57 protein-coding genes and 1 tRNA gene (2 of these 58 running past the window's edge) are annotated in these 55,077 nt (G+C 60.2%); 31 read left to right on the forward strand and 27 right to left on the reverse strand.

The window, feature by feature from the left end; translation table 11 throughout:
* Positions 1-3,020: the 5' end (the start) of a retention module-containing protein gene (locus AADV58_RS03280; protein ID WP_341744078.1), read on the reverse strand. 7,663 nt of this gene lie to the left of the window's left edge; the window shows 3,020 of its 10,683 coding nt (coding positions 1-3,020); its start codon is at positions 3,018-3,020; the stop codon falls past the left edge of the window.
* Positions 3,021-3,194: 174 nt separating this feature from the next.
* Positions 3,195-4,055, reverse strand: coding sequence for an RNA polymerase sigma factor RpoH (gene rpoH, locus AADV58_RS03285; protein WP_341744079.1), 861 nt, complete (start codon positions 4,053-4,055; stop codon positions 3,195-3,197).
* Positions 4,056-4,139: 84 nt separating this feature from the next.
* Between rpoH and gluQRS the strand changes: the two genes are divergently transcribed.
* A complete protein-coding gene (gene gluQRS, locus AADV58_RS03290; RefSeq protein WP_341744080.1) occupies positions 4,140-5,090 on the forward strand; it encodes a tRNA glutamyl-Q(34) synthetase GluQRS in 951 nt (316 codons plus the stop codon).
* On the opposite strand, the gene clsB is transcribed toward gluQRS, so the two are convergent.
* From clsB to AADV58_RS03310, 4 genes are read right to left on the reverse strand one after another with little or no spacing between them, the layout of a single operon-like run.
* Entirely contained in the window at positions 5,065-6,267 is a 1,203-nt protein-coding gene (gene clsB / locus AADV58_RS03295; RefSeq protein ID WP_341744081.1) for a cardiolipin synthase ClsB, read from the reverse strand. The genes gluQRS and clsB overlap by 26 nt on opposite strands.
* Positions 6,257-7,015 carry an endonuclease/exonuclease/phosphatase family protein gene (locus AADV58_RS03300; protein ID WP_028994765.1) on the reverse strand — a complete coding sequence of 253 codons (759 nt, stop codon included), beginning with the start codon at positions 7,013-7,015 and terminating at the stop codon, positions 6,257-6,259. Before AADV58_RS03300 ends, clsB begins: the two co-directional genes overlap by 11 nt.
* Positions 7,016-7,025: 10 nt before the next feature.
* Positions 7,026-8,123: a quinolinate synthase NadA gene (gene nadA, locus AADV58_RS03305; RefSeq protein ID WP_341744082.1), complete on the reverse strand. Its 1,098-nt coding sequence runs from the start codon at positions 8,121-8,123 to the stop codon at positions 7,026-7,028.
* A gap of 60 nt (positions 8,124-8,183) precedes the next feature.
* Positions 8,184-8,636 carry a rhodanese-like domain-containing protein gene (locus AADV58_RS03310; RefSeq protein ID WP_281981966.1) on the reverse strand — a complete coding sequence of 151 codons (453 nt, stop codon included), beginning with the start codon at positions 8,634-8,636 and terminating at the stop codon, positions 8,184-8,186.
* A 46-nt stretch (positions 8,637-8,682) separates the two neighbouring features.
* On the opposite strand from AADV58_RS03310, the gene AADV58_RS03315 reads away from it, so the two are divergent.
* The 10 genes from AADV58_RS03315 (at position 8,683) to AADV58_RS03360 (ending at position 20,045) form a co-directional block, all read left to right on the forward strand.
* Positions 8,683-9,846 carry a cation diffusion facilitator family transporter gene (locus AADV58_RS03315; protein ID WP_281981967.1) on the forward strand — a complete coding sequence of 388 codons (1,164 nt, stop codon included), beginning with the start codon at positions 8,683-8,685 and terminating at the stop codon, positions 9,844-9,846.
* A gap of 190 nt (positions 9,847-10,036) precedes the next feature.
* On the forward strand, positions 10,037-11,452 hold the full coding sequence (glnA, locus tag AADV58_RS03320; RefSeq protein WP_028994769.1) for a type I glutamate--ammonia ligase: 1,416 nt from the start codon (positions 10,037-10,039) through the stop codon (positions 11,450-11,452).
* A 111-nt stretch (positions 11,453-11,563) separates the two neighbouring features.
* Positions 11,564-12,010: a DUF4124 domain-containing protein gene (locus tag AADV58_RS03325; protein WP_028994770.1), complete on the forward strand. Its 447-nt coding sequence runs from the start codon at positions 11,564-11,566 to the stop codon at positions 12,008-12,010.
* A gap of 21 nt (positions 12,011-12,031) precedes the next feature.
* Positions 12,032-13,093 carry a nitrogen regulation protein NR(II) gene (glnL, locus tag AADV58_RS03330; RefSeq protein WP_043421147.1) on the forward strand — a complete coding sequence of 354 codons (1,062 nt, stop codon included), beginning with the start codon at positions 12,032-12,034 and terminating at the stop codon, positions 13,091-13,093.
* 47 nt (positions 13,094-13,140) lie between these two features.
* The gene (gene ntrC, locus AADV58_RS03335) at positions 13,141-14,553 is read left to right on the forward strand and encodes a nitrogen regulation protein NR(I) (protein ID WP_028994772.1); all 1,413 of its coding nucleotides are present in this window, start codon (positions 13,141-13,143) and stop codon (positions 14,551-14,553) included.
* 9 nt (positions 14,554-14,562) lie between these two features.
* Positions 14,563-15,351, forward strand: coding sequence for a biotin--[acetyl-CoA-carboxylase] ligase (locus AADV58_RS03340; protein ID WP_028994773.1), 789 nt, complete (start codon positions 14,563-14,565; stop codon positions 15,349-15,351).
* A complete protein-coding gene (locus AADV58_RS03345; protein ID WP_028994774.1) occupies positions 15,348-16,076 on the forward strand; it encodes a type III pantothenate kinase in 729 nt (242 codons plus the stop codon). The genes AADV58_RS03340 and AADV58_RS03345 overlap by 4 nt, the downstream gene beginning before the upstream one ends.
* A gap of 6 nt (positions 16,077-16,082) precedes the next feature.
* On the forward strand, positions 16,083-17,390 hold the full coding sequence (locus AADV58_RS03350; protein WP_341744083.1) for an HD-GYP domain-containing protein: 1,308 nt from the start codon (positions 16,083-16,085) through the stop codon (positions 17,388-17,390).
* On the forward strand, positions 17,371-19,071 hold the full coding sequence (locus AADV58_RS03355; protein WP_341744084.1) for a GGDEF domain-containing phosphodiesterase: 1,701 nt from the start codon (positions 17,371-17,373) through the stop codon (positions 19,069-19,071). The genes AADV58_RS03350 and AADV58_RS03355 overlap by 20 nt, the downstream gene beginning before the upstream one ends.
* Positions 19,062-20,045 carry an SPFH domain-containing protein gene (locus AADV58_RS03360; RefSeq protein ID WP_281981980.1) on the forward strand — a complete coding sequence of 328 codons (984 nt, stop codon included), beginning with the start codon at positions 19,062-19,064 and terminating at the stop codon, positions 20,043-20,045. The genes AADV58_RS03355 and AADV58_RS03360 overlap by 10 nt, the downstream gene beginning before the upstream one ends.
* A gap of 28 nt (positions 20,046-20,073) precedes the next feature.
* Here AADV58_RS03360 and AADV58_RS03365 read toward each other — a convergent pair whose 3' ends face one another.
* Positions 20,074-21,525, reverse strand: coding sequence for an NAD-dependent succinate-semialdehyde dehydrogenase (locus tag AADV58_RS03365; RefSeq protein ID WP_341744085.1), 1,452 nt, complete (start codon positions 21,523-21,525; stop codon positions 20,074-20,076).
* A 61-nt stretch (positions 21,526-21,586) separates the two neighbouring features.
* Between AADV58_RS03365 and AADV58_RS03370 the strand changes: the two genes are divergently transcribed.
* Positions 21,587-22,087: a C40 family peptidase gene (locus AADV58_RS03370; protein WP_043421151.1), complete on the forward strand. Its 501-nt coding sequence runs from the start codon at positions 21,587-21,589 to the stop codon at positions 22,085-22,087.
* Here AADV58_RS03370 and AADV58_RS03375 read toward each other — a convergent pair whose 3' ends face one another.
* The gene (locus AADV58_RS03375) at positions 22,088-22,960 is read right to left on the reverse strand and encodes an HDOD domain-containing protein (RefSeq protein WP_341744086.1); all 873 of its coding nucleotides are present in this window, start codon (positions 22,958-22,960) and stop codon (positions 22,088-22,090) included.
* Positions 22,961-23,059: 99 nt separating this feature from the next.
* Here AADV58_RS03375 and AADV58_RS03380 point away from each other — a divergent pair.
* Positions 23,060-23,136, forward strand: a tRNA-Arg gene (locus AADV58_RS03380).
* A gap of 163 nt (positions 23,137-23,299) precedes the next feature.
* Here AADV58_RS03380 and AADV58_RS03385 read toward each other — a convergent pair.
* On the reverse strand, positions 23,300-23,554 hold the full coding sequence (locus AADV58_RS03385) for a helix-turn-helix transcriptional regulator (protein ID WP_341744087.1): 255 nt from the start codon (positions 23,552-23,554) through the stop codon (positions 23,300-23,302).
* Between the two features lie 123 nt (positions 23,555-23,677).
* On the opposite strand from AADV58_RS03385, the gene AADV58_RS03390 reads away from it, so the two are divergent.
* The 6 genes from AADV58_RS03390 to AADV58_RS03415 all read left to right on the forward strand — a co-directional run bounded on the left by AADV58_RS03390 (position 23,678) and on the right by AADV58_RS03415 (position 28,294).
* On the forward strand, positions 23,678-23,911 hold the full coding sequence (locus tag AADV58_RS03390) for a hypothetical protein (protein WP_341744088.1): 234 nt from the start codon (positions 23,678-23,680) through the stop codon (positions 23,909-23,911).
* Positions 23,904-25,142, forward strand: a complete 1,239-nt coding sequence (locus AADV58_RS03395; RefSeq protein ID WP_341744089.1) for an Arm DNA-binding domain-containing protein — start codon at positions 23,904-23,906, stop codon at positions 25,140-25,142. Before AADV58_RS03390 ends, AADV58_RS03395 begins: the two co-directional genes overlap by 8 nt.
* A gap of 2 nt (positions 25,143-25,144) precedes the next feature.
* Entirely contained in the window at positions 25,145-25,978 is an 834-nt protein-coding gene (locus AADV58_RS03400) for an HD domain-containing protein (RefSeq protein WP_341744090.1), read from the forward strand.
* A gap of 12 nt (positions 25,979-25,990) precedes the next feature.
* Positions 25,991-26,626 (forward strand): hypothetical protein, encoded by a 636-nt coding sequence (locus AADV58_RS03405; protein ID WP_341744091.1) that lies wholly within the window; start codon positions 25,991-25,993, stop codon positions 26,624-26,626.
* 251 nt (positions 26,627-26,877) lie between these two features.
* Positions 26,878-27,054, forward strand: coding sequence for a hypothetical protein (locus AADV58_RS03410; RefSeq protein ID WP_341744092.1), 177 nt, complete (start codon positions 26,878-26,880; stop codon positions 27,052-27,054).
* Between the two features lie 601 nt (positions 27,055-27,655).
* The gene (locus AADV58_RS03415; protein WP_150430601.1) at positions 27,656-28,294 is read left to right on the forward strand and encodes a hypothetical protein; all 639 of its coding nucleotides are present in this window, start codon (positions 27,656-27,658) and stop codon (positions 28,292-28,294) included.
* A 937-nt stretch (positions 28,295-29,231) separates the two neighbouring features.
* Here the strand turns inward: AADV58_RS03415 and AADV58_RS03420 are convergent.
* Positions 29,232-30,251 (reverse strand): IS110 family transposase, encoded by a 1,020-nt coding sequence (locus AADV58_RS03420; RefSeq protein WP_341744093.1) that lies wholly within the window; start codon positions 30,249-30,251, stop codon positions 29,232-29,234.
* Positions 30,252-30,730: 479 nt separating this feature from the next.
* Here AADV58_RS03420 and AADV58_RS03425 point away from each other — a divergent pair, with 479 nt between their 5' ends.
* The 12 genes from AADV58_RS03425 (at position 30,731) to copK (ending at position 38,413) form a co-directional block, all read left to right on the forward strand.
* The gene (locus AADV58_RS03425) at positions 30,731-31,990 is read left to right on the forward strand and encodes a 2Fe-2S iron-sulfur cluster-binding protein (protein WP_341744094.1); all 1,260 of its coding nucleotides are present in this window, start codon (positions 30,731-30,733) and stop codon (positions 31,988-31,990) included.
* Complete coding sequence (locus AADV58_RS03430) at positions 31,990-32,577, forward strand: hypothetical protein (protein WP_150430604.1); 588 nt, start codon at positions 31,990-31,992, stop codon at positions 32,575-32,577. The genes AADV58_RS03425 and AADV58_RS03430 overlap by 1 nt, the downstream gene beginning before the upstream one ends.
* A gap of 74 nt (positions 32,578-32,651) precedes the next feature.
* On the forward strand, positions 32,652-33,296 hold the full coding sequence (locus tag AADV58_RS18620; protein WP_223879684.1) for a cytochrome c3 family protein: 645 nt from the start codon (positions 32,652-32,654) through the stop codon (positions 33,294-33,296).
* Positions 33,283-34,203 carry a cation diffusion facilitator family transporter gene (locus AADV58_RS03435; protein ID WP_424243840.1) on the forward strand — a complete coding sequence of 307 codons (921 nt, stop codon included), beginning with the start codon at positions 33,283-33,285 and terminating at the stop codon, positions 34,201-34,203. The genes AADV58_RS18620 and AADV58_RS03435 overlap by 14 nt, the downstream gene beginning before the upstream one ends.
* A gap of 269 nt (positions 34,204-34,472) precedes the next feature.
* The gene (locus tag AADV58_RS03440) at positions 34,473-35,060 is read left to right on the forward strand and encodes an RNA polymerase sigma factor (RefSeq protein ID WP_341744096.1); all 588 of its coding nucleotides are present in this window, start codon (positions 34,473-34,475) and stop codon (positions 35,058-35,060) included.
* On the forward strand, positions 35,053-35,523 hold the full coding sequence (locus tag AADV58_RS03445) for an anti-sigma factor family protein (protein ID WP_341744097.1): 471 nt from the start codon (positions 35,053-35,055) through the stop codon (positions 35,521-35,523). The genes AADV58_RS03440 and AADV58_RS03445 overlap by 8 nt, the downstream gene beginning before the upstream one ends.
* Positions 35,520-35,963 (forward strand): periplasmic heavy metal sensor, encoded by a 444-nt coding sequence (locus AADV58_RS03450; RefSeq protein ID WP_341744098.1) that lies wholly within the window; start codon positions 35,520-35,522, stop codon positions 35,961-35,963. Before AADV58_RS03445 ends, AADV58_RS03450 begins: the two co-directional genes overlap by 4 nt.
* A 90-nt stretch (positions 35,964-36,053) precedes the next feature.
* Entirely contained in the window at positions 36,054-36,533 is a 480-nt protein-coding gene (locus tag AADV58_RS03455; RefSeq protein ID WP_341744099.1) for a hypothetical protein, read from the forward strand.
* Between the two features lie 161 nt (positions 36,534-36,694).
* Entirely contained in the window at positions 36,695-37,003 is a 309-nt protein-coding gene (locus tag AADV58_RS03460) for a hypothetical protein (protein ID WP_341744564.1), read from the forward strand.
* Positions 36,970-37,050: a hypothetical protein gene (locus AADV58_RS03465; RefSeq protein ID WP_341744529.1), complete on the forward strand. Its 81-nt coding sequence runs from the start codon at positions 36,970-36,972 to the stop codon at positions 37,048-37,050. Before AADV58_RS03460 ends, AADV58_RS03465 begins: the two co-directional genes overlap by 34 nt.
* 578 nt (positions 37,051-37,628) lie before the next feature.
* On the forward strand, positions 37,629-38,021 hold the full coding sequence (locus AADV58_RS03470) for a CzcE family metal-binding protein (protein WP_027458812.1): 393 nt from the start codon (positions 37,629-37,631) through the stop codon (positions 38,019-38,021).
* Positions 38,022-38,134: 113 nt separating this feature from the next.
* Positions 38,135-38,413 carry a periplasmic Cu(I)/Cu(II)-binding protein CopK gene (gene copK, locus AADV58_RS03475; protein ID WP_341744100.1) on the forward strand — a complete coding sequence of 93 codons (279 nt, stop codon included), beginning with the start codon at positions 38,135-38,137 and terminating at the stop codon, positions 38,411-38,413.
* Positions 38,414-38,422: 9 nt separating this feature from the next.
* On the opposite strand, the gene AADV58_RS03480 is transcribed toward copK, so the two are convergent.
* The 17 genes from AADV58_RS03480 to AADV58_RS03560 all read right to left on the reverse strand — a co-directional run.
* Entirely contained in the window at positions 38,423-39,730 is a 1,308-nt protein-coding gene (locus tag AADV58_RS03480) for an HD-GYP domain-containing protein (protein WP_027458814.1), read from the reverse strand.
* Entirely contained in the window at positions 39,727-40,275 is a 549-nt protein-coding gene (flgB, locus tag AADV58_RS03485) for a flagellar basal body rod protein FlgB (RefSeq protein ID WP_341744101.1), read from the reverse strand. Before flgB ends, AADV58_RS03480 begins: the two co-directional genes overlap by 4 nt.
* Before the next feature lie 249 nt (positions 40,276-40,524).
* A complete protein-coding gene (locus AADV58_RS03490) occupies positions 40,525-41,721 on the reverse strand; it encodes an IS256 family transposase (RefSeq protein ID WP_341743058.1) in 1,197 nt (398 codons plus the stop codon).
* Positions 41,722-41,849: 128 nt separating this feature from the next.
* Positions 41,850-42,071 (reverse strand): hypothetical protein, encoded by a 222-nt coding sequence (locus AADV58_RS03495; RefSeq protein ID WP_341744102.1) that lies wholly within the window; start codon positions 42,069-42,071, stop codon positions 41,850-41,852.
* 44 nt (positions 42,072-42,115) lie between these two features.
* On the reverse strand, positions 42,116-42,364 hold the full coding sequence (locus tag AADV58_RS03500) for a hypothetical protein (RefSeq protein ID WP_027458824.1): 249 nt from the start codon (positions 42,362-42,364) through the stop codon (positions 42,116-42,118).
* 76 nt (positions 42,365-42,440) lie between these two features.
* Positions 42,441-42,698, reverse strand: coding sequence for a hypothetical protein (locus tag AADV58_RS03505; RefSeq protein WP_341744103.1), 258 nt, complete (start codon positions 42,696-42,698; stop codon positions 42,441-42,443).
* Between the two features lie 5 nt (positions 42,699-42,703).
* A complete protein-coding gene (locus AADV58_RS03510) occupies positions 42,704-43,006 on the reverse strand; it encodes a hypothetical protein (RefSeq protein ID WP_341744104.1) in 303 nt (100 codons plus the stop codon).
* Between the two features lie 174 nt (positions 43,007-43,180).
* Entirely contained in the window at positions 43,181-45,529 is a 2,349-nt protein-coding gene (locus AADV58_RS03515) for a heavy metal translocating P-type ATPase (RefSeq protein WP_341744105.1), read from the reverse strand.
* 209 nt (positions 45,530-45,738) lie between these two features.
* Complete coding sequence (locus tag AADV58_RS03520; RefSeq protein WP_341744106.1) at positions 45,739-46,125, reverse strand: cytochrome c; 387 nt, start codon at positions 46,123-46,125, stop codon at positions 45,739-45,741.
* Entirely contained in the window at positions 46,109-46,345 is a 237-nt protein-coding gene (locus AADV58_RS03525) for a DUF2933 domain-containing protein (RefSeq protein WP_341744107.1), read from the reverse strand. The genes AADV58_RS03520 and AADV58_RS03525 overlap by 17 nt, the downstream gene beginning before the upstream one ends.
* 258 nt (positions 46,346-46,603) lie before the next feature.
* Entirely contained in the window at positions 46,604-49,735 is a 3,132-nt protein-coding gene (locus tag AADV58_RS03530; protein ID WP_341744108.1) for an efflux RND transporter permease subunit, read from the reverse strand.
* 24 nt (positions 49,736-49,759) lie between these two features.
* Complete coding sequence (locus tag AADV58_RS03535) at positions 49,760-51,391, reverse strand: efflux RND transporter periplasmic adaptor subunit (RefSeq protein ID WP_341744109.1); 1,632 nt, start codon at positions 51,389-51,391, stop codon at positions 49,760-49,762.
* The gene (locus AADV58_RS03540) at positions 51,388-52,659 is read right to left on the reverse strand and encodes a TolC family protein (protein WP_341744110.1); all 1,272 of its coding nucleotides are present in this window, start codon (positions 52,657-52,659) and stop codon (positions 51,388-51,390) included. Before AADV58_RS03540 ends, AADV58_RS03535 begins: the two co-directional genes overlap by 4 nt.
* A gap of 80 nt (positions 52,660-52,739) precedes the next feature.
* Entirely contained in the window at positions 52,740-53,084 is a 345-nt protein-coding gene (locus tag AADV58_RS03545) for a copper-binding protein (RefSeq protein WP_027458831.1), read from the reverse strand.
* 21 nt (positions 53,085-53,105) lie between these two features.
* Positions 53,106-53,546 (reverse strand): DUF411 domain-containing protein, encoded by a 441-nt coding sequence (locus AADV58_RS03550; protein ID WP_205205072.1) that lies wholly within the window; start codon positions 53,544-53,546, stop codon positions 53,106-53,108.
* A gap of 96 nt (positions 53,547-53,642) precedes the next feature.
* Positions 53,643-54,305: a cytochrome c gene (locus AADV58_RS03555; protein WP_341744111.1), complete on the reverse strand. Its 663-nt coding sequence runs from the start codon at positions 54,303-54,305 to the stop codon at positions 53,643-53,645.
* A gap of 29 nt (positions 54,306-54,334) precedes the next feature.
* Positions 54,335-55,077: the 3' portion of a multicopper oxidase family protein gene (locus AADV58_RS03560; RefSeq protein WP_014237672.1), read on the reverse strand. 667 nt of this gene lie beyond the right edge of the window; the window shows 743 of its 1,410 coding nt (coding positions 668-1,410); its start codon lies off the right edge, out of view; the stop codon is at positions 54,335-54,337.

The following is a 55,077-nucleotide window of genomic DNA, read 5'->3' on the forward strand; positions in this document are numbered from 1 at the left end:
AGTTTGTTGTTCGGGATGTGTGTGTCGATGGTCAGATCAACGCTGGTATTGGCGGCGTTGCCGGCGACATCGGTGGCCGTGACGAAGATTGTCGCGGGGCCTTCGGCAAGCGGCTGCTGTGGCGTGACTGACCACAGTCCCGTGTTGGCGACGGTGGTTTTGAGGGTTTCGCCGGTTGGCAAGGTGACGGTGATGCTGGCACCCGCTTCACCGGTGCCGCTGATCGTCGGTGTGTTGTCGTTGGTGATGCCGTCGCCCTGGGTGCCGCTGTCTGAGGTGGGGGCGAGGCGCGCGGTGACGGCGGGCGGCAGGGTGTCGATACGCGCATTGTTGCTGCCGACGCTGCCGAGGTTGCCGGCCGTGTCGCGGATTTGTGCGGTCACCGTGAGGGTGGTGCCTTCACCGGGGTTGGCGATGCCGGGCAGGGCTATGTACTGGTTGACGATGTCGGCGGCAGTCAGGGTGATGGGGGGCTGGGTAACACCATTGACGGTGGTCAGCAGGATATCGCCGTCGCTGGCGCCGGTCGGCAGGCCGATACGGACGTCGATATTGCCCTGGAGTTCAGCGGCATTGATCCAGCCGTCACCGTTGGCGTCTTCGACGATGCTGACGATGGGCGCGTCGGGGGGCGAGAGCTGGATGCGCGCATAGTCGCTGACCGGGCCGCTAGTGTTGCCGGCGGCATCGGCGATGGAAGCATTGACGATGAAGTCGGTATTGTTGGCAGTTGGCGTGAAGGCCAGGTCGACGAAACCGGTAGCGATCTGGGCGGCAGTGATGGTGATGGTCCGGCTAGCATTGCCAGTGGCGGAGACGGTCAGCGTGTCGCCGACGGCGGCGCCGTTCGGGATGGTGACGCGGACGTCGATGTCGCCCTGGAGTTCGGCAGCGTTGATGAAACCATCGTTGTTGGCATCCTCGCGGATAGCGACGGCCTGGCCGCTGAACTGTGTGGTGTCGATGGTCAGCGGCAGGGTCGTGTTGCTGCTGTTGCCGATGCTGTCGGTGGCGGTGACTTCAACGATCGAGGTAGCGTCGGGCATGGGCAGGGTCGGCGTGACCTGCCAGTTGCCGTTGCCGTCGGTGATGGTGCTGAGTTGTTCGCCGGTGCTCGGGATGACGACCGTGATGCGCGTGCCGGGGTCGCTGCGGCCGGTCAGGGCCGGTGTGTTGTCGTTGGTGAGGTTGTCGCCCTGGGTGCCGCTGTCCGAAGCTGGGGCCAGTTGCACCGTAAGGCTGGGTGGCGTGGTGTTGATGACGGCTGCATCGGTGGCGATGTTTGATTTGTTGCCGGCGGCGTCGGTGACCTGGGCCGAGACTTCGAGATTGGTGCCGTTGGCGGGAGCGTCGAGTTCGATGGATAGTCTGCCGGCGTCGATCTGCGGCTGGATCAGGGTGATGGTCCGGGTGGGATTGCCGGTGGCGTGGATGGTGATGAGGTCGCCGGCGATGGCATCGGTGGGGAGCGTGATGTCCACGCCGACGCTACCCTTGAGTTCGCTGGCGTTGATGAAGCCGTCGTTGTTCGTATCTTCGGTGATGACGAGTTGCAGATTGAGCAGGGTGCTGAGGTCGACCTTGGCGAAATCGGCGCCGGTGGCGGAGCGGTTGCCGGCAGGGTCGAAGATGTGGGCGGTGACGGTGAGCGTGCTGCCATCGCTGGGCAGCGGGAAGTCGGTGGTGACGAAGCCATTGGCCTTGTCGCTGGCGCTGACGACGAAATCCTTGCTGGTGGTGCCGTCGGAAACGCGGACGGTGTCGCCGACATCGACCTTGTCCTTGTTGAAGGAGACTTTGACGTCGGCCGGGCCGCTGGCCTCGGCACGGTTGATGAAACCGTCGTTGTTGGCGTCTTCGGTGATCTCGACCTCGGGAGCCTGGCCGCTGTTTGGCACATCAATGTCGATCATGGCGGAATCGCTGCCAGGCGCGCTGGTATTGCCTGCCGCGTCGGTGATGTCGGCGGTGACCGTGATGGTTTCACCGTTGCCCGGGGCAGCAAAGCGGGTTTCGACATAACCCCGGGCCTGGTCGGCGGCGCTGATGACATGCTCGATGCGGGTGCTGCCGTCGCTGACGCGGATGATGTCGCCGATGTCGACCTTGCCGCCGGTGAAGGCGATGCGGACATCGACATCGCCGTTCAGCTCGCTGGCATTGATGAAGCCGTCGTCGTTGGCGTCCTCGATGATGGTGACGATGGGCGCCTGCCCATCGTTCGGGGTCGCGGTGTCGATGATGACGAAGACCGTGGTGCTCAGGGTATTGCCCGTGCGGTCAGTGGCGACGACGGAAATGTTCTGGGCGCCGTCGGCGAGGGCCTGGCCGGCTTCGACGCGCCAGCTGCCGTCGGTGGCTGCCGTGGTCAGCAGTACTTCGCCCGTGCCCGGCATGGTGACCGTGATGCTGGCGCCCGGCTTGCTGGTGCCGATGATTCCCGGGGTGTTGTCGTTGGTGATGTTGTCGCCCAGGATACCGCTGTCGGAGGCGGGGTCCAGTTCGGCGCTGAGGGTTAGCGGAACGGTGTCGAGCACATCGGCCGGTGCTGCCCCGAGGTCGGGAATGCCCAGGTCGCCGGCGTCGATGCGGTAGCTGTTCTGTGAGTCGATGGTTTCCGATATCCGCAGGAATTCGACAAAGGAATGCCCTTCGCTGCCGTCGCCGACCAGGCCGGCGGCGGGGGCCTCTTCGTCGACCAGATCATCGAGGTTCTCTCCTTCCTGCAAGGCGCGGGCAAGGTTGCGCACTTCGCGCGGTCGCGAAAAGAACGCGCTGTCCTCGGCGGCCGGGGGCGGGTTGGCTGCGACTTCGGCGTTCATGGCCACCGACTCGCGCGGTCCGATATTGATTTCGCGGCCATCGGCGAGGATCAGCCTGGTCCGGCCGTTCTGCCCGGCAACGATGGTTTCTCCCTCGGTAATCGAGTCTCCGGTGCGCAGGCGGCGAAGGGTACCGTCGGCTGTCCTGGCGAAGACTTCTCCGGACAGGCTGCTGACTTTGGCGATGGCGTTTTTCATGATGATCTTTCATCCAAAATGAATAGTCGATCATCATATGCGAAATGAATTGTTGGTCTATTGGACCAAGGTGCTACGCCATTGGTATAAATGTCTCCGGAAAGAAAAACACCCCGGGGCTACCGGGGTGTCTGGGCGCTGCCTTGCCAAACTGGTGGCGGCGGGCCGTCGGGCTTAGCTGGTGACCAGCAGGCCACGCATTTTCTGTAGTGCCTTGGCTTCGATCTGGCGGATGCGCTCGGCCGAGACGTCGAACTCGGCGGCCAGTTCATGCAGCGTCGCCGCTTCGCCCTCAGCCAGCCAGCGTGCTTCGACGATGCGCCGGCTGCGCGGGTCGAGAGCACCCAGCGCCTGCTGCAGGCCGTCGCTTTCGAGCGCGGCGCGGGCCTTGTTCTCGAGCATGCGGGTCGGCTCGTAGCGGCTGTCGGCCAGGTAGTCGATCGGGGCGAAGGCATCGTCGCCGTCGTCCGGGTTGCCTTCGAGGGCGAGATCGCGGCCGGACAGCCGGGTTTCCATCTCGACCACTTCCTCGCGCTTGACGCCAAGGCGCTCGGCGACTTCGGCAGCCTGGGTGCCGGACAGGGTGTCGACACCCTCGTAACCGGCCTTCTGGCTGCGCAGGTTGAAGAACAGCTTGCGCTGGGCCTTGGTCGTGGCGACCTTGACCAGGCGCCAGTTCTTCAGGATGTACTCGTGAATCTCGGCCTTGATCCAGTGCATGGCGAACGACACCAGACGGACGCCGCGCGACGGATCGAAGCGCTTGACCGCCTTCATCAGGCCGATATTGCCTTCCTGGATCAGGTCGGCGTGCGGCAGGCCGTAGCCGAGATAACCGCGGGCGATGGATATGACGAGACGCAGGTGCGAAAGGACGAGCTGACGCGCGGCATCGACATCGCCGTCGTCGCGGAAACGCTCGGCCAGCCGCGTCTCTTCCGCCTCGGACAGCATCGGGTAACGGTTCGCCACCTGGATGTAGGCGTCGATGTTGCCGATTGCTGCGGGGACTGGGAGCGCCAGGGCTTGGGTCATAGCGTAGAATCCTCCTTCAACTGATGAATATATGTTAGCACTCTGCGAGTGAGAGTGCTAATTCTGCGTACGAGTTTCCGGAACGTGTGTAACAAAATTCAACCGCCCGCGTCTGCGCCGGAAACACTGCGTTATCGCGGCCGTTTCGCGCCGTCGCCGACCGGTGCGTTGCACTTCGGTTCCCTGATCGCTGCCGTCGCCAGCTACCTCGATGCCAGGGCGCATGGCGGCGAATGGCTGGTGCGCATGGAGGACGTCGATGCCGAGCGTAACGTCCCCGGTGCTGCCGACGACATCCTGTGCACGCTCGACGCCTTCGGTTTTGCTTGGGACGGGGAAGTGCTCTGGCAGAGCAGACGCGATGACGCCTACGCGGCGGCGCTGGCCGAACTGACTGCGGCCGGGGTGGCTTATCCCTGCGCCTGCTCGCGCAAGGAAATCGCCGCCCGAACAACGCGGCCGGCGATCGACGGCGGCCTGGTCTATCCTGGCACCTGCCGCAGCGGCCTGGCGCCGGGTGTCGCGCCACGGGCCTGGCGACTGCGGGTCGACAATGTTCCGCTGGCCTTTGTCGACCGCCTGCAGGGTGAGGTCGTCCAGCAGCTCGAAGACGATGTCGGCGATTTCGTCCTGCGCCGCGCCGACGGGCTGTTCGCCTACCAGCTGGCAGTGGTCGTCGACGACCGTTTCCAGGGGATTACCGATGTCGTTCGCGGCGCCGACCTGCTTGCCTCGACGCCGCGCCAGATCTGGCTGCAGCGTTGCCTCGGCTACCCGACGCCGCGTTACGCGCACCTGCCGGTGGCGACCAATGTGGCCGGTGAAAAATGGTCGAAGCAGACGCTGGCGCCGGCGCTGGAAAGTGGCATGGCAGCCGCTGAACTGGTGCGGGCGCTGGCATTTCTTGGGCAGCCGGTGCCGTCCGAATTGGGCCGGGCGACGGTTGCCGAGGTCTGGGATTGGGCTTTTGCCCACTGGTCGTTTGCCGCAATTCCCCGGCAGGCGGCGATCAGCGCTCCGGCGACGGCGGCTTGACCCGGTCCTCGGCCCGCCAGTGGCGGTCGCCGTAGCCAGCGATGCCGACCAGCAGACGGACGATGCCGTAGCTCAGCCAGCGCAGCAGGCGTGAGGGCCAGGGCAGGCGCCGGATATCCTCGGCCAGCATTTCGCGGCTGCCGTCCTGCATGGCGGTGTAGAGGCTGGCGCGCAGTTCGCCGGCGAAGCGCCGGTCGTGCACGACCAGATTGGCTTCCTTGGCCAGCAGCAGGCTGAACGGGTCGATGTTCGACGAGCCGACGGTTGCCCATTTGCCGTCGATGACCGCGACCTTGGCGTGCAGGAAGCTCTTCTCGTACTCGAAGATGCGGATGCCGGCCTTGAGCCCGGTGGCGTAGAGCGTCTGCGTTGCGTAGTGGAGCAGCGGGTGGTCGGACTTGCCCTGGAGCAGCACGGTGACGCGCACGCCACGGCGGGCGGCGGCAAAGATGGCGCGGCCGAAGCGGATGCCGGGCAGGAAATAGGCGTTGGCGATCAGGATTTCGTCATCGGCGGCGTCGATCGCGTCGATGTAGGCGTGGAGAATGTCGTTGCGGTGGCGGATGTTGTCGCGGATCAGGAACGCCGCCTGCTGGTCGCCGACGGCCTCGCAGCAGGGCTTGACGATGGGCGCCAGGCGGAAGCGGCGGCGGAAATTGACCCAGGTGACGATTTCCCACATCCGCCGCGCCGCGTGGTGCACCTGCGCCAGCACCGGGCCTTCGACGCGCACCGCGTAGTCGTAGCGCGGACGCATCTCCTCCGGCGCGTTGTCGTCGTCGACGATGTTGATGCCGCCGACGAAGGCGATACGCCCGTCGATCACGACCAGCTTGCGGTGCAGCCGGCGCAGGCGATGGCGCTGGAAATGGAAGCGGCCGATTTCCGGCCGGTAGAACAGCGAGCGCACGCCGGCCTCGGCCAGGCGCGGGCGGAAATCCTCGGCGAAATTGCGGGCGCCGAAGCCGTCAACCGTGACATTGACGATGACGCCACGCCGGGCTGCCGCGCACAGTGCCGAAGCGACCTCGTGGCCGACAGGGTCGTCGGCGAAGATGTAGCTTTCCAGGTAGATCTCGCGCTCGGCGCCGGCGAGCGCGGCGAGCAGCGCAGGGAAGTACTCGCGCCCGGATTCGAGCAGCGTCAGGCGGTTGCCGGCGACGAAATCAGGTGCCATGCCTCGTCAGGAAAGCCGAGAGCGCCGCATGGTCGGAGATTGCCGACCATGGCGGGCCGTAATGCACGGCGGTGGACTGTACATTGAAGCCGCGCACGTAGATGCGGTCGAGCCGGAACATCGGCATCGCCGCCGGAAAGCTGCGCACCGGACGGCCGCCGACCGCGTGCGAAAAGACCTCCTGCAGGTGCAGGCGACGGGCCAGGTGCTCGCAGGCGCGGCTTCGCCAGTCGTTGAAATCGCCGGCGACGATCAGCGGCGCATCGGGTTGGTCGAGGCTGTCGAGGTAATCGGCCAGCGCGTCCATCTGACGTCGCCGCGAATGCCCGAACAGCGACAGGTGCACACACACGCAGTGCGCCGCCGGCCCTTGCGGCAGCTCGATCCGGCAGTGCAGCATGCCGCGCTTCTCGAACTGCAGGTGGGTCACGTCCTGGTTGTGCGCGTGCAGGATGGGAAAGCGCGAGAGGATCGCGTTGCCGTGGTGGCCGTGGTCGTAGATCATGTTGCGGCCGTAGGCCGACTGCCAGACCTCGTCGGCGAGGAACTCGTGCTGCGGCCGACCCGGCCAGTCGGCATGCCGCTCGGCGTGGCCGAGGTGCAGGCCCTGGACTTCCTGCAGGAAGACGATGTCCGGGTTGAGGTGGCGCAGCCGCTCGCGCAGCTCATGCACCATCATCCGCCGGTTGAACTGCGAGAAACCCTTGTGGATGTTGTAGGTGGCGATGTGCAGCGCGGGCTGGCTCATGGCGCGGCGGTCAGGAGATCGCCAGCATGCGGTCGAGCGCCAGGCGGGCAAACTTGACCTCGTGTTCCGGCACCTTGATCTGGTTGACCACCTTGCCCTCGACCAGGTTTTCCAGCGTCCACGCCAGGTGTTGCGGGTCGATGCGCTGCATCGTCGAGCACATGCAGACGGTGGTCGCCATGAACTGGACGATCTTGCCTTGCGGCAACACTTCCTTGGCCAGGCGGTCGACCAGGTTCAACTCGGTGCCGACCAGCCAGCGCGTGCCGGCCGGCGCTTCCTTGATCGTCTTGACGATGTGCTCGGTCGAGCCGACGTAGTCGGACGCCGCGCAGACCTCGAAATTGCACTCGGGGTGAGCGATCACTTTGCCGTCCGGGTACTTGGCGCGGAAGGCGTCGATGTGCGACTTCTGGAACATCTGGTGCACCGAGCAGTGCCCCTTCCACAGCAGGATCCTCGCCTTTTTGATCTGCTCGACGGTTAAACCACCCATTTCTAGGTCCGGGTCCCAGACGACCATCTCGTCCATCGGGAAGCCCATCTGGTGGCCGGTCCACCGGCCGAGGTGCTGGTCGGGGAAGAACAGCACCTTGGGTCGCTGGTCGAAGGCCCATTTGGCGATCGTGCCGGCGTTCGACGAGGTGCACACGATGCCGCCGTGTTCGCCGCAGAAGGCTTTCAGGTCGGCCGCCGAGTTGATGTAGGTGACCGGCGTGACCTCGTTGTCGACGTTGAGCACCGAAGCCAGCTCGCGCCAGCAGCGTTCGACCTTGGCCAGGTTGGCCATGTCGGCCATCGAGCAGCCGGCGGCGAGGTCGGGCAAGATGGCGATCTGGTGCGGCGCGGTCATGATGTCGGCGACTTCGGCCATGAAATGCACGCCGCAGAAGATCACGTACTCGGAATCGGTCTGCGCGGCCAGCTTGGACAGTTTCAGCGAATCGCCGGTGAGGTCGGCGTGCTGATAGACGTCGGCACGCTGGTAATGGTGGCCAAGGATCACGGCGCGTTTGCCGAGCTTGGCGCGGGCGGCGCGGATGCGCTCCTGGCAGGCTTCGTCGGAGAGTTTGTTGAACGGGTCGAAGGAGATGGTCGCGGTGTGCATGCTGTTTCCGGTGAATCGCGCGGTCGACGCGCCGTGAAGGCAAAAAAATGAGCGGGCGAATTATCCCTGATGCCAGGGCAATCCGGCACGTCGCCAGCCGCCGACATTGTTGCGGTGGCCGTTGGCATCCTTGTCGCCCTCGAAGCCCTCAAGGACGTTATAGCAGTTGTTGTAGCCGTTTTCGCTGGCGACCGTCGCTGCGCCGATCGAGCGCACGCCGCTGCGGCAGACGAACATGACCAGCGCTTCCGGATCGACCTGGCGGGTCAGTTCGGCGAGGAAGTTCGGATTGCGCACGCCGCCCGGGTACTGGTTCCATTCGATCTCGACGGCGCCCGGGATGCGGCCGACCCAGTCCCATTCGGCACGGGTGCGGACGTCGACGATGCGGGCGCCAGGCGCCGCCTGCCAGATTTCAAACGCCTCGCGCGGCGTCAGTTCGCCCTGGTAGGGGCGTTCGAGGTCGCGGGCGCGGGTTTGCGCGAGGTCGAGTATTTCCCTGAGTTTGCCCATCTTGGATCGCTGCTAGAATCAAGGCCTACAGTATAGGACAGAGTTCATGAGAGACGGTCATTCGCCGCCGGTCGCCACGGCGGCAGATCGGGCCGAGGCAGCGCAGAAAGCCACCTGGATCAGCGTGGTCGTCAACCTGCTGCTGACCGTCGCCCAACTGCTGGTCGGCTGGCTGGCGCATTCGCAATCGCTGATTGCCCACGGCCTGCATTCCTTTTCCGATCTCTTGTCCGACTTCCTGGTCATCTGGGCCAGCCGCCAGAGCGCGGTGCCGGCCGACCGGGCGCATCCCTACGGTCATGCCCGGGTCGAAACAGCGGCCACGCTGGCGCTGGGCGTCTCGCTGATCCTGATCGGCGGCGGCATCCTGTGGGACTCCGGCATGCGTCTGCAAGCGGGTGTGATCCTGCCACAGGTCGAGATGCTGGCTTTCTGGATCGCCGTATTGACGGTGGTGGCGAAGGAAGGGCTGTATCGTTACCTGATCGCCGTGGCCCGCCAGCAACGTTCCCAGCTGCTGACCGCCAATGCCCTGCATACCCGCGCCGACGCGGCCTCGGCGCTGGTGGTCGTGGTCGGTATCGGCGGGGCGCTGCTCGGCTGGGGCTTCCTCGATCTGCTTGCCGCCGCCCTGATGGGTTTCATGATCCTGCGCATGGGCGCCGAGCTGGCCTGGTCGTCGATCAAGGAATTGATCGATACCGGTCTGGACGAAGCCCAGTTGGGTGCCATCCGTGACAGCCTGACGGCAACGCCCGGGGTGCGCGGTCTGCACGCGCTGCGTACGCGGCGCATGGCGCATCAGGTGCTGGTCGATGCGCATGTTCAGGTCGATCCTTGGATCAGCGTTTCGGAAGGGCATCGCATCGCCGAGTCGGCACGTGCCCGGGTCTTGCGCGCGCATCCGGAAGTGCTCGACGTACTCGTCCATATTGATCCCGAGGACGACCTCGAGCCGGACCTGGCGGCAATCGGGCTGCCGGGGCGGGAAGCCCTGATGCCGATGATCGCGCCTCTGATCGCCGACCTGCCGGCGCCGAGGAAGATCGTCCTGCATTATCTGGCCGGCAAGATCGAGATCGACCTGTATCTGGCGCTGGCCGAAGTCGATGCTGCCTCCCTGGCGGAGGTCGAGCAACGACTGGCGGCCCGCCTTGAAGAACTGCCGATGGTGCGTCGCGTGCGCTTGAACTGGTTGTCCGCACCATAACGGTGCCTGCACCGCGATGGTGCATTATTTTGGTGCAGTGGTTTTGTTGTCGGATTGAACATGCCCTTGTGGCACAATGGAAAATCTGGCGTCCAGTGCTTGGCATGCTTTCTGCTAAACCCGATTCGCTACGATTTACTGTTATGTGCCGCACTGGTCGGCACCTTGTTTTCTTAGGAGACTAACGCGTATGGCAACCCCGCAAGACGTGATCAGCATGATCAAGGAAAACGACGCCAAGTTCGTCGATTTCCGTTTCACCGACACCCGTGGCAAGGAACAGCACGTCACCGTGCCGATTTCGCACTTCGACGAAGACAAGTTTGAAAACGGTCACGCCTTCGACGGTTCGTCGATCGCCGGCTGGAAGGGTATTCAGGCTTCCGACATGCTGCTGATGCCGGACCCGTCCACCGCCTACGTCGATCCGTTCTTCGACGAAACCACCGTCGTCCTGACCTGTGACGTCGTTGATCCGGCCGATGGCCGTGGTTACGACCGCGATCCGCGTTCGATCGCCAAGCGCGCCGAAGCCTACCTGAAGTCCTCCGGCATTGGCGACACCGCCTTCTTCGGTCCGGAACCCGAATTCTTCATCTTCGACGGCGTCGAATGGTCGGTCGACATGTCCGGCTGCTCGCTGAAGATCCATTCCGGCGAAGCCGCCTGGAAGTCTGGCGAAACCAACGATGCCAACGGCGCCACCGGTCACCGTCCGGCCGTCAAGGGCGGTTACTTCCCGGTTCCGCCGGTCGATAGCCTGCACGACATCCGTTCGGCCATGGTCCTGACCCTGGAATCCCTGGGCGTGCCGGTCGAAGTGCATCACCACGAAGTGGCCAACGCCGGCCAGTGCGAAATCGGTACCAAGTTCAGCACGCTGGTTCAGCGCGCCGACTGGACCCAGATCCAGAAGTACGTGACCCACAACGTCGCCCACCAGTACGGCAAGACGGCAACCTTCATGCCGAAGCCGATCGTTGGCGACAACGGCTCGGGCATGCACGTTCACCAGTCGGTCTGGAAGGACGGCAAGAACCTGTTCGCCGGTGACCAGTACGCTGGCCTGTCCGAACTGGCCCTCTACTACATCGGCGGCATCATCAAGCACGCCAAGGCCCTGAACGCGATCACCAACCCGGGTACCAACTCGTACAAGCGTCTGGTCCCGCACTACGAAGCCCCGGTCAAGCTGGCCTACTCGGCCAAGAACCGTTCGGCCTCGATCCGTATCCCGTTTGTTGCCTCGACCAAGGCCCGTCGTATCGAAACCCGCTTCCCGGATCCGATCGCCAACCCGTACCTGTGCTTCGCTGCGCTGCTGATGGCCGGCCTCGACGGTATCCAGAACAAGATCCACCCGGGCGATCCGGCTGACAAGAACCTGTACGACCTGCCGCCGGAAGAGGATGCAAAGATCCCGACCGTCTGCGCGTCGCTCGAGGAAGCCCTGGAAAACCTGGACAAGGATCGCGAGTTCCTGACCCGTGGCGGTGTCTTCTCCAACGACTGGATCGATGCCTTCATCGCCCTGAAGATGGAAGAAGTGAACAAGATCCGCATGACCACGCACCCGGTCGAGTTCGATCTGTACTACAGCTGCTGATCGATTGCAGTGAAATGCAAAAAGGGCGGGCTTTCCCGCCCTTTTTTGTTCACCTTTTTACCGGCGCATCGTTTACCCAGTAAACTGCAAAGTTCACGAGGAGCCATGCCAATGACACGTAGACTGCTTGCCCTGATTTGCGCGCTTGTCCCGATGGCGCTCTCCGCGCAGACGATCTATCGCTGTACGGAAGCCGGTGGCGGGGTGCTGATTTCCAATACCCGCGTGCATAACAACTGCCAGGCCATCGTCAGCGAAGAGCGCAATACCGTTCCCGCACCGCGTGCGCCGGCGGCCAGGGCGGCAAGCAATCCGACACCGGCCGATTTCCCGCGCGTGCAGCAGGACACCCAGCGCTCCCGCGATGCCGACCGGCGCCACATCCTGGAGCAGGAACTGGCCGGCGAGCAACGCAAGCTCGATCAGGCGCGCAAGGAACTGGCCGAGCGCGAAGCCGCCAGCGGCGGTCTGGAACGTGCAGCCCCCTATCGTGACCGGGTTGCCCAGCACGAACGCAATCTGCAGGCACTGCAACGGGAGCTGGCCAATCTGCGCTGAGCGGAATTCTCCGGATAAATCATGAATGTCACCCATGCCAATTTCGCCGGGCTGGACCTGCTTGCCTCGGCGGTACTCCTGATCGACGACAGCCAGGCCATCCGCTATCTCAACCCGGCCGGCGAGAACCTGCTGGCGGTCAGCAGCCGCAGCGTCGTCGGGCGTCGTCTCGGCGATGTCTGCAAATGCTCGTCGACCCTGCAGTCGGCCATCGACAACGGCCTGCACAACAACTGGGGTTATACCGGCCAGAACATCGCGCTCGGCCGGGCCGATGGCGAGACCCTGCACCTCAACTGCACGGTGACGCCCTTGCGTCCCGATATCGCGGCCGGCATGCGCCTGCTGCTCGAATTGCAGCCGATCGACCATCACCTGGCGGCAAGCCGCGAGGAGCGCCTGATCGAGCAGCAGCAGGCCAACCGCGAACTGATCCGCAATCTGGCGCACGAAATCAAGAATCCGCTGGGCGGCATCCGCGGTGCAGCGCAATTGCTCGAACACGAACTCGGCAACCCGTCGCTGAAGGAATACACCCAGGTCATCATCAAGGAAGCCGACCGCCTGCAGGACCTGATGCAACGCCTGCTGACCCCGCATCGGGCGATGTTGCCGGCGACCGTCAATATTCACGAAATCCTGGAGCGGGTGCGCAGCCTGCTACGCGCGGAATTCCCCGAAAGCCTGCAGGTGCGCCGCGATTACGATACCAGCCTGCCGGAACTGGTCGGCGACCGCGAGCAACTGATCCAGGCGGTGCTCAACATCGCCCGCAACGCCGCCCAGGCGATGGCCGGGCAAGGCGAGATCATCCTGCGCACGCGTGCTCTGCGCCAGGTGACGCTGGCCAAGAAGCGTTACCGCCTGGCCATGGAAATCAAGGTCATTGATAACGGCCCGGGCATCCCCGAGGACATCCGCGAGCGCATGTTCTATCCGCTGGTCTCGGGGCGCGAGGGCGGCAACGGTCTGGGCCTGACGATTGCCCAGAATTTCATCCAGCACCATCAAGGCAGCATCGATTGCCATAGCCGACCCGGCGAGACGGTGTTCACCCTGCGCCTGCCGGTCGAGTCGGCCTGAGTCTTGCTAGAGCTAGCAGGACATCGCGATACAAGAGGCAAGAGAACATGAAACCGGTATGGATTGTTGACGACGACCGCTCGATACGCTGGGTGCTGGAGAAGACGCTGTCGCGGGAAGGCATCCCGTTCGAGAGCTTCGCTTCGGCCAGCGAGGCGATCAGCAGCCTGGAGGGCGGCTGCGAACCGCCGCAGGTGCTGATGTCCGATATCCGCATGCCCGGCCAGTCCGGCCTGGAGCTGCTGCAGGAAGTGAAGACGCGCCATCCGGGCGTGCCGGTGATCATCATGACCGCCTATTCGGACCTGGAGAGCGCCGTCGCGGCCTTTCAGGGCGGCGCGTTCGAATACCTGCCCAAGCCCTTCGACGTCGACCAGGCGCTCGAACTGATCCGTCGCGCCATCGACGAGTCGATGCACCAGAGTGGTGCGGCCGAGGAAGAGGGGCTGGTACCGGAGATTCTCGGCCAGGCGCCGGCCATGCAGGAAGTCTTCCGGGCCATCGGCCGGCTGGCGCTATCGCACGCCACCGTGCTGATTACCGGCGAGTCCGGCTCGGGCAAGGAACTGGTGGCACGTGCCCTGCACCGGCACAGTCCGCGCGCCGAACGTCCCTTCGTCGCCATCAACACTGCGGCGATTCCCAAGGATCTGCTCGAGTCCGAACTGTTCGGCCATGAGCGCGGCGCGTTTACCGGTGCCCAGGCGCAACGGCGCGGGCGTTTCGAGCAGGCCGAGGGCGGTACGCTGTTCCTCGACGAAATCGGCGACATGCCGTCCGAACTGCAGACCCGCCTGCTGCGCGTCTTGTCCGACGGGCACTTCTATCGCGTCGGCGGACATTCGCCGATCAAGGCCAACGTCCGCGTCATCGCGGCCACCCACCAGAATCTCGAAAGCCGGGTCAAGGACGGCCTGTTCCGCGAAGACCTGTTCCACCGGCTGAACGTCATCCGTATCCGTCTGCCGTCGCTGCGCGAGCGGCGTGAGGACATCCCGCTGCTGACCCGGCATTTCCTGCAGAAGAGCGCGCGCGAGTTGGGTGTCGAGCCCAAGCGGCTGTCAGAAGCGGCGCTCAAATACCTGTGCGGCCTGGATTTCCAGGGCAACGTCCGGCAACTGGAAAACCTCTGCCACTGGCTGACCGTGATGGCGCCGGGCCAGCAGGTCGAGGTCGGCGACCTGCCCAGCGAATTGCGCGAGGCTCCGCCGCAGATGCTGGTCGGTGACTGGGAAAAAGCGCTGGAAGGCGAAGTCGACCGCTTGCTGGCGCGCGGCGTTCCGGATGTCCATGGACTGCTGTCGCAGGCTTTCGAGCGCATTCTGATCTCCCGGGCGCTGACGCATACCGGTGGTCGGCGCATCGAAGCGGCGCAGGCCCTGGGTATCGGGCGCAACACGATCACGCGCAAGATCGCCGATCTGGGCATTGATGGCGGCAAGGAGTCGGCAGCGGAGTAAAATCTCCGCATGCCTTTAATCGATCCTGTACTGCTCAAGGAACGGCTGGCCGGGCAGGCTGGTCGTTTCGATGTCGATGCCCTCGACAGTTGCGATTCCACCAGTAGCGAACTGCTGCGCCGGGCGGCGCTCGGTGCCCCGCCCGGTACCGTCGTCGTTGCCGACCGGCAGCTCGCCGGCCGCGGTCGGCGTGGCCGTAGCTGGTCGTCTTCGCCTGCCGACAGCCTGACTTTTTCCCTGCTCTGGCGCTTGCCGGCCGGGCGCGTTCCCGGTGGTCTGTCGCTGGCGGTTGGTGTGGCGCTGGCCCAGGCGCTCGACGCGCTGGGGGCGAACGGCGTTCGCCTGAAATGGCCCAACGATGTCCTGCTCGCCGGCGACACTGGTTTTGCCAAGCTGGCCGGGGTGCTGGTCGAACTGGCCAGCGACCGGCGCGGTACGCAGGCCTGTATCGGTATCGGTATCAACCTGGCCCAGCCGGCGGGCGATTTTCCGCAAGCGGTGGCCGGCCTGAGCCAGGCCATGGCGCGCGTCCCGGAACGACATGACATGCTGGCGGCGCTGCTGCGGGCCCTGCTTGATGTGCTTGACCGCTTTGCCCAGGCCGGCTTCGCGGCGCTGAAAGACGACTGGCTCGCCTGGCACGCCTGGCAGGACCGCCCGGTGCAGTTGCTCGGCGAGGGCGAAGTGCCGTTGGTTGGCGTCTGTCGCGGGGTCGACGACGACGGCGCGCTGCTGCTCGAGACGGCTGCCGGCCTGTCGCGCATCCTGGCCGGCGACCTCAGTCTGCGTGCCGCATGATCCTCTGTCTCGACAGCGGCAACAGCCGCATCAAATTCGGTCTCTGGGGCGATGCTCGCTGGCTGCATGAGGGCGCACTCGACCATGCCGATTGTGCGGACCTGGCACGCCTGACGACGGACTGGCCGATGCCGGCGCGCATCATGCTGGCCAACGTCGCCGGCGCCGCTGCCGAACAGGCGATCCGGCAGGCGCTGGGGGCGTGGTCGACCAAGCTGACCGTAATCACCTCGACGGCCGCGGCCGGCGGGGTGCGCAACGGCTACCGGAACCCGGGGCAGCTGGGCGTTGATCGCTGGTGTGCGCTGATCGGTGCCCGTTCGCTCCTTCCAGGTGCCTTGCTGGTGGTCATGGCCGGTACCGCCACCACCGTCGACAGCCTCGATGCCTCGGGGCATTTCCTCGGCGGCCTGATCCTGCCCGGACAGCAACTGATGCTGTCGGCGCTGGCCAGGAATACGGCGGCACTGCCGTTTGCCACCGGGCAGCGGCAGGACTGGCCGCAATCGACCGATGATGCCATTGTCAGTGGGGCAATCGAGGCGCAGGTCGGCGCCATCGAGCGTGCCTGGGCGCGCTTGCCCGGCGCCGAGCGGGTTTGCCTGATTTCCGGTGGCAACGCGGCCTTGCTGACAAAGCATCTTGTCATGCCGTGCCGGCAGGCGGACAATCTTCCCCTACTCGGTCTGAAAGTGCTGGCCGACGAAACGTCTCCCGAGAGCTGACTGCCCATGGAAATCATTCCGGTTGCCGAACTCAAGATCGGCATGTTCATCGTCGAACCGGACTGCCCGTGGACGGATTTTCCGTTTGCCCTGCAGGGCTTCATCATTTCCTCGCCGGATCAGGTCGATCTGTTCCGGCAGAAATGCCGCTTTGTCCAGATCGATCGCACGCGTTCGCTGAACGAACACTACGCCGCACCCAAATCGCGCCTGGATCGCCCGCTGAAGTCTGCTCCACTGGTACAGAAGCCCGCAGAGGAAGAGCAGAGTGCCGCGCGCCGACGTCCCTTGTTCTCGGCCGAACAGGTCGAACGGCAACAGCGGCGGCGCCGCTTCCTGGATTTTTTGCACGGCCAGGAGGGCGATGCCCATGTTCAGTCGCTGAGTCGCGAACTGAGTTATGTCGAGCCGCGCTACGATGCCCTGCTGCAGTCCCTGCAGAAGACCTTCCAGCATGTGACGGCCGAAAAGCACTTCGATTTCGCCAATGTGCGGGAAGGCGTGCGCGATGTCGCCGGCAGCCTGCAGCGCAACCCGGATGCGGTGATGTGGCTGCTGCGCCTGAAAAGTCTGGACGACTACAGTTTCGATCACGCCATGGACGTCACGGTTCATGCCCTGTTGCTCGGCGGCCATATCGGCTGGCGCGGCCAGCGCCTGCTGGAGCTGGGGATCGCCGGCCTGCTGCAGGATGTGGGCAAGACCCAGGTACCGCCGGAGTTGCTGGCCAAGACCGATGCGCTCAATGACGAAGAACGCCACCTGATCCAGTCGCATGTGGCCAGTTCGCTGGAAATCCTGATGCAGCAGGTCAATCTGCCGGCCGAGGTGCTGCAGATCGTTTCCCGCCACCACGAGCGCTGGGACGGTAGCGGTTATCCGCAAGGCCTGGCGCTGGAGAAGATCGGCCTGGCGGCCGAGATTGCCGGTCTGGTCGATTCCTTCTGCGCGATGCTGCGCAACAAGCCCTACCGGGATGCCATCGGCCACCAGCAGGCGCTGGAGGAATTGTTCAAGTTGCGCGACCGGCAGTTCAACCCGGTGCTGATGGAGCAATTCGTCCAGTGCGTCGGGCTGTACCCGGTCGGTACGCTGGTCGAACTCAATAGCGGCGATGTCGGCGTGGTCATCCAGCAGAATCGCGTCCAGCGCTCACGCCCGCGCATCCTGCTGATGCTGGATGCCGACAAGGTGCCGGTGCGCAGTTATCAGGTGATCGACCTGCGCGATCCGGAACGCACTTCGGTGCGTATCGTCCGCGCCCTGCCCAATGACGCTTATGGTTTGTCTGCCCATGACTACTATCTCGGATAAGGACGCGGGTTATATCGACTTTCAGGCGTTCGGGTTGAGCGCCGAGGATCTGGTGTCGCTGTCCGGGCTGGCCGACATCTGGCGCATGGCGGTCCGGGAAATGCGGCCGGCCGTGGCCGACGATGCCGTCCTGCTCGCCTTTCTCGAACTGAGCGAGAACCTGCCGGTATCGCTGGCCGATCCGCTGTGGCAGCAGGCTTGGGTGCGTGACTGGCATGGTCTGCAAGGGCGCGGTTATGCGCTGGTCGAGATACTTCACCTGTTCTTCGCCTTTGTCGCGCGTTGTGAAGACGAGTTGCTGGGCGAGCGGGAAAGTGTCGGTCGGGTCGTGCTGGCCCTGTTTGCCTGCTTGCGGCGGGCGGTCATTGCCGCCGTCAGTTGTGCCATCGAGTTGGGCGAGGAAGCGCGCATGGACGCCGCCGGCATCCCGGGCGAGCTGGCCGCCCTGCGCTATTTGCGTGAACTGCAGGGGGCGGACCGTCAGGTCGGCCTGTTGTCGATTTCAGTGGTCAATCGCGATTCCTTCAATTACCTGGCGGCCAACGACCTGCAGCGCTTGCCGTCAATGCTGGCGGCGCGGATCGCCGACCGCCTGCGGGTCGAAGACAAGGTGTTCGCCGGGCGCGAGGGCGAATGGCTGGTCGTCCTGCCGGATGTCCACAGTCTGTCCCAGCCGGCGCTGGCGGCTGCCCATATCGGGCAGATGTTCACCGAGCCGGTCAGTCTGTTCAGCGGGGCGAGCATCATGGTGCGTGCCACCATCGGCGCCGCCATGCTCCCCGAGCATGCGCTCGATCCCGAAGGGGCGCTGCACGCCGCCCGCCTGGCGCGCTGGGCGGCTGGCAGCCGGCAGCAATCGTTTGCCTGGTTCGAGACCAGCCTCGGTGAGGACTGGCAGTTACGTTACCGCCAGGTCGATGCCTTGCATCAGGCGCTGCAGCAGGACGCGCTGACCCTCTATCTCCAGCCCCAGGTCGACTTGCAGAACGGGCGATGTACGGGAGCGGAATTGCTGCTGCGCTGGCGTGGCAGCGATGGTGCCTGGGTAGCGCCGCCGGCGGCGATCCGGATGATCGAGGAAAACGGCTGGCGGACCTTGTATACCGACTGGCTGCTGCGTGCCGCCATGCGTATTGCCAGTGAACTCGAAGCCGCCGGCGTGAACATCAGCCTGTCGGTCAACCTGACGGTCGGCGACATGGGCGACGAGGATTTGCCGGAATTGCTGGGGCAATGCCTGGAAACCTGGAAGCTGCCCGGTCAACGCTTCACCTTCGAACTGACCGAATCGGCCTTGCTGCTCGAGCGCGAAAAGGGGCTGGCGATCATGAACCGCATCCGGGCGCTCGGTTGCCGCCTGGCGCTCGACGACTTTGGCACCGGCTATTCGTCGCTGAGCTATCTGGTCAGCTTGCCGATGAACGAGATCAAGATCGACCAGTCATTCATTGAGGCCATGCTCAATTCGGCCGACAGCCTGCGCGTGGTCAGTACCATCGTCGATCTGGCGCGCGACCTGGGCATGGTGCCGCTGGCCGAAGGCGTCGAGGATGAAAAGCAGCGCAACCAGTTACTGGCCCTTGGCTGCAAGGCCGCACAGGGCTATCTTTACGGACAGGCGATGCAGCTGGCTGAATTCATCGACTGGTACCGGACGCAGGGGGAAAAGGGATGTCATTGACCGGATTCATCAAGAAGCAGTTCATCGATATCCTCGAATGGACCGAGAGTGACGACGGTACGCTGGCCTGGCGCTACCCAATGCGCGACAACGAAATCCAGAACGGCGCCAGCCTGACGGTACGTGAGTCGCAACTCGCGCTGTTTGTCGACGAGGGGCAGGTGGCCGATGTCTTCGGTCCCGGCCGCCATCGCCTGAGTACGGCCACCCTGCCGTTGCTGACCAACCTGCGCCACTGGGACAAGCTGTTCGCCTCGCCGTTCAAGAGCGATGTCTATTTCTTCTCGACCCGTCTGCAACTCGACCGGACCTGGGGCACGGCAACGCCCATCGTCATCCGCGATGCCGAGTTTGGTGCCGTTCGCCTGCGCGCCTACGGCATCTACGCCTACCGGCTGAGCGATCCGTTGCGTTTCCACCAGAAGGTGTCGGGCACGCGCGAGCATTACGGCCGCGACGATCTCGAAGGACAGTTACGCAACACCCTGGTCGCCGGGCTGACGACACTGTTTGCCGAATCGGGCATTCCCTTCCTTGATCTGGCAGCCAATCAGGATGCACTCGCCAAGGCGATGCGCGAGCGGGCTGCGCCGATGTTTGCCGAACTCGGGCTGGAACTCGAGTCCCTGGTCGTGCAGAACTTTTCCCTGCCCGACGAGCTGCAGAAAACGCTGGATCAGCGCATCAGCATGGGCATGCTCGGCGACCTGCAGCGCTACACCCAATACCAGGTGGCCAGCAGCATTCCCGACGCCGCCCGCAACGAAGGCGGTCTGGCTGCGCTGGGGGCGGGTTTCGGTTTCGGCCAGATGATCGGTCAGAGCGTCGGTGGCGCAACAGCGCCGGCCGCTGCCGCGGGCGCTGACGAAATCGTGGCGACGCTGGAAAAGCTGCACACCCTGGTCGGCAAGGGCGTGCTGAGCCAGGCCGAGTTCGACGCCAAGAAGGAAGAACTGCTGAAGAAACTCGGCTGAGCCGGGATCGGGCGATCCCGGCCAGCGTTCAGCGGACGTCGAAGCAGAGGTATTTCACTTCGAGGTATTCCTCGATCCCGTACTTCGAGCCTTCGCGGCCGACCCCCGACTGCTTGATGCCGCCGAAGGGCGCGACCTCGTTCGAGATCATCCCGGTGTTGACGCCGACCATGCCGTATTCGAGTGCCTCGCCGACGCGCCAGCTGCGGCCGATGTCGCGGGTGAAGAAATAGGCGGCCAGACCGAATTCGGTATCGTTGGCCATGGCCACGGCTTCTTCCTCGGTTTCGAAGCGGAACAGCGGGGCCAGCGGGCCGAAGGTTTCCTCGCGGGCGACCAGCATGTCGCGGCTGACATCGGCCAGCACGGTCGGCTGGAAGAAGTTGCCGCCGCGCTCGTGGCGGGCGCCGCCGCAGAGCACGCGGGCGCCCTTGGCGAGTGCATCGGCGACGTGGGCTTCGACCTTGGCCAGGCCGGCGGCGTTGATCAGCGGTCCCTGGGCGACGCCGCTCTCGGTGCCGGCGCCGACTTTCAGCGTCCGGCTGCGTTCGGCCAGCTTGCGGGCGAATTCCTCGTAGATGCCCGATTGCACCAGGAAGCGGTTGGCGCAGACGCAGGTCTGGCCGGTATTGCGGTACTTGGCGGCAATCGCGCCGTCGACGGCGGCATCGACATCGGCGTCGTCGAAGACGATGAAGGGAGCGTTGCCGCCCAGCTCCAGCGACAGTTTCTTGATGGTCGGTGCGCACTGGGCCATCAGCAGGCGGCCGACGGCGGTCGAGCCGGTAAACGACAGCTTGCGGACGATGGGGCTGGCGCACAGTTCATTGCCGATGGCCACCGGATTGCCGGTGACCACGTTGAACACGCCGGCCGGGAAGCCGGCCTGTTCGGCCAGAACGGCCAGCGCCAGGGCGGTCAGCGGCGTCGACTCGGCCGGTTTGACGACGACCGTGCAGCCGGCGGCCAGGGCCGGCGCCACCTTGCGGGTGATCATCGCCAGCGGGAAATTCCACGGCGTGATCGCGGCACAGACGCCGACCGGTTGCTTGACCACCAGCAGGCGGGTGTTAGACGCCGGGCTGGGAATGCTCTCGCCGTAGGTGCGCTTGGCCTCCTCGGCAAACCATTCGACGAAGGACGCGCCATAAATGGCCTCGCCCTTGGCTTCGGCCAGCGGTTTGCCGCCTTCGGCGGTGATCAGGGTGGCGAGGTCGTCGGCATGGTCGAGGATCAGCTTGTTCCAGGCCTGCAGCAACTGCGCCCGGCGGCGTGCCGTGAGCGCCCGCCAGGCCGGCAGGGCGGCGTCGGCCGCGGCGATGGCGCGCTGCGTTTCGGCGGCGCCGCAGCGGGGCACGCGGCCGATCTCCCGGCCGTCCGCCGGATCGACAACGGTCAGGGTCTGGCCGTCGTCGGCAGGGATCCATTGCCCGCCGATCAGGTTGGTCGTACGGAGTAGATTCATGTTCTGCAAGTTCATGGGCTTGAAAAATCCTGTAAAAACGTTAAGTTATAAATAACTTCAAGAAATGACCTTAATAATGCGCCAGTCCCTTTCCTGCCTGCTGCTGATCTCCGCGCTACTCCTGAGCGCCTGCGGCAGCCCGCTGCCGCGCAGCGCCGACGGCAGGGGAACTATAACCCAGCCGCCCCGGGCGGTCAGCGGCGAGGCCGCCGAGGTGGTGATGTACGCGATGTCCTTGATCGATACCGGCTACCGCTTCGGCGGCAAGAATCCCGAAGCTGGCCTCGACTGCAGCGGCATGGTCAGCTACATCTTCGACCAGGCCACCGGGCGCCGGGTTCAGGGCAGTGCCGCCGACATCGCCCGCCAGGGGCGGCCTGTACCGCGCGAGCAATTGCGTCCGGGTGATCTGGTCTTCTTCAATACGATGAACCGGCCGTTTTCCCACGTCGGCCTGTACATCGGCGACGGCCGCTTCATCCACGCGCCCTCGACCAATGGCCGGGTGCGCATCGAAAACATGAGCAGCAGCTATTTCGCACAACGCTACGAGGCGGCGCGGACGCTGCTCGATTGATCAGGCCAGGCTGGCGTCCTCGATGGCGGCATTGACCTGCTGGCGAAGACGGTCGAGGTCGTCCGGTGAAATTCCCAGATAGTCGATTGCCCGTTCGAACAACGCGCTGCCGACCTCGAGGTCTTCCCCTTGCTGGATTTCCGCCAGCAGGTGCTCGGCCACCTGGGTCACCGCGATGAACGACAGCGCGCCGCCGGGCAGCGTGCGATCCGGCAGGTCGTAGGCATCCGGTTCGTGATGGAAACGGATGGCCTGGCCGAGAATCGGCGGCAATCCCCAGTTGCGGACCAGCAGCGAGCCGACGATCGGGTGTGTGCAGGGGAAGAACTGGGCTTCCGCCTGTTCCAGCAGCATGCCTTCACGCTCGCATTTCTCGAGCACTTCGCCGTAATTGGGGAAGCGCTTCATCATCAGCGGAATCGCCGCGTCGTGGAACAGCGTGTAGGTGTAAGCGGCATCCGGTGAAATCCCGTACAGCCGGCGGGCGATCAGGCTGGCGGCCAGGGCCATCATGCTGGTGCGCCGCCAGAACTGCTCCAGCCAGGCCGCCGGCAGGCCGGTGATGCTGGCGCGCAGGGCCGAAGCCACCACGACGCAGACAATATTTTTCGTCCCCAGTCGCTCGACAGCATTGCGCACGCTCGAAACCGCCCGGCCGCTACCGTACAGCGGCGAATTGGCCAGCTTCAGCGCCGCCGCCGACATCCCGGGGTCGGCGGTGATGATGTCGGCCAGGCGGCGGATATCCGGTTCATCCTTCTGCGCTTCACTCATCGCCTCGGTCAGGACGCCGGGGCAAACCGGGATATCGACCGAAGCCATGACCTTGTTCAGGTCGTCATGACTGAGTTCATAAGTCTTGTTGTGTGCCATATGTTTTGTTTTTGTCATTTAAGTTATTTACCGATAGCATATTCGATCGCCTGCCATGGACGCAAGGGGGCACTAAGGAGTAGAATCCGCACTCATTTTCCGCCCGTAGCTCAGCTGGATAGAGTACTGCCCTCCGAAGGCAGGGGTCGTGCGTTCGAATCGCGCCGGGCGGGCCAAGATATCAACGGGTTAGGTGATCGACACCTAGCCCGTTTTTCTTTTGTGACCATACTGTGACTATTCTGCGACCAGTATGTGACTACGTTCCTTGCGAACGATCTCGCAGATTCTCGATTCGACTACTGCATGCAGTGACTGTTACTTCCAGTCACGCACGGGTTATTTGTCATTTCCCGACTTCTCCACGACCTCGCTGTCGGGAATGTATTCCGCCAATTGCTCGATTCGACACCCAAAAAACGCGCACAACTTGTCGAGATGGTCTGTCAGCGTGCCATAGCCGCGCTGATTGACCATCTTCGACAGGGTGACCCGACTGATGCCAGTGGCTTCTGCCAGCTCTATAAGGGTGACGCGTCTCCCTTCCTTGAACTGCTTCTCAGCGAGTAATTCTTGTATGCGGTAGCGAATCATTGTTTGCTTAGTTTAACAGAAGAAAAAATAGGCTTGCATCGGATAAAGGTTGTGTTAAATTAGTTTTACGTTGATATGCATAGACAAACCAACGTTCTTCTAAACAATCGAGGAGTATCCAAGATGTCACTGACCTACCTTACAACTGATGAGCTATCTGCTCGGATCAAATACGATTCCCGCACTATTCGTGATCGCCTGAAAGACAGCGTCTTGCATGAGGGCGTGCATTACATCCGCCCTTTTGGTGGTCGAAAGATTCTGTTTATTTGGGAAAAAATCGAGGAAGACATGGGCCGCATCGCTGCGCCTGGGTTTGGTATTCCCATGGCAAACGGGGGGATCTGTCATGGCTAGTATTCAGAAGCGGAAAGAGACTGGGCTGCTGATTGTCGATTTTTACTTCCAAGGTCAGCGCTGCCGCGAACAAACTGCGCTGACCGATACCGCTGCTAACCGGAAGCGATTGGGCAAGGTGCTTGAGAAGATTGAGGAGGCCATCAATAGCGGCACCTTCGACTACCGGCAGTTTTTCCCCTCAAGCAAGAATGCGGCGAAGTTCGATCAAGTGTCGAACCCGGTTGCCCATTTGCCGACAGAGGGTGGAGTTGCGAGCGGTACGGGGCTTGTTGTACCGACTCCACGATTCGCAGACTTCGTGGAAGTCTGGTACTCGGAAAAAGAGATCGAGTGGCGAACCTCTCATAAGAAGACGGTGCGCGATGACATCGACAAGAGGCTGATTCCCCAATTCGGAGATAAAGCGGTCGGCGGTATCACCAAGGCTGACATTCTTGCGTTCCGTGCAGATCTCGCCAAAGTTCAGGCACGGGGCAAGGAAGTTACGCTGTCTAACCCGCGTATCAACAAGATATTGAATCCGCTGCGGCAAATCCTCTGCGAAGCCGCCGACCGCTTCAATTTTCGCACGCCGTTCCAGAACATTAAACAGCTCAAGGTCAAACGGACTGATGTCGATCCATTTTCCCTTGAAGAAGTGAAAACGATCATCGGTACGGTTCGTGCCGATTTCAAACACTACTTCACCGTTCGGTTTTTCACCGGCATGCGTAGCGGTGAAGTTCATGGTTTGAAGTGGAAATATGTCGACTTCGAGCGGCGTTTAATTCTGGTTCGGGAAACGGTCGTCGGCGGTGAAGAAACCTACACCAAGACCGATTCGTCGCAGCGCGAGATCCAGATGTCACAAGTGGTTTTCGACGCGCTGAAGGAGCAAGAGAAGAGCACGCGCAACATTTCCGGTTTCGTGTTTTGCAATCGGGAGGGGCTCCCGCTCGACTACAAAAACGTCAACAACCGTGTCTGGAAGCCATTACTGCGCCACCTTGGTTTGAAGGTCCGGCGGCCCTATCAGTGTCGGCATACCGCTGCGACCCTTTGGCTGGCTGCAGGGGAGAACCCAGAGTGGATTGCTCGGCAATTGGGGCATACCACGACGGAAATGCTGTTTCGCGTCTATTCGCGTTACGTCCCAAATCTGACGCGGCGCGATGGCTCTGCCATTGAACGCCTGCTTGCCGCCAATCTTGGCGCTGAAGTGACTACCAATTTTGTGCAAGGAGCCTGACCATGCAAACCAATACGTTTCCAACCTACTTTCGCCTGGTCAGCCTTGTGCGCCTGCCGCTGAAAGGCAGCCGCGAGATTTTGAACGAGGCAGTTCTTTATCATGACGATGCGCAGATCACAGCAGTCTGGACGTCAAGTCATGTCGATAGCCGTCTTAAGCGGGGCTGCTGTGTGGCACTGCGTGGCGCATGTACGAGCCAGCTGGAAAATGGTCGACTTCCTGTCAGCCGTGTTGAGTTGATTGATAAGCCTATTTCGGCCGTAAATCCATTCCAGACCGTTCCCGTTGCCTGGTGCCCCGATCGAGTTCTTGTGCAGAAGGCTGCGGTACTCTGGAGCCAGATGGGGAGGTCACTGCAACATCTGTTCAATGCGGTGATGTGGGATGGAGGGCGTTTCTACCGCTACATCACTGGGCCCTTGGGTTCGAGTGATTACCCGTGGGCGCCCGGACGAAACTTCAAACACGCGGTGGCTGTGACAGAAAAGGCTGCCGTACTTACCCGCGGGCTTCCAGATATCTCGAATCAAGTCCTGATTGCAGCTGCATTACTGCACGATGCTGGGAAAGCTGATGACTACCGTCTGTCTGCCGAAGGTTATGTCCTCTCTGATCGTGGTTACTGGATTGGTTATCAGAACACGATCCTTGAGTGGTTGGCAGTTGCCAGGAGCCGGGTCATTGTGTCAGATGCCCAATACCTCGCCTTGGTGCACGCACTGATTGCTCGGCGTACCTATGAATCGAGAAGCGGCCTCTCTATAGAGGCAACCTTGTTGGCCACTGCCGATCGTTTAACCAACGAAGCGGTGTCCCCAGCTTTCGGTAGCTAGGAGGGACAAAAGATGGCTTCAACGATTCTTGATGAGCAGGCATTTTCCTGGGGAATCCTATTTGCTTTGGCTGCTGTGCTCTTCTTGCTAGTGCGAGCGCTAACTGAATATGAAGATGCGGTGAATCGAGCCGCCAAACGACGAGCATTCGTTAGCAGCGTAGCGGCTGTTGCACTAATGGTTGGGGGAAACTGGCTGGTCTACGACCACTTCAGTCGGAGTTTCGCGAGTTTCATGGTCTTCCCTTTAGTGCTGATTGCCGGTGGATTCTTGTTGCTTGGCACGCCGTGGTTTTATCGCAAGTACGGAGGGCGGGTTAAGCCGCAACCTGCGGAATTTCCAGCCATCGGGGTAGAGTACGCAACACGAGAACAGCAGGGAAAACTCTGGGATGAACTGCATGCACTGCCTCATTTCGTGGAGACAGTGAATGGTGATCTGATTAGTCTGGCGACCGGTGATCGAGTGTATTGGACGAGCTGTAACGCGGAAATTTGTTTGGCGATCGAGTTCAAGCCTGGCAACGCCATAACCGTTGCACGATACCAAACCCTGCAAGGGTATGTCCGGGTGCAGCGCAATATTGCTCAGTGTCTGTCGGCAGCCAATCCTGCGATGAAGGAGGAAGGGTATGGAATTATCGTTTAAGTCGCGTTACCTCGCCGAGTGGAATCGATTAAATCCGCGGTCCGTGAGTGCGAGTGGTACACCAGCGAGAGCATTTCTTCATGCAATGCAGGATGGCGCCGTTGGGTACTTTGCACCATTAAGGCTGCTTGCTTGGCTTGTGCTTCGATCCTGGCGTAGGTGAGAGAAGGTCCCCGCAACCCGGGGGCCATTTTCATGATTAACAGATCATGTCCTTGGGCTAGATGCCAGTTTTTGTGAGAGTCGTAGTCATGAACAGAGTGCTGAAAGTTTCGGTTGTCGCGGAAGAAGATGTCTTTGTTGCCCGTTGCCTCGATGTCGAGGTAGCAAGCGACGGAGTGACCGAACAAGAAGCGCTGTCGAATCTCCAGCAGGCTTTGGAACTCTATTTTGAAGGTGATGATGTTTCGATCTCAGTTGGACCATGATTTCGATCGCTGGTCGGTGCCGAACTTCACAAGAGTGAATCGTACCGGCCTTTGAGGGGTACTTGCGATGACTGCTGTCCAGTGCTTTCGACCTAATCTGGACCTTCATCTGCCGCGCACAGCAATGACAGGTTACTGAGTCGAGCGGTCGTTCGGAGCTATGCTCGTACTACCGCACCTCGGCCAAAGCCGACCTTGCTTCAGCGCTAAGGATCAGACAGCAATGTGATGATTAGCTGCCACTCGGCAACTGATGGTGCTCAATGGAAACGTCGTTAGTAGCGTGGAGCGGTGTAGCCAGATCCGTGGTTCCGGTGAGTGAGTGCTTTCTGGTGCTATGTCGAATTTCTCCCCGGCTAAGAGCGAAGGAACGCTGCCAAATGAGTATGTAGGTATTTTTCTGCGCCATGTTGTATGGCAATTCTTGCCTGCACACCATTGCTCGGTATAATTTGCCCATCGCACAAGTCGATGCGAGCTGCCCATCTAGGCTCATCTGGTTCGCCGGAACGACATTTTTTTGTTTTGCAATCGTCTTCCCCATGGTTTTGCGGGTAGCGGCAATGGGCACTGCTTTTCCGCGTTACGACATGGAGAACGTATGCAAACCAACACCATCAGTGCCACCGCGTTAGAAAAGCTTAAGCGGCAGGCCAAGCAACACCGCGGCACTACCGGCTTACCACTCGCCGCATCCTTGGAGGCTGTCGCTCAACAAGCTGGCTACCTTAGCTGGAAGCAAGTCACCATGCTGGCCAGCATCCACAAAACGCGTCTCATGCCTACGTCGCATCGCCGGCGAAGCCATTGGGTAGCCGGCGGTAGCCCTAGACTGCACCAATGCAAAACGGTAGAGGAACTTTGCGACATGTTGGGTAGGGTTGAGCCGGTATTACTACGCAGCCATTGTGATGAATCCCGTCCTGGCGCTCGTTGTCTTTGCGAACTGGATCCCTTTGTTACGGCCAAACGCGCTAACGTGGATATCGACATCGGTGACAAAGATGACATCTGGAACTACCTTTACTTGCTGGATAGGCCTTATTCCGGTGTCAACATTGTCGATGTGCGTGTCAATTTGGGCCTTGGCTCCCATGGTTATTACCTAAACGAACAATTGTTGCTCAATAGCAATAATGACCGCAGCAATAGCCTCAACCCCAATAATGACGCCCATCGTCATGCGCTGAACAACCATGCGAACCAACTTAATCCCAACAACAAGCGCTTTGGATCCTGACGCCTAAAACTACTACCTGCCGCTCTGGGGTTACTCTGCGCTCGCCCTCTTCCGGAGGTCCAAGGTCCTTAACTCGCTACAAGGGCTTCCCCATTTTCCGCAAGCGTTCTGAAGTTTTATCGTTTCATTCCTGTTCCTGAATTCTCTCTGTTCATCGAACCCTGCCGTGTCGGTGCGAGAAGGTGAAGGACTGCGGTACTACAACCGGTCATGCTGGGCTTTTGCCCGGACCCTGATGAAAGACGCGCGCGGGGGCCTCATTCGTTAGCCGGGAGTCGCTTGCCTCCCCTGGAGTTAATCAGGCTCTCCCCGCGCGGGTCCAACCCGCTTCTACAAGGGCTTCCCCATTTTCCGCAAGCGTTCTGAAGTTTTATCGTTTCATTCCTGTTCCTGAATTCTCTCTGTTCATCGAACCCTGCCGTGTCGGTGCGAGAAGGTGAAGGACTGCGGTACTACAACCGGTCATGCTGGGCTTTTGCCCGGACCCTGATGAAAGACGCGCGCGGGGGCCTCATTCGTTAGCCGGGAGTCGCTTGCCTCCCCTGGAGTTAATCAGGCTCTCCCCGCGCGGGTCCAACCCGCTTCTACAAGGGCTTCCCCATTTTCCGCAAGCGTTCTGAAGTTTTATCGTTTCATTCCTGTTCCTGAATTCTCTCTGTTCATCGAACCCTGCCGTGTCGGTGCGAGAAGGTGAAGGACTGCGGTACTACAACCGGTCATGCTGGGCTTTTGCCCGGACCCTGATGAAAGACGCGCGCGGGGGCCTCATTCGTTAGCCGGGAGTCGCTTGCCTCCCCTGGAGTTAATCAGGCTCTCCCCGCGCGGGTCCAACCCGCTTCACATCAACGCTGCAGTGCTTCGCTGGTCTTGGGCCGCCAGCGAACGGCCGGTGATTCCTTTCCTGTTTTTCCTACAGACGCTTTTGCTTTTCCGCCGCTTACGCAGTGGCGAGTCGGAAATCTTCGCCGTAGTGCATGACCGCCCAGGCCAGCCGCAGGTTCTTGGCGGCGATGGCGACCGCCGCTTTCCAGTAACCCCGTCGTTCAGCCAGGTTCCTGGCCCAACGACTGAACCGGTCTTGCTTGTCGCCGAGTCCAGCTAGAACGGATCGGGCGCCCATCACCAACAGACTGCGCAAGTAAGCATCTCCAGCTTTGGTGATCCTGCCCAGCCGGGCTTTGCCGCCACTGCTGTATTGGCCAGGAACAAGTCCGGCCCAGGCGGCGAGCTGCCGACCGTTCTTGAAGTCGTGACCGCCGCCCAGGCTGGCGACCAGGGCGCTGGCTGTGGTTGGGCCAATGCCCGGGAGTTGCATCAAGAGTCGGCTGCGGTAGTCTTGTTTGGCGGCTTGGGCGATGGCTTTGTCGTACTCGTCGATGCGTTCGTTGAGCCGGTCGGCGTGTGCAAGCAGGTCGCCGACACAGCGATTCGCCCAGCCCGGGAGTACTTCGAGATGGGCACCGATTTCCCGGCGCAGGGGTTCCACCTTCTGCGGCAGGACAATGCCGAATTCACTGATCAGGCCGCGCAAGCGGTTATAGAGCGCGGTGCGTTCTTCGACAAAGCCTTGCCGGGTGCGGTGCAGACAGAGAATGGCTTGCTGGTCGACGTCCTTGACCGGTACGAAGCGCATGTTCGGCCGAGTGACAGCTTCACAGATGGCGGCGGCATCAGCGGCATCGTTCTTCCCGCGCTTGCCACTCATCCGGTACGGCGCCACGAACTTCGGAGCCATCAACTTCACGGTGTGGCCGAAGCGGCTGAACTCTCTTGCCCAGTGGTGCGCACCAGAGCAGGCTTCCATGCCGATCAGACAAGGCGGCAGCTGAGCGACCATTTCGAGCAATTGGCCACGAACTACTTTCGGTTTAATAAAAATGGCTTTGCCATACTGGTCAACGCCATGCAAAGCGAATACATTCTTGGCAAGATCGATGCCTACGGTGACAATATTCATGGACTTCCCCTTTCGAACGAATGATTTGGTGTGGAAACTCAATCATGTCAGCAACTGCTGCCAGCGGCTTCCGCCGCTACCTCGGGACGGGGAAGTCCCTTTCATTCGTTCGTGGCGCGATCGTTTGACGAGAAATTTTGTTTTGTGCATTGGCGATAGCAGAGAGGAATTGTTTTCTGTTCCTGCCCAATGTACTTGCTGAAGCTTAAGGCCCCCTGAAAGCCACTCAAATTCTTAGCGGCATCGTTCGGCTAAATGGTCTGTTGTCTCAGCCGGTAGAACAGCAAATTATGCATAGAGGGGCCGTCTAATTGAATACAGTCAATTTATTTGTGGGAATATTTCCCTCTTCATGGTTTGGCTATGTGTGTTTTTGCCTGAACTTGGTCTAACTCTTCTTCCTTAAGACTCAGCTAAGGTCACTACGCTAGACTGGCCAATCAATTTGGCATGTTGCCATTGAACCAATAGAGAGCAATATGACCTCAGCCATGCTCCTCCTGTGGATAGCCTTGGGCATTGTTGTTCAGCTGGCACTTTGGCTGGGCATTGTCTTCTGGCGCCACTGGCAGCGCTATATATCGTTGCAGGATCAGGCCAATGGCAAGAGTCCTGCAACTCTGTCCGATAGTTTGCAGACTGACACTGCTTCCGAGGGCTGGAAAGGATTCAGGACTTTCAAGGTTATTCAGAAAACCCTTGAAGATGGTAACGGAGCCATTTGCTCCTTCTATCTACGTCCAGAGGATCGGCAGTCACTTCCCGTATTCAAGCCAGGACAGTTTCTTACCTTCAAACTGGCCATCCCGACTCCAGGAGGCACGGCGGAAGAACTCATCCGTTGCTACTCCCTCTCGGATTCGCCTGCTCATGATACTTACAGGGTTTCGATAAAGCGCGTCCCAACGCCTAACGGCACCTCCCTACCTCCTGGCCGCTCATCCAATTTTTTCCACGACCATGTACACGTAGGCACATCATTGGCAGTTCGGGCTCCATCAGGACATTTTTATCTCAACCACGAAGCCTCTCCAGTTGTACTGATTGGCGGAGGAATCGGTATCACACCGATGTTGAGCATGCTCAACTGGATCGTGAATCACCAGCCTGAACGTGAAGTTTGGCTGTTTTACGGCGTGCGAAATAGCGCTGAAGTGATTATGAAGGCGCATCTTCTGGCGCTCGCAGCCCAACACCCGAATTTCAAGCTGCACATCTGCTTTAGCGCGCCGCTACCGGGTGACATGATGGCGCGCGATTTTCACCATAGGGGTCGTATTGATGTCGCGCTGTTAAGGACAGAGTTACCGCTGAAACCGTTCGATTTCTATATATGCGGTCCGACGCCGATGATGGAAAGCTTGGTCGATGCCCTTGAAGACTGGGGAGTTCCGGACTCACGAATTCATTTTGAAGCATTCGGACCTGCGTCGATAAAACGCAAATCATCCATCGAGCCGAAGGTTTCCGAGAGCTGTACCGAAACTGTGATGGTGACCTTCGCCAAATCTAACAAACAGTTCATTTGGGACGGCACGTCCAACAGCCTACTGGAGTTTGCAGAAAGCAACGGGGTAAAAGTTGAGTCGGGGTGTCGTGCTGGTGGCTGTGGTAGCTGCGAAACGCGAATTCAAAGTGGAGAGGTGAAGTTTTCACATTCGCCTGACTTCGATTCAGAGCCTGGTAACTGTCTGCTCTGCGTATGCATCCCTGTCACTGACGTCGTTCTGGAGGCCTGATGCCAATTTTTCCCTCCACCCTTTGGCGAGAGCACATCCTGCCCTTTGCTTTCCTGGTGTTGCTCCTTGGTGTTTTGACGCTTGCCGGAGATTACCTCTTGCACCGATTGAATCTGGTGTGGGTCGGACGATACTTGGGCATTCCTGGAACGATACTTATCATCGGATCCCTGATGTATTCACTACGTAAGCGGAAATACATCAAGACGGGGAATCCGAAGAGCTATCTGAATATGCATGAACTGGCTGCCTGGCTTGGGTCATTGCTAGTTCTGATTCATGCAGGCATTCACTTCAACGCCATTCTTCCTTGGCTGGCCACTGTGGCCATGGGTATCAATGTCATTAGCGGGTTGGTCGGCAAGATGCTGCTGCAACGCTCCCGCGAACACGTTCAGTCACAACGTGACAGCTACCAATTGCGCGGTCTATCTCGACCTGAAGTCGAGCAAGCAGTTTTTTGGGATTCAGTGACTTTTGATGCAATGACTCAGTGGCGCAAAGTTCATATCCCGATTTTTATCGTTTTCGCCGTGCTGAGTCTTGGTCACATCATTAGCGTATTTCTATTCTGGGGCTGGCAATGAATCGCATTGTCAAATGGGTGATCGCTACCAACCTGCTTGTCTTGGTAGTCCTAACGTTCGCCTATCCACATTTGATGGTTAGCCCCGGAAAGCTCATCGTTGGACATCGGCAATTAGAGACTGATTGCTTTGCCTGCCATGCAGGACTTCGAGGAGCCTCTTCGGAGCGCTGTACAACCTGTCACAAGTCAGATGATATCGGTCGGCTAGATACCAAAGGGCAACCCATTCAGAAGCCTTTGACCTCAACGGCATTTCATCAAAAGCTGACGAAACAAGATTGTGTGGCGTGTCATAGCGATCATGCTGGCGTGAAGCGCTTCAAGATACATGGACACTTCAGCCATGCGCTCTTGCAGGCCGCAACCCGTGAGCAGTGTCAAGAATGCCATAGACCGCCGGCTGATTCTTTACACAAGCAGATTACCGGTAATTGCGCTCAATGCCACAGCCAGGAAAGGTGGACACCGGCCACGTTCAATCACGACAAATTCTTCGTACTTGACCGCGACCACAGTGTTCAGTGTGTGACGTGCCATGTACGAAACGACTACAGCCAATACACCTGTTACGGTTGCCACGAACACACCCCTGAAAAGATTCGCCGAGAGCACATTGAAGAAGGTATTCGAGATTATAAAAACTGCGTTGAATGCCATCGAAGTGCGGATGAGCACGACATCCGAATGCCGGGAGGAAATCGCCGTGAAGATGACTAGCAGAGGCCCGATTGACCTGCGCCGATACGCCTTCATATCGATTGCGGCTGCGGTTGCGACCATTCTGCTCAAAGGGGTTGCATGGTGGCTGACCGGCTCCGTCGGTCTATTGTCGGATGCGATTGAGTCGTTCGTTAATTTGGCAGGTGCCTTGATGGCGCTATGGATGCTCTCCATTGCGATCATGCCAGCGGATGCGGAACACCCACATGGTCATGATAAGGCCGAATATTTTTCGAGTGCCTTTGAAGGATTTCTAATTGTCGTTGCAGCGGCGAGCATCGGCTACACAGCAGTCGAGCGTCTAATACATCCACAGCCACTGGAAGCGGTCGGTATTGGCCTTTTGGTTTCGGTGCTTGCATCGATCATAAACTTTGGCGTTGCAAGAGTATTGCTTCGAGCGGGTACCGAGCATAAGTCGATCACTCTGGAGGCGGATGCGCATCACCTCATGACCGATGTTTGGACCTCTGTTGGCGTAATAGCCGGAGTGACGTTGGTTTGGCTCACAGGGCTGAACTGGCTGGACCCGGTTATTGCCCTTTTGGTTGCGGCCAACATTGTATGGACGGGCTGGCAACTTATGCGACGTTCTGCGTCTGGCTTGATGGATGTTGCACTACCAAAGTCGGAAATCGCTCAGATAGAACAAGTTCTCTCCACCTTTGATACAGAAGGGGTTTGCTTTCACGCGCTACGGACCCGCCAAGCCGGAAGGCGAGTATTTATCAGTTTGCACGTGTTAGTACCTGGCGATTGGTTAGTAAAAAGAGCCCATGATTTTTCTGAGGAGATTGAAGCGTCACTTTGCAGACAATTTCCGCACGCGCACGTCATGACACATCTCGAGCCAATCGATGATCCGTTATCCATGGCAGACGAAGCATTGGATAGACAAAGGTAAGTCTGCCAGCGGATCTGGGATGTATTTCCATTTATCTGCATTTGAATACGGCAAAGACGGCAAGCAGCAGTTCGACCACCACTACCAACGGTAGAGCGAAGGTATGGGCGGCGAAAGTCTGCTCGTGGCCGGCTACTGTCTGTTACTGATTCTCCTCAGCTAATGCTCGATGACCGTAATGGAGAAGCATGGAACATTTATTTCCGCCGGGCGTTTCATAAGCGACTCAATGCGAATTTCGTCATTGGAGCGACGAGGAAAAAACGGGGATGGACGACAAAACCGGAATAGGCGATGCAGACATGGCGCAGGCCTTATCAGCCCGTGCTGGCGACCTGCGAGCGTTCGCAGGTCTGGTGCGCCGCCATCAGGATCGCATGTTTGGTTTCCTGTTGTGCATGCTTGGTACGCGTGACGAGGCAATGGACTTGACCCAGGATTCCTTCCTGAAGGCCTGGAAGGCGTTACCGGATTGGCGACCTGAGGCGCGCTTCACTACCTGGCTGTTCCAAATAGCACGTAACGCGGCTCTCGACCTGCTGCGGCACCGGCAGCGTATTGAGTTCGTATCGCTCGACGCTGATCCCTCCCTCGACATAGTGGAAGATTACACACCATCTCCTGAGAAACAATTTTCCGACCGGCAGCGCATTAGCTTGCTTCAGCGCGCCATTGACACGCTCCCAGTTGATCAGCGCGAAATCCTCCTGCTCCGTGAACTAGAGGACATGAGTTACGCGGAGCTCGCCTTAATACTCGGGATCAACGAAGGAACGGTCAAGTCACGCCTTGCCCGAGCACGTGCTGCAGCCCTTACCAATTTCCGTCACTACGCCGGGGAGAGTCCAGATGACTGATCCACATGAAGTCCACGCTACTGACATCGACCTGTCCGCCTATCATGATGCAGAGCTTCCTGCTCCTGCTCGCCTCCGTATTACTGCGCACATCGCTGCATGTCCGCTTTGCGCAAAGCGCCTCGCCGACTTTGCCGCCTTGTCCGCTGACTTCGCCCAGTTACCCAAAGATAGCCTTGGTTTCGATCTCGCCAGCGTCATAGCGGGACAGCTTCCTGGACCTGCCAGGTCGCACCGGCGGACACCTACGCTAGGCTGGCTTGGCCTGCTGCCTGCGGGAATTGGGGCCACGGTCTCAATCGCGCTGGGCATCGCCATTGGTGGGGTTCTATTTAGTGGCGGTGCCGCCCTACCGCGAGAGACGGCCATGAGCGTATTCGATTCGATCCCGCCAGGCGGACTCTGCCTCGGTCTGGACAGCTGCTATGCCGAATATCCCAACAAGACAGGAGTGATCAAATGAAGCCACAACTGCTACGAACCCTGCTCGCTTTTTCTGTCCTGATTAACGTCGGGGTACTCGGTGCAGCCGCATACCGGGAATTGAACACCGACGCCTTTCCGGGGTTACCGCGCTACCTCGAACTCGATGTAACGCAGACCCGTCACTGGCACGAGGCAGAGCGAAATTTTCTTGTCCAACTCGCCGACGTTACGACGGCAATCGAGGCACGCCGCAGCCGGATGATCCGTGCCATTTTTGCCGAGTCCCCCGATCTCGCCCAGATTGATGCCGAACGCATCGCTATCGCGGCGCTGCAGGAGATTCAGCAAAAACGGGTAATCGAGCAACTGCTAAGGGAGCGAGCGTTACTTGATGCTGCACAACGCGAACGGCTCGCTGCATTACTACTTGCTCAGCCGGCAGGCCCCTCAGGCGTCGAGCGCCTTCACCGCGACTGACGGGAACATTTGCGCCCCACGAACGTTGAATGGATGTGAGTAGCTGACGCTTGTTCCCATCAACCTTTATTCATCTGGAGAATTATGCTCATGAAACCCTATATCCTTGCCGCTCTGACTGTCCTTTTCCTTGCTGCCACCGGCCCATCGCTGGCCGTGAGCGATGCACACGATCATGGCCATAGCTCGGTGTCGGCCACCCTGCAACTCAACGCCGGCAAGAAATGGGAAACCGATGCTCCGCTGCGAACAGCCATGGGGGAAATTCGTAAGTCGATGGCGTCCTCGCTGCACGCGATCCACGAAAATAAGATGTCGGCCAAGTCCTACGATGGGCTGGCTAAACAGGTGGAAGGCGCTGTCGGTCAGATTGTCGCCAGCTGTACGCTTCCGCCAGCCGCCGATGCCCAGCTTCACATCATCGTCGCAGACCTGCTGGCTGGCGCCGAGGAGATGGCCGGCAAGGTGAAGCAGATCAAACGTGTGGACGGCGCAGTCAAAGTTATTGACGCCCTCGATAACTACGGCAAGTATTTCGACGATGCAGGATTCCGGCCGATCGAGCACTGAGAATTGCGACGGCTTTAGGACAGAACGCACTGTCGGACCGCATTGAGGAAACCAAGGCGGGCGATTCTACGGTGCCACTTCAGATGAGCGATTGGAGGCATTTTCCAATCGCTCATCATGAAAGCATATGAATGATTATCCGAGGTTAGCAGCCATGCGTAATGTCTGCCTACTCCAAGGAGATAATAGCGATGAGTACGGAAAATGCAGTCCCTGAAGTACGCAACCTTAAACAGCTGCTTCGGTATCAGGAGAAGGCAGTCGTCAGCCGGATGCTGATCAAGAATCCAGTTGGCAACGTTACCCTGTTTGCCTTTGACGGCAATGAGGGTCTTAGCGAGCATACCGCTCCTTACGATGCCTTGGTAATAGGTGTGAAGGCCGTGCTGAAGTTCCGGTGGGCGGCGTTAGCCATACACTGGAAGAGGGCGATAGCTTGCTGCTGCCGGCCAATATCCCGCACGCGGTAAATCCCATGGGCGGGTTCAAGATGCTGCTGATCATGATTCGTGGTTAGGGGTTATAGACGACCAGAAGTGTTATGGGCATATCCTTGGAAACGGTTTTCTGCTGCGATTTGTGCTGTATTTGAGCCGGATGGTTGCTAACGACCACTCAAGTAAGAGATCCGCGAAGATTGGGTCGGGAGTTCGCGTTCGCTAGCCAGGAAAGCTGAGCTGCCCCGCAGTGCTGGCCTGAAAGTCCGCTGACCCCACTACACCTGTCGCTCATCTGGCGATGGCTGAACGGCAGTTAAGGCCGACGAGCGGACAGCGAGCAAAGTCGGCTGATCGGCCAATCCGGCCGTTCGAATCACTTCACTCTTCGGTCAGCAAACTGCTGGTTACCTGCCGCGCAGTAAGCAGAAGCGAGGAACGGCAGCATTTATATCTAACAAACTCTGGTTCGACAGAAAAACCAAGTAACGTTGGTGCGAAAGCGACGGGCACCTCTCTCCCTGACCATTTCCGGCGAAAAGCTTTCAAAAATGTAACGCGGGGGTCAGCGTCCTGTTGGTATCGGACTCCTAAGATGACATCACGGTTGGACGAAATGAGTCCGACACGATTAACCCGATGTCACAAGGAGAGAACCATGAAAACGAAATTTTCCCAATTAGCCCTTATCGCTGCGATCAGCCTCGCTGCAGCTGGAACGAGCTACGCTCACGAGGATTATTCCGAGGCCGGCACCAACCATTGGCTGAGCCACGTTTCAGAAACCAAGAGCGCACCGACGGCAAATCAACTGGCTTCGTTTGGTTACACGGCCACGAAAAACGCCGACCGAGAGGTCACTCTGTCCAGCGGTAGCAAATATCTGAACGTCACGCGTCTGGAGACCATCAAGATCAACGTCGCTGGCAAGAGCGTCGTCTGGACCTTCGATACGCTGGGGACCGCGCCGTTTCCACTTTCCAAGATCATATCGGGAGCCGACGGCATCACCGTCTACGTGACCGAAAACCCTGCCTATCAGGGCGGCTGATCAACCTGACGGCCAGGTGATGCAATTGTCACCTAGCCGTTGGCAAATTGTCAGGATCGATTCCTTAATATTGATATCGCAGTACAACAGCACCTATTCATAAGGAGATGAAAATGTTCAAGAAGATGCTCGCAATCGTGGCCCTGAGTTCCCTGGGTGTTACCGCCTACGCAGTTGATGCTTCTCAAGTCGAGAAGTCCATTGAGTTGAAGGACGGTTCGACTGTTTATATTTTCAAAGACGGCAAGATGGGTATGGAAGACAAAGTTGGTCGCGCAACCTATATGGAATCTGGCCATGTGATGGAAACCAAGGACGGCAAAAAAATCATCATGAACGGAAACGAAATCTGGCGTGTTGACGAATTGCTGCACAAATACCATCGCGGTTAATTTCCCGCATCACTCGAATTCGGCGGCTCCTTTGGGAGCCGTTTTCATTTTGAAGTACCGTTCAAGCATCGCCTTCAATTCCTGACTCCATTGGGCATGATCTCTGGATTGGCCTTGTGCGTATAGCACCGGAGCAACCTGCCGGAAAACGGCATGAATCTTTGGATCGAAATGCTGGTCATCTTCCCGTTCCATGATGCTCAACGTCTCTTCCAATGACAAGGCTGGTTTATACGGGCGAACAGAGGTCAATGCGTCGAACACGTCGACCAGGGCAAAAATCCGTGCGGCCAACGGTATTGCCTCGCCAATGAGCCCATCCGGATACCCTTTCCCGTCGAAGCGTTCGTGATGATGCCGGATGGTCTTCTCTGCGCCAGCCAGCCAGGGATTGCCGGCGACGATCTCGATGCCGAGCATGGCGTGGGTCTTCATGACCTGAAATTCTTCGCTGGTCAGCCGTCCCGGTTTCAACAGAATCTGATCCGGAATGCCGATTTTTCCAACGTCGTGCAGAAAGGCGCCCAGCACCAGTTCGGCAATGGTTTCCTTGCCAACACCCAGTGCTTCGGCAAGTGAGACCGCATAGCAGGTAACCCGGTAGTTATGGGCGTCGGTATCTGCGTCACGCTTGGCGATGGCGTTTCCAAGGGAGCGCAGCAGCGAAAGATTGGATTCCAGGAGTCGAGACGACAATGCCACCGTTTGGCCCAGCAATCCCGACATTAACGGGTAAAGCAACAGCGCTGCCGCGAATACTGATATCGAGGCCGTCAGCGCAGCCCCGCGAATCTGTTGTTCTCTCTCTTGCAGTGCCGAGCGGGACACCAGGCTGATTCCCTCGACATAGCCTGCAAGACGGCCATCACTGGTGGTCATCGGCAGAATGACCTGAACCAGTTCTTCGCCAGCCACCGAAAATCGTTTGCTATGGCTGCCTGGAGCTGGCGGCCATGGATGGCGCTGTTGTCGGGCGATCTCTTTCAGCGACTCGGGGAGTGACCGCCAAGCATCAAACACCATCTCCGTATTGGGCGAAAAAACTCGAATCCCGACAAACTCATCGGTTAGCAACTGCGAAATCGCGGAATGGCTATCTCCTTTATCCCCGCCGACCGCCATTTGCATGGCGGGCGACTCGAAATGCCTGACCCCCGCTATGGCGCGTTCAAGGGTGCGCTGCTCTACGCGATACGATTCGACCCAGTAGGCAAGACCTCCCGCGAGACTGCCAACCAGGAGCGCACCTATACCGAGGCGCCGCGCCAACATGCGGCGCAATTGCCGGTGTGTCTGGGGCAGTTGAATAGCGTTCATTTCAGATTCTGTAGCAGTTCCATGGAGTGCTTGAAGTGGCTGCTGACGCGATCGAGTGAGAATTGGTGCATTAACGAATTTTCAGCCATTTTCTGTCGTTCGACATCCATTTCCACCGTGTTGCCATCAGTAGCCGCTTGGTAAGGTACGTGATACTTTAGTGGGAATGGTGATGTTTGCCCGGTGCCCGAGAGATGTCCGGTAGCCGTGCTCGTCAATGGCAACGATGAGGAGGCACCTTGAACGATTTTGGCAGCCTCTTCAATGTCAATATCAACGGCCTTATAACCTGGAGTATCGGCATTGGCGATGTTCGAGGCCAGGAGTTGCTGCCGATAGACACGAACACCCAGCATTTTCTGCTGAAAAATGTGACCGGCATGACCGCCTTGTCCAACTGTGAAGTGATTGGGATGGGCTGACGCCGTGCTGGAGGCCATTCCGGAAGAATGCCCAGTGTGCCCAACTACCCCGGCACCTTGTCCGCCATGATTGCCATGACTGACCACTGGGTTGTTTGCCTGCTGAACAATCGCCTGATTCAAGGCCTCGGAAAACCCTCCGTTGTTGGCCCCCCCCGAGGACGCACTATGTCCCTCGTGCCCTCCTTGAACAGAAGTAGATGGGGGAATTGCCGGTGGGATAGGAGGGGCTCCAGCCATGACACTGATTACTCGTTCATGATCAGGATGGCCTTCACCGGATCAATCTGGCCGACGCCATGGATCGTGTCCCCGTTCGTGGTGTAAGAGGCAATCAGGAAGTCATGGATTCCGGTGAGGTTGGATTGCCAGTCAGAGGGTCACGGCGGACAAGCTGACGGCGGGATTGTCGCCGACCTCGGCCAAGGTTTCCAGGGTCATGTAACGTCGCTGCATGGCCCACTCGTCGTTCTGTTCAAGCAATAGGGCGCCGACCAGGCGGTAGATGGCCGCTTCGTTGGGAAAGATGCCGACGACGTCGGTACGGCGCTTGATTTCGGCATTGAGCCGCTCAATCGGATTGGTGCTGTGGATCTTGCTCCGGTGCTCGCGAGGAAAGCCCATGTGTGCGAGCACATCGTCCTCGGCATCATCCATCAGCCGGGCGATCTTTGGCAGGCGCTCACGGAGTTGGTCAGCGACGGTTCGCCACTGGTCCCGTGCCGCAGCTTCTGTCTCATGGGCAAAGATGGTGGCGATCAGGGCAGACACCATGCGACGCTGGTTGGTCGGCGCATGAACCAGGACATTGCGCATGAAATGTACCCGGCAACGCTGCCAGGTTGCAGAGATCACCTTGCGTACAGCAGCTTTCAGGCCCTCGTGGGCGTCCGAGATCACCAGCTTGACGCCGCGCAGGCCGCGACGCGACAGGCTGCGCAGGAATTCAGTCCAGAAGGGTTCGGCTTCAGAGGCGCCGACCTGCAGCCCAAGCACTTCGCGTCGGCCATCGCTGTTAGCGCCGATGGCGATTATGGCGGCGACGGAAACGATTCTTCCGGCCTGACGTACCTTGAGGTAGGTGGCGTCAATCCACAGATAGGGCCAGTCGCCTTCGATGGGACGGGCAAGGAAGGTCTGCACCCGCTCGTCGATCTCGGCGCAGAGGCGAGAGACCTGGCTCTTGGAGATGCCGCTCATGCCCATAGCCTGGACCAGATCATCGACCGAACGCGTCGAGATGCCCTGCACGTAGGCCTCCTGGATAACGGCCGCCAGCGCCTTTTCGGCGGTCCGCCGTGGTTCCAGGAAGGGCGGGAAGTAGCTGCCGGAGCGCAGCTTAGGGATGCGCAGCGCCACCGTGCCGGCGCGGGTATCCCACGCGCGATCCCGAAAGCCGTTTCGGGAATTGGTTCGCGCCTCGGAACGCTCGCCATGGCTGGCGCCGCAGCGGTTCTCGACATCCAGCTCCATCAGGCGCTGGGCCACAAAGCCGATCATCTCGCGCACGATATCGTCGGCGCCGGCCTTTTCAAGCAGCTCGGAAAGTTGCATTCTGTCTTGGGTCATCGGTTTACTCCTCAGTAGAGATTGAGATTCGCAAACCCAACCTTACCGGAGTTCTCCGATGACCTCCTGATTGCGCCCGCCGTGGTGGCCCTGCAGGGCCACCACGGCAAACTCAACACCTTCCGCTCTTACACCACTCCGCGGGACACCGCCACGCCATGCCATTTCAGATCGCTGTTTGCTACGGCCGGCTTTGCCAGGCATCCATGATTGCATTCGATGATCCAGCGTTTCTGAAGCACCGTTCGACAATAGTTGTAGGTCAGCAGCTTCGGGTCACTGCCGACCGCAAGCGCCAGCGTGCGACATACACATCGATCGCCGTGCTCTGCCGGTTTGTGGATATCCATGACTGAAATGCCGAGGCCTCGATTCCGAGGCCTTTACTGGGCAGTTACTTTCCATCTCGCGGATGGAAATGTTTGCTCTTGTCCTTGGCTGCGTTCGGCTTGTCAGCCTTTGCATCCGGCATGCTTTGCGGCATTCCGGTTTTTTCCTGGACATGGGAATGTGGCTTGGAAGCAGCCTTGTCAGCCTGTCCTTCGGCAGCCTTCGGCGCAGCGGCCTTTTCGTCGGCGAAGACGACGCCGGTCATCGTGGTGCCAGCAAACAGAACGGCGGCAATGAGGGAGGAAACTTTCATGATCTTGACTCCTGAGTTTTGGGGATTTCAACGGTCCGAATCGAATGGACAGATTCAGTTTGTGCTTCTGTCACTGTCAACAAGGTGACTTGTCGATTACATTGTTCTCAGGAAGCATGGCCAAATACGGATTCACCAAATGCACGATTGCGTCGGCAAGCGCATCGCGCAATTGCCGTTCGCAACACCCCATCAAAATTCCGTCCTCCAGCGCATCCTGGGCCATCTGGCGAAGTTCATCCAGGTTCTCATTGAGCACCTTGATTTTTTCCGTACAGGCAATGGCCTTGCCGGAAGAATCTTGCCAGCGCACCGACCCCGACGAACTCATCATCGAGTTCACTTTGTCGAATGTTGGGCCAGCGCCTGCAAAACCCGGTGCTGGTATTCCAAACTATCGAGGGTGTATGTCTTCCAATACTCGATGGAGGAATAGCCGACAGCAGCCCACCATGCCCTGCTTTGCCCAGGCTCCCCCAGAGAAAACGACGGTGTTCGCTCAAGGAGTTCCTTGAGCGGGGAAATCTGCGTGGAAATCATCTTTTCCAAACAGTCGAGATTCACGCCAACCAACCGGGCAACCAAATCCAAATGGAAGTCGGAAGGTGCATTGAAGATGGCGAACGAATTGTGTGCGGACATGATTTTCTCCCTGCGGCACGTTCAAGGCCCATTGCCTCATAGGGAGAGTTTGCCTGTGGGTAGCTGTCACGCCCATAACGGGGGCATTACAACCCGTTCACCATTTTGCCAGCTTGTTTCCGTATTGTTCGCAAAGAGGTCAGGCAATCGGGAAGACATCAGCAAATCTCGGTTTTATTGCTGCCCGCGCAGACGCAGCGCATTGGCGACCACGCTGACCGACGACAGGCTCATCGCCGCAGCCGCAATTACCGGCGACAGCACCAGCCCGAAGAAGGGATAGAGGATACCGGCCGCGACCGGCACGCCGAGGGCGTTGTAGAGGAAAGCGAAGGCCAGGTTCTGGCGCATGTTGCCGACCGTTGCGACGGAGAGCAGACGGGCGCGGGCGATGCCGCGCAGGTCGCCCTTGACCAGCGTCAACTGGGCGCTGTTCATCGCGACGTCGGTGCCGGTACCCATGGCGATGCCGACATCCGCTTTGGCCAGCGCCGGCGCGTCGTTGATACCGTCGCCGGCCATCGCCACGATCCGCCCTTCGCGTTGCAAACGCTCAACCAGCGCAAGTTTGTCGGCAGGCCTGACCTCGCCATGCACCTCCTCGATGCCCAGTCTGGCACCGACCGCCTGGGCGGTGGTCAGGCCGTCGCCGGTGGCCATCACGATGCGCAGCCCGGCCTGACTCAGAATGCTCAGGGCTTCCTGGGTGCTCGCCTTGATTGGGTCGGCGACTGCCAGCAAACCGAGCAGGCGGCCATCGGCCGCCAGATGCATGACGCTGGCCCCGCTTTGGCGCAGGGTTTCCGCTTCCCCGGCGAGGGCGTCGATATCGATGCCGTCCTCGGCCATCAGCGCGGCGTTGCCAAGGGCCAGGCGCTGGCCGCCGACTGTCCCGCGTACGCCGATGCCGCTGGCCGATTCGAACTGCTCGGCCTTGTCGAGGGCAAGACCGCGTTCGCGGGCGGCGCGGACGATGGCGTCGGCTAGCGGATGCTCGCTGCCTTGGTCAAGGCTGGCCGCCAGGCGCAGTACCTCGTCCTCGACGATGCCGGGTGCAGCCAGCACACGTTCGAAGGCTGGCCGCCCTTCGGTCAGGGTGCCGGTTTTGTCCACGATCAGCGTGTCCACCTCGCGCAGTCGCTCGATGGCCGCCGCGTCGCGGAACAGGATGCCCTGGGTTGCTGCCTTGCCGGTGGCGACCATGATCGACATCGGCGTCGCTAGCCCGAGGGCGCAGGGACAGGCGATGATCAGCACCGAAACGCCGTTGATCAGGCCGAAGACCCAGCCCTGCTCGCCGCCGAACAAGCCCCAGGCGAAGAAACTGATTACGGCGATGGCGACCACGACGACGACGAAATAGCCGGCGACGACGTCGGCCAGCCGCTGCAACGGCGCCTTCGAGCGCTGGGCCTGGGCGACCATCTGGACGATCTGGGCGAGCATGGTTTGGGCGCCGACCTTCTCGGCACGGATGACCAGGCTGCCGGCGGTGTTCATGGTGGCACCGATCACCTGGTCGCCGGGGCGTTTCGTTACCGGCAGAGGCTCGCCGGTGAGCATCGCTTCATCGATGGCGCTCGAGCCTTCGATCACTGCGCCGTCTACCGGCACCTTCTCGCCAGGACGTACGCGCAACATGTCGCCGACATGGACATGAGTCAGCGGCACATCCTCCTCTATGCCGTCCGGGTTGATGCGGCGGGCCGTCTTCGGGGAAAGACCGAGCAGCGACTTGATGGCGGCCGTGGTCTGCGAACGGGCGCGCAGTTCAAGCATTTGGCCGAGCAGGGTCAGCGAGATGATGACCGCTGCCGCCTCAAAATAAACGCCGATCCGGCCGTGGGCAATGAAGGAAGGTGGAAACAGGCCAGGCACTAGCGCCGCCACGACGCTGTAAGCGAATGCCGCACCGGTGCCGAGGCTGATCAGCGTCCACATGTTAGGACTGCGCTGGACAAGCGACTGCCAGCCCCGCACGAAGAACGGCGCGCCAGCCCAGAGCACGATGGGCAGGCTGAACAGCAGTTCGCCCCAAGTGCGGGCCGCTGGCGATAGACCTTCCAGCCGGTGCCCGACCATCGCCAGGACGACCACGACCACGGTCAGCGGCAGGCTGCCCCAGAAGCGGCGGCGGAAGTCCAGGTACTCGGTGTTGTCCTCGTCCTTGTCTAAATCGGGTAGCAGCGGTTCGAGCGCCATGCCGCACTTGGGGCAGGTGCCGGGGCCGATCTGCCGGATTTCCGGATGCATCGGGCAGGTGTACTCGGCGCCCGGAACGGCGGCCTCTTCAGGCTCGGGCGCCAGGTAGCGCGCCGGTTCGGCATCGAATTTTGACTTGCATTTGGCACTGCAGAATCGGTAATGGATGCCATCCAGATCCGTCGCATGGGCCGAGTCCGGCTTGACGGTCATGCCGCAGACGGGATCGATAACGTTGCTCGACATGGATTTCAAAACCGACGACGAATGGTTGTGATGATGAGCATGGTCGTGATGTTGCCCTGAGTGTTCGCTGGTCATGGCTACTTCCCTTTAATCAAAAAATCACAACTATGCAATTTGCTCAAAGTTGATCCAGCATGCCCCGTGGGACAATTTAGAAAAAATTGGCCTTGCTCTGCAGCAAGGCCATCAGCAACAGTCGCGCAGGAGAGAAAGCCGACCGCAAAAGGGATCTTGCTAAAGTTGCACAGGCTCCAGCCAGATTTTGCCTCATGACTACTTTCTATTTAGTCGATACCAACCTTGCGCTGCTCGCTGCGCACATAGGCCGTGATGTGTGCCACGTCGTCGGATGTTACCTGCGGCACGGGCGCCATATCGCCGAATTTCCAGTGGTGGGCGCGCACGCCGTTCTTCGCGGCGAGCTGGAAGGCGGCGTCGGCATGGTGCGAGGGCTCGTAGATGCGGTGCAGGAGAGGCGGTCCCTTGTCCGAACCTTTCAATTCCGTACCGTGACAGGCCGCGCAATGTTTCGCGAATAGTGTCTTGCCGGCTGCCGGATTGGGCATCAGGCCTGGACTGGGTTTGGGCACCTGCCAGCTTTGGGCTTGCACCGACAGACTGAACAACGCGATCAACCCCACGGCGAACTGTCGTCTACGAATTTTGTTCATCGCTGCCTTTTTCCTTGCCGTGACCGTTATGTCCGCCGTGACCAAAGAAGTGCATCAACGGGCAGAGCAGGAGGAGCAAATAAATCCACCGTCCGGCTAGATGTTCCCAATGCTCGCGAACGATGAAGAACCCCAGGGTGACCGCGATCATGGCAGCGACGACCGCGCCACGAGATCGATACCACGGCTCGGGGTGATGATGTTCAGATTCTGCTTTCATGAGCTGACTCCATGTTCTTGATTGACACCGGGTGGAACGGTAGAACAGAAAATGAGCGGCTGGCTGGTGGTGCCTTGCTTGGCAGCTCTGGTACCAAGCATGGGAACCGATTAGTGGGAATGACCGGCGTGCGAGTCGTTTCCGGAGCCGCCCGCATATTCACTACTGGCACACCCGCCCAGCAACAGTCCGACTACCGTCACAGCAACCACCAAGAGCTTCTTCGACATCACGTTCTCCTTGCGTTGATAAGATTCATTACTCGACACCCCGATTCAGGCGCCATTGTTTAACCAGCGCGTAGATTGCCGGAATCACCGCGAGGGTCAGGACCGTCGAAGAGATCATCCCGCCGACCATCGGCGCCGCAATGCGGCTCATGACTTCGGAACCGGTGCCGGTGCCCCACATAATGGGCAGCAGGCCGGCCATGATGGCCACCACCGTCATCATTTTCGGGCGAACCCGTTCCACGGCGCCTTCCATGATGGCCTCGTAGAGATCGTGCAGCGTTGGCTCCTGATTTTCCGTCCGGCGTTTGGCCTTCAATTCTTCCCAAGCATGATCGAGGTAAATCAGCATGATCACCCCGGTTTCCGCCGCAACCCCGGCCAAGGCAATGAAGCCCACGGCGACAGCGACGGACAGGTTATAACCAAGCAACCACATCAACCAGACCCCGCCGACCAACGCAAACGGCACCGACAGCATGACAATCAGGGTTTCGGTCAGTCGCTTGAAGTTCAGGTAAAGCAGCAGAAAGATGATCAACAGCGTCACCGGGATGACAATCTTCATTTTCTCGATAGCCCGTTCCATGTACTCGAACTGGCCGCTCCAGGTGACGTAGTAGCCGGGTGGGAGCTTGACCTGTTCGGCGACCGCTTTCTTGGCGTCGGCGACATAACTGCCAATGTCACGGTCGCGGATGTCGACGTAAATATAGGCAGAGAGCAAGGCGTTTTCGGTACGGATGCTGGGCGCACCCTTGGCGACGACGACCTTGGCCAATTGCCCGAGAGGAATCATTGCACCATCCATAGTCGGAATCAGCACCTCACGAGCGATCTGCTGTGGATCTGAGCGTAGTTCGCGCGGATAGCGGATGGTGACGCCGAAACGTTCCCGTCCCTCGACCGTGGTTGTCACCATCTCGCCGCCCAGCGCCGTGCCGATCACATCCTGCAGATCGCCGACGGCGAGGCCGTAGCGCGCCAGTTGTTCGCGGTCGGGTTCGATGTTGAGGTAGAAACCACCGGTGATGCGCTCGGCGAAGGCACTGGTCGTACCAGGCACTGCTTTGACCACAGCCTCGATTTCCTTGGCCATTTTTTCCATCTCGCCGAGATCCTTGCCGAAGACCTTGATGCCAATTGGCGTGCGAATGCCGGTGGACAGCATGTCGATGCGCGCCTTGATCGGCATCGTCCACGAATTGGCGACGCCGGGGAATTGCAGCGCCTTGTCGAGTTCGGCGATCAGCTTGTCGGTGGTCAGGCCCGGGCGCCATTCGGATTCCGGCTTCAGATTGATCACCGTCTCGAACATCTCCGTCGGCGCTGGATCGGTTGCCGTGTTGGCGCGCCCAGCCTTGCCATAAACCGAAGCGACCTCCGGGAAGCTCTTGATGATCTTGTTCTGCGTCTGCATCAACTCGGCAGCCTTGGTGATCGACATGCCGGGCAGCGAAGCCGGCATGTAGAGCAAGGTGCCTTCGTTGAGCGTCGGCATGAACTCCGAGCCGAGTTGAGAGGCTGGGTAAATAGAGGCCACCAAGGCAACGACGGCAGCAACGATGGTCATTTTCTTCCAGCGCATGACGCCGACGATGATCGGCCGATAGGCCCAGATCAGGAAACGATTCACCGGATTTTTCGCTTCCGGCATGACCTTGCCTTGGATGAACAGCATCATCAGGACAGGCACCAGTGTCACCGAAAGCAGCGCGGCGCCGGCCATCGAGAAGGTCTTGGTGAAGGCGAGCGGCGAGAAAAGCCGCCCTTCCTGGCCTTCCAGCGCGAACACCGGGAGGAAGGAAACCGTGATGATGAGCAGCGAGAAGAACAGCGCTGGGCCGACTTCCTTACAGGCGGCGAGCATGGCGTCGGCGCGCTCGGCCTTGGTGTGCTCCTCGGGCAGGCGCTCCAGGTGCTTATGGGCGTTCTCGATCATCACGATGGCGGCGTCGATCATGGCGCCGATGGCGATGGCAATGCCTCCCAGACTCATCAGATTGGAATTCATGCCCAGCGAGCGCATGGCGATGAAAGCGATCAGCACGCCGACCGGCAACATCAGGATGGCGACCAGAGCGCTACGAACGTGCATTAGGAAGACGATGCAGACCAGTGCAACGATGATCGCTTCCTCAATCAGCGTCCGTTTCAACGTGTCGATGGCGTTGTGTATCAGTTCGGAACGGTCGTACACCGTCTGTACCGTGACGCCCTCAGGCAAGCCGGGACCGATTTCGGCTATCCGGGTTTTTAGATTGTGGATGACTTCCAGCGCGTTGGCACCATATCGCGCCATGGCAATGCCCGACACGACTTCGCCTTCACCGTTGAGTTCGGTCAGGCCACGCCGTTCGTCGGGCGTCAGTTCGACGCGGGCGATGTCGCGGATCAGCACTGGCGTGCCCTTGTCGCTTTTGAGGACCAGCGTTTCGAGGTCGCTCTTACCACGCAGGTAACCCTTACCGCGCACCATGTACTCGGTTTCGGCCATCTCGACGACGCGTCCGCCGACATCGCGGTTCGAGTCGCGGATAACCTGCGCCACCTTCATCAGCGGGATGCCGTAGGAACGCAGCTTGACCGGGTCGACCGTGACCTGATAGGTCTGCACGAAGCCGCCGATCGAAGCGACTTCGGCGACGCCATGGGCCTTGGTCAGTTGATAGCGGACGTACCAGTCTTGGATGGTGCGCAGTTCGGCCAGCGTCTTGTCTTTGGCGAGCAACGCATACTGGTAAACCCAGCCGACGCCGGTGGCGTCCGGTCCGAGCGAGGGGGTGACGCCCTTTGGCATGCGGCTGGAGGCAAAATTCAGATATTCCAGCACCCGCGAGCGTGCCCAGTAGATGTCGGTGCCATCCTCGAAGATGATGTACACAAAAGAGGCGCCGAAGAACGAGAAGCCGCGTACTACCTTGGATTTCGGCACCGACAGCATGGCTGTGGTCAGCGGATAGGTCACCTGGTCCTCGACTACCTGCGGCGCCTGGCCGGGATACTCGGTATAGACGATGACCTGCACGTCCGAAAGATCAGGCAAGGCATCGATCGGCGTGCGCAACACGGCATAAATGCCAGCGATGGTGATGAACAAGGTGGCGAGCAGAACCAGGAAGCGGTTCCGACCCGACCATTCGATAATATTGGCCAACATGGGGTGACTCTCCGTGGTTCTCGGTCAGTGACCGGCGTGCGGGTTGGCCCCGGCGGCCGGCGTGCCGGCTCCCTGGTTTGCTGGCAGCGGCTTGACGGCCGTAATCACCCATTCGCCGGGCTGCCGCTCGACGAACTCGACGGCGACTTTGGCTCCCGGTTTTATCCCTTGCAGCAGCGATGCGTTGGCGGCCTTGAACTCCATGGTCATGGCCGGCCATTTGAGGCTGGCGACCGGGCCGTGATTGAGGCTGATTGTGCCGGCTGCCGCATCGACGCCATCCACCGTGCCTTCGGCCTGGTGGCTGGCGCCTTTGGCGGCTGGCTGTCCGGGTGCTACCGCTTGCCCTTCTTTTGGGGCGGCGCCATGGGCGGCATGGCCAAAACCGCCGACCGCTGCCTTGAGGTTGCTCTCGGCATCGATCAGGAAGTTGGCGGCGACCACCACCTGCTCGCCATCTTTGACACCTTCCAGCACTTCGACATGATTGTCGCTGCGGCCACCGAGCTTGATTTCGCGTGGCTCGAAGCGACCTTCGCCCTGCTGGATCAGCACAATCTGGCGGGCACCGCTGTCGATGACGGCGGAAGTCGGTACCGTGACCACCTGGCCTTTGGTACCCACCGGCAGTTCGACCTGGGCGAACATCGACGGTTTGAGCAGCAGCCCCGGATTGGCCAATTCGACGCGAACCGGTACCGTGCGGGTTTGGGTGTTCAAGGTCGGATAGACATAGCTGATCGTGCCTTCGAAGGTCTTGTCCGGGTAGGCGTTGATCCTGACCTTGGCCTTGGCCCCCGTCCTGACCTGGCCGATGTCCTGCTCAAACACGTCGGCGACCACCCAGACGGCCGACAGGTCAGCCACTTGGTAAAGCGCCTCGCCCGGCATGAAACGCATGCCCTGTAGCGCCTTCTTCTCGGTGACGATGCCGGAAACCGGCGAGCGGAAAGTCAGCGTACGCCGCGCTTCGCCGGACTTCGCCAAGGCCTTGACCTGCTCTTCCGAAATATCCCAGTTCTTCAGGCGCAACAGGCTTGAATCGGCCAGTTGCTTCATGCCGTCCCGCGCTTGGCCGCCGGCTTCCTTCAGCGACTCGACGCCTTGGGCGGCAATCGCGTATTCGCGCTGGGCGGAAACCAGTTCCGGGCTATACACCTCAAACAGCGGCTGCCCCTTGCTGACCGGCTGGCCCGTGACATTGACGTGCAGGCGTTCGACGTAGCCCTCGAACTTGGGGGAAATCGCGTAGATGCGACGCTCGTCCGGCTCGATCCGACCGGCGGCGCGGACCACCTTGTCAAGGACGCGCAATTGGGCGACTTCGGTCCTCACACCCAGTTTCTGCACCTTCTCGGTGCTGATCTTGATCTGATTGGCGGCCGCCGGCTCGTCGTCATCCTCGCCTTCATAGACGGCGATGTAGTCCATGCCCATCGGGTCTTTCTTGGGCACCGGCGAGGTGTCGGGCAGCCCCATCGGGTTGCGGTAATAAAGCAGTTTCTTTTCTTTTTTGGCCGGCTCGGTGGACGCGGCTGCCATCGGTGCTGCGGTTTCACCGTGGGAGGTGCCGCCTTTGCCGCCCAGCCAATAGCCGCCGCCGGCCGCGATGGCGAGCGCGATGACGCCGATGCCCAATCCTGCACCCTTGTTCATAGATCTTCCCCTAAAAGTCGTTCGATTTCGGCCAGGCGCATTTGCGCCTCGGCCTGTGTCTTGATCAGGTTTTGTCTGGCCTGGCGGATCTGCCGCTGGGCGTCGAGCAGCGTGGCGAAATCGACCTTGCCGGTTTCGTAGCCGGCGATGGCGGCCTGAAAAGTCAGTTCGGTCTGCGGCAGCAGGCTGTTGCTCAGCAGATTTTCGGTCTGGCGGGCCGCTTCGATGCCGGCCAGACTCTCCGACAGTTCGGAAAGTACCTGATTCGCGGTCGCTTCCTTGCGCGCCCTGGCCGCATTCAGCATGGATTCGGATTCGCGTTCCTGGGCCCGGCGCGACGACTGCTGCAGCGGGATGTTCATTTCGAGCATCAACTCCCATTCCTTGACCTCGTTCCGGTACTGGGTGGGGGATACGCCCAGCGTAAAATCGGGATAGCGGTTTTTGTAGGTCAGGTCGCGGGTTTTTTCGGCTGCCCTGATCCGCGACTCGTCGGTAAACAACTGGGGATTCCGGGCGCGGACGCGCTCTTCGAGGGCGACATAATCGAGCCTGGCCGGCGCCGGCAGCGGCCGCAACTGGCTCGGCGCGGCCAGCGGCGCATGGCCCGGCCGGGCCAGCAAGGCGTTCAGGCGGGCATGCAGTTGACGGCGCTCGGCTTCCAGCGCGATTAGTTCATCGCGCAGCGTGGTCTGTTCGACTTGGGCGCGAATGACGTCCTGCTGGGCGGCCAGGCCGCCGGCGTAGCGGACCCGGGCGATTTTTTCCAGGCGGGTCATCAGGTCGAGGATTTCCCGGGTCAGTTGCTCGTTGCGGTGCACGTAATAAAGCTGGGCAAAATTCACCTTGATCCGGCCAGCGATGTCGGCCCAGGTGCCCAGCGCACGCCCCTTGGCACCTTCGGCCTCAAGCTCGGCGATTTCGCGCTTCAGGTCGCGCTTGCCGAACCAGGGTATGTCCTGCATCAGCAAGTAACGGGTGCTGCCGACGCGATTTGGGGCTAGCGTGGCACTCTGTTCGCCCATCCGCGTTATGTCACGCAACTCGGTCCGAAACTTCGGGTCGGGCAAGGCACCGGCCGGCGTCACCCGCTCGCCTGACGCTTCGGCCTCGGCCTGCATCGCGGCGTACTCCGGATTGCGTGTCTTGGCATAATTGATCAGGCTGTCCACGTTCGCACCAAGGGCGGCGTCTTGGGCAAGCACGGGCGACCCAAAGGCGGTGGCAAGCGCCAGGATCAAAATGGGTAACGGCCTGAGTCGGCGCATGCGACCTCCCTGCAATATTTGTTTTTATGAAGCATGCTGACAGCGAGAGGTAAGCACCGTCTCGCCGTCAGTCGATTGGGTTATTTGGCGGGTTCGAAATGGACGACGGTGATGGCACCATTCACGTTTTCGGCCATGAAGCGAATCTTATCGCCGGTTTTCATCTGGTCCAACCAGGCGACATTGGAAACCTTGAGTACCATGGTCATCGCCGGCATGTTCAGGTTGGTCAGTGGGCCATGCGACAAGGTTACTTTGCCGGCTGCCTTGTCCACTTTCTTGACCTGAGCGTCGATCATCTGCATTTCAGCAGACGCGGCGCTCGGCGAGGCCATGGCATGCCCGGCATGGTCGCTTGCAGCTTGGGCAGAAACGGCGCCGAGGGTGGAAAAGGCGATCAGTGAGGCGGTGATAAGTGCTTTCATGAGTTTCTCCTGTTTGGGGGATCAATGTTTGGCAAAGATGCTGGTTTCGCCACCGGCCTGGACCAGCATCGTGTTGTAGGGGACGGGTCTCGGGCTTTCCATGCCCGGCGATCCTGGCGGCATCGACGGCACCGCGATGCCGAGGGCTTTCGGTTTTTCCTTGAGCAGACGCTGGATGTCGGCAACCGGCACATGGCCTTCGACCACATAGCCGGCCACCTTGGCGGTGTGGCAGGAGCCCAGCCGATCGGGCATCCCCAATTGTTTGCGGGCCGCCGGGACGTCCATGACGTTGTGCGAGCGGACCTCGAAGCCCGCATTTTTCAGATGATCGACCCACTTGCCGCAGCAACCGCAATTCGGGCTCTTGTAAACATCCACCATTTCGCCGGCCGCCACGGCAGTGGAAAGGCCGGCGCCGAGGACGGAGCTCAAAGCAAGAACAAGAAAGGGGTTACGCATGGCGAAGCTCCTGTGTCAGTCGAGTGGCGTCAGTATGGATAGCCGACGCCAACAATTTGCTGTCCGTCGGATTACATTTTTGTAATCTTTATGGGGTTAATGTTTGTGCGCTCCGTGGTCATGGCTGTGCGCATTTTTGCCCTTGGCCACCGGCTTTTCCTCGACCGGGGCTGCTGGTGCCTCTTCGTGGCCTCCATGCCCCTGCTCGTGGCCTTCCAGTCCGCCATGGGAATGACCATCACTGGCTGCCACCAGTTGCTCGTAGGCGGTCGCCGACAGCAAAGGCATCTTTTGCAGGAAGGCCGTCAGGTCCCAAATGGCCTCATCCTCCATGCCGCCCTTCGACCAGGCCGGCATACCGGAAGCCTTGATGCCGTGCTTAATGATCCAGAAATCGCGGGCAGCGTCACGTGACGATGGCGCCGCCGGTTTTTCGGAAAGATTGGGGGGAGTCGGATACAACCCCTTGCGAATCTCCGAATCTGGCGCTTCCGGAGACAAATGGCAATTGACGCACATTGCAGCATAGTTGCCGGCCCCGCGTCGCACGCGCTCGGGATCGGCAAGATCAGCCGGGATCTGGATTTCACCCGTACGGCTGGCAATGGCCCTTTCGCGGGCAAACGTCAGCGCCTGGTAGGTGAATGAACTGTGGGGGGTGTCGGCACCGACATCGACGACGCCGGCCACGACGACGATCCCAGCCGTTGCCGCGCCCAAGCCGATGGTAGCCAGAGCGCCCAAGAGTAGTTTGTTCATGACAAATCTCCTGCGATATGGGTGTGATTTCAGTGTTGGCCGTGGCTGCCAGGCTTCCTGACCACGACCTCCTGGGATTGCGCTTTGCCCGCTGGGCGCATCGCGCCCTTGCCGGCATCGTGGCTGCGGGTTGCGGCCGCCACCGGTCCGGTCCATTCATAGGCTTGGGTGTTTTTTGGCTGTTTGTACCATCCCGGATCGCGATAGTCGCCTGGTTTCTGGTCGCGACGGACCTTGAGGACGGAGAACATGCCCCCCATTTCAACCGCACCATAAGGGCCTTGGCCGGTCATCATCGGCAGCGTGTTGTCGGGGATGGGCATTTCCATCTCGCCCATGTCGGCCATCCCGCGTTCCCCCATCACCATGTAGTCGGGTATCAAGTCCGTGATCTGCTTGACGACGCCTCGGTGATCAACGCCAATCATGGTCGGCACGTCGTGCCCCATGGCGTTCATCGTGTGATGACTTTTGTGGCAATGGAAAGCCCAGTCGCCTTCTTCGTCAGCGAGAAAATCAAGCTGCCGCATCTGGCCGACCGCCACGTCGGTGGTCACCTCGGGCCAACGCGAGCCGATTGGCGTCGGACCGCCATCGGTGCCACTGACGACAAATTCGTGTCCGTGCAGGTGCATGGGATGATTGGTCATGGTCAGATTGCCGATCCGGATGCGGACCTTGTCTCCCTTGCGGACGTTGAGCGAGTCGATCCCGGGGAATGACCTGCTATTCCAGGTCCAGAGGTTGAAATCGAGCATCGTGTTGACCTTGG

It is taken from the genome of Azonexus hydrophilus, assembly GCF_038368255.1.
Taxonomy (GTDB): Bacteria; Pseudomonadota; Gammaproteobacteria; order Burkholderiales; family Rhodocyclaceae; genus Azonexus; species Azonexus hydrophilus.

What these genes read in the sequence shown, in the direction of transcription:
- rpoH (WP_341744079.1), bottom strand. Translation starts at nt 4,055, where the DNA reads ATGACCCAAGCCCTGGCGCTCCCAGTCCCCGCAGCAATCGGCAACATC.
- clsB (WP_341744081.1), bottom strand. Translation starts at nt 6,267, where the DNA reads ATGGCACCTGATTTCGTCGCCGGCAACCGCCTGACGCTGCTCGAATCC.
- AADV58_RS03300 (WP_028994765.1), bottom strand. Translation starts at nt 7,015, where the DNA reads ATGAGCCAGCCCGCGCTGCACATCGCCACCTACAACATCCACAAGGGT.
- nadA (WP_341744082.1), bottom strand. Translation starts at nt 8,123, where the DNA reads ATGCACACCGCGACCATCTCCTTCGACCCGTTCAACAAACTCTCCGAC.
- AADV58_RS03310 (WP_281981966.1), bottom strand. Translation starts at nt 8,636, where the DNA reads ATGGGCAAACTCAGGGAAATACTCGACCTCGCGCAAACCCGCGCCCGC.
- AADV58_RS03315 (WP_281981967.1), top strand. Translation starts at nt 8,683, where the DNA reads ATGAGAGACGGTCATTCGCCGCCGGTCGCCACGGCGGCAGATCGGGCC.
- glnA (WP_028994769.1), top strand. Translation starts at nt 10,037, where the DNA reads ATGGCAACCCCGCAAGACGTGATCAGCATGATCAAGGAAAACGACGCC.
- AADV58_RS03325 (WP_028994770.1), top strand. Translation starts at nt 11,564, where the DNA reads ATGACACGTAGACTGCTTGCCCTGATTTGCGCGCTTGTCCCGATGGCG.
- glnL (WP_043421147.1), top strand. Translation starts at nt 12,032, where the DNA reads ATGAATGTCACCCATGCCAATTTCGCCGGGCTGGACCTGCTTGCCTCG.
- ntrC (WP_028994772.1), top strand. Translation starts at nt 13,141, where the DNA reads ATGAAACCGGTATGGATTGTTGACGACGACCGCTCGATACGCTGGGTG.
- AADV58_RS03340 (WP_028994773.1), top strand. Translation starts at nt 14,563, where the DNA reads ATGCCTTTAATCGATCCTGTACTGCTCAAGGAACGGCTGGCCGGGCAG.
- AADV58_RS03345 (WP_028994774.1), top strand. Translation starts at nt 15,348, where the DNA reads ATGATCCTCTGTCTCGACAGCGGCAACAGCCGCATCAAATTCGGTCTC.
- AADV58_RS03350 (WP_341744083.1), top strand. Translation starts at nt 16,083, where the DNA reads ATGGAAATCATTCCGGTTGCCGAACTCAAGATCGGCATGTTCATCGTC.
- AADV58_RS03355 (WP_341744084.1), top strand. Translation starts at nt 17,371, where the DNA reads ATGACTACTATCTCGGATAAGGACGCGGGTTATATCGACTTTCAGGCG.
- AADV58_RS03360 (WP_281981980.1), top strand. Translation starts at nt 19,062, where the DNA reads ATGTCATTGACCGGATTCATCAAGAAGCAGTTCATCGATATCCTCGAA.
- AADV58_RS03365 (WP_341744085.1), bottom strand. Translation starts at nt 21,525, where the DNA reads ATGAACTTGCAGAACATGAATCTACTCCGTACGACCAACCTGATCGGC.
- AADV58_RS03370 (WP_043421151.1), top strand. Translation starts at nt 21,587, where the DNA reads ATGCGCCAGTCCCTTTCCTGCCTGCTGCTGATCTCCGCGCTACTCCTG.
- AADV58_RS03375 (WP_341744086.1), bottom strand. Translation starts at nt 22,960, where the DNA reads ATGGCACACAACAAGACTTATGAACTCAGTCATGACGACCTGAACAAG.
- AADV58_RS03385 (WP_341744087.1), bottom strand. Translation starts at nt 23,554, where the DNA reads ATGATTCGCTACCGCATACAAGAATTACTCGCTGAGAAGCAGTTCAAG.
- AADV58_RS03390 (WP_341744088.1), top strand. Translation starts at nt 23,678, where the DNA reads ATGTCACTGACCTACCTTACAACTGATGAGCTATCTGCTCGGATCAAA.
- AADV58_RS03395 (WP_341744089.1), top strand. Translation starts at nt 23,904, where the DNA reads ATGGCTAGTATTCAGAAGCGGAAAGAGACTGGGCTGCTGATTGTCGAT.
- AADV58_RS03400 (WP_341744090.1), top strand. Translation starts at nt 25,145, where the DNA reads ATGCAAACCAATACGTTTCCAACCTACTTTCGCCTGGTCAGCCTTGTG.
- AADV58_RS03405 (WP_341744091.1), top strand. Translation starts at nt 25,991, where the DNA reads ATGGCTTCAACGATTCTTGATGAGCAGGCATTTTCCTGGGGAATCCTA.
- AADV58_RS03410 (WP_341744092.1), top strand. Translation starts at nt 26,878, where the DNA reads ATGAACAGAGTGCTGAAAGTTTCGGTTGTCGCGGAAGAAGATGTCTTT.
- AADV58_RS03415 (WP_150430601.1), top strand. Translation starts at nt 27,656, where the DNA reads ATGCAAACCAACACCATCAGTGCCACCGCGTTAGAAAAGCTTAAGCGG.
- AADV58_RS03420 (WP_341744093.1), bottom strand. Translation starts at nt 30,251, where the DNA reads ATGAATATTGTCACCGTAGGCATCGATCTTGCCAAGAATGTATTCGCT.
- AADV58_RS03425 (WP_341744094.1), top strand. Translation starts at nt 30,731, where the DNA reads ATGACCTCAGCCATGCTCCTCCTGTGGATAGCCTTGGGCATTGTTGTT.
- AADV58_RS03430 (WP_150430604.1), top strand. Translation starts at nt 31,990, where the DNA reads ATGCCAATTTTTCCCTCCACCCTTTGGCGAGAGCACATCCTGCCCTTT.
- AADV58_RS18620 (WP_223879684.1), top strand. Translation starts at nt 32,652, where the DNA reads ATGGTTAGCCCCGGAAAGCTCATCGTTGGACATCGGCAATTAGAGACT.
- AADV58_RS03440 (WP_341744096.1), top strand. Translation starts at nt 34,473, where the DNA reads ATGGACGACAAAACCGGAATAGGCGATGCAGACATGGCGCAGGCCTTA.
- AADV58_RS03445 (WP_341744097.1), top strand. Translation starts at nt 35,053, where the DNA reads ATGACTGATCCACATGAAGTCCACGCTACTGACATCGACCTGTCCGCC.
- AADV58_RS03450 (WP_341744098.1), top strand. Translation starts at nt 35,520, where the DNA reads ATGAAGCCACAACTGCTACGAACCCTGCTCGCTTTTTCTGTCCTGATT.
- AADV58_RS03455 (WP_341744099.1), top strand. Translation starts at nt 36,054, where the DNA reads ATGAAACCCTATATCCTTGCCGCTCTGACTGTCCTTTTCCTTGCTGCC.
- AADV58_RS03460 (WP_341744564.1), top strand. Translation starts at nt 36,695, where the DNA reads ATGTCTGCCTACTCCAAGGAGATAATAGCGATGAGTACGGAAAATGCA.
- AADV58_RS03470 (WP_027458812.1), top strand. Translation starts at nt 37,629, where the DNA reads ATGAAAACGAAATTTTCCCAATTAGCCCTTATCGCTGCGATCAGCCTC.
- copK (WP_341744100.1), top strand. Translation starts at nt 38,135, where the DNA reads ATGTTCAAGAAGATGCTCGCAATCGTGGCCCTGAGTTCCCTGGGTGTT.
- AADV58_RS03480 (WP_027458814.1), bottom strand. Translation starts at nt 39,730, where the DNA reads ATGAACGCTATTCAACTGCCCCAGACACACCGGCAATTGCGCCGCATG.
- AADV58_RS03490 (WP_341743058.1), bottom strand. Translation starts at nt 41,721, where the DNA reads ATGACCCAAGACAGAATGCAACTTTCCGAGCTGCTTGAAAAGGCCGGC.
- AADV58_RS03495 (WP_341744102.1), bottom strand. Translation starts at nt 42,071, where the DNA reads ATGGATATCCACAAACCGGCAGAGCACGGCGATCGATGTGTATGTCGC.
- AADV58_RS03500 (WP_027458824.1), bottom strand. Translation starts at nt 42,364, where the DNA reads ATGAAAGTTTCCTCCCTCATTGCCGCCGTTCTGTTTGCTGGCACCACG.
- AADV58_RS03505 (WP_341744103.1), bottom strand. Translation starts at nt 42,698, where the DNA reads ATGATGAGTTCGTCGGGGTCGGTGCGCTGGCAAGATTCTTCCGGCAAG.
- AADV58_RS03510 (WP_341744104.1), bottom strand. Translation starts at nt 43,006, where the DNA reads ATGTCCGCACACAATTCGTTCGCCATCTTCAATGCACCTTCCGACTTC.
- AADV58_RS03515 (WP_341744105.1), bottom strand. Translation starts at nt 45,529, where the DNA reads ATGACCAGCGAACACTCAGGGCAACATCACGACCATGCTCATCATCAC.
- AADV58_RS03520 (WP_341744106.1), bottom strand. Translation starts at nt 46,125, where the DNA reads ATGAACAAAATTCGTAGACGACAGTTCGCCGTGGGGTTGATCGCGTTG.
- AADV58_RS03525 (WP_341744107.1), bottom strand. Translation starts at nt 46,345, where the DNA reads ATGAAAGCAGAATCTGAACATCATCACCCCGAGCCGTGGTATCGATCT.
- AADV58_RS03530 (WP_341744108.1), bottom strand. Translation starts at nt 49,735, where the DNA reads ATGTTGGCCAATATTATCGAATGGTCGGGTCGGAACCGCTTCCTGGTT.
- AADV58_RS03535 (WP_341744109.1), bottom strand. Translation starts at nt 51,391, where the DNA reads ATGAACAAGGGTGCAGGATTGGGCATCGGCGTCATCGCGCTCGCCATC.
- AADV58_RS03540 (WP_341744110.1), bottom strand. Translation starts at nt 52,659, where the DNA reads ATGCGCCGACTCAGGCCGTTACCCATTTTGATCCTGGCGCTTGCCACC.
- AADV58_RS03545 (WP_027458831.1), bottom strand. Translation starts at nt 53,084, where the DNA reads ATGAAAGCACTTATCACCGCCTCACTGATCGCCTTTTCCACCCTCGGC.
- AADV58_RS03550 (WP_205205072.1), bottom strand. Translation starts at nt 53,546, where the DNA reads ATGCGTAACCCCTTTCTTGTTCTTGCTTTGAGCTCCGTCCTCGGCGCC.
- AADV58_RS03555 (WP_341744111.1), bottom strand. Translation starts at nt 54,305, where the DNA reads ATGAACAAACTACTCTTGGGCGCTCTGGCTACCATCGGCTTGGGCGCG.